The sequence below is a fragment of the Paraburkholderia sp. BGA-UO-ETr-F12 genome (assembly GCF_059567945.1).
Genome location: NZ_JCAQOZ010000029.1, coordinates 115,344 through 173,014 on the forward strand (window position 1 = coordinate 115,344; position 57,671 = coordinate 173,014).

At 62.7% G+C, this 57,671-nt stretch carries 49 protein-coding genes and 1 tRNA gene (1 of these 50 only partly in view); 24 read left to right on the forward strand and 26 right to left on the reverse strand.

Features of this window, described 5'->3' with window-relative positions:
- Positions 1 to 3 precede the first annotated feature (3 nt).
- Positions 4 to 840: a FadR/GntR family transcriptional regulator gene (locus AC57B6_RS13205; protein WP_025496108.1), complete on the reverse strand. Its 837-nt coding sequence runs from the start codon at positions 838 to 840 to the stop codon at positions 4 to 6.
- Between the two features lie 241 nt (positions 841 to 1,081).
- Between AC57B6_RS13205 and AC57B6_RS13210 the strand changes: the two genes are divergently transcribed.
- From AC57B6_RS13210 to AC57B6_RS13265, 12 genes are all read left to right on the forward strand, one after another.
- Entirely contained in the window at positions 1,082 to 2,392 is a 1,311-nt protein-coding gene (locus AC57B6_RS13210) for an acyl-CoA dehydrogenase family protein (protein WP_315696652.1), read from the forward strand.
- The gene (locus AC57B6_RS13215; RefSeq protein WP_315696653.1) at positions 2,382 to 2,660 is read left to right on the forward strand and encodes an acyl carrier protein; all 279 of its coding nucleotides are present in this window, start codon (positions 2,382 to 2,384) and stop codon (positions 2,658 to 2,660) included. Before AC57B6_RS13210 ends, AC57B6_RS13215 begins: the two co-directional genes overlap by 11 nt.
- Positions 2,644 to 3,678, forward strand: a complete 1,035-nt coding sequence (locus AC57B6_RS13220) for a 3-oxoacyl-[acyl-carrier-protein] synthase III C-terminal domain-containing protein (protein WP_315696654.1) — start codon at positions 2,644 to 2,646, stop codon at positions 3,676 to 3,678. The genes AC57B6_RS13215 and AC57B6_RS13220 overlap by 17 nt, the downstream gene beginning before the upstream one ends.
- A 2-nt stretch (positions 3,679 to 3,680) precedes the next feature.
- On the forward strand, positions 3,681 to 4,628 hold the full coding sequence (locus tag AC57B6_RS13225; protein ID WP_315696734.1) for a ketoacyl-ACP synthase III family protein: 948 nt from the start codon (positions 3,681 to 3,683) through the stop codon (positions 4,626 to 4,628).
- 25 nt (positions 4,629 to 4,653) lie between these two features.
- Positions 4,654 to 6,270 (forward strand): acyl-CoA ligase (AMP-forming), exosortase A system-associated, encoded by a 1,617-nt coding sequence (locus AC57B6_RS13230; RefSeq protein ID WP_315696655.1) that lies wholly within the window; start codon positions 4,654 to 4,656, stop codon positions 6,268 to 6,270.
- Positions 6,267 to 7,475, forward strand: a complete 1,209-nt coding sequence (locus AC57B6_RS13235; RefSeq protein WP_315696656.1) for a pyridoxal-dependent decarboxylase, exosortase A system-associated — start codon at positions 6,267 to 6,269, stop codon at positions 7,473 to 7,475. The genes AC57B6_RS13230 and AC57B6_RS13235 overlap by 4 nt, the downstream gene beginning before the upstream one ends.
- A 24-nt stretch (positions 7,476 to 7,499) precedes the next feature.
- Positions 7,500 to 8,600 (forward strand): acyl-CoA dehydrogenase family protein, encoded by a 1,101-nt coding sequence (locus tag AC57B6_RS13240; RefSeq protein WP_315696657.1) that lies wholly within the window; start codon positions 7,500 to 7,502, stop codon positions 8,598 to 8,600.
- A gap of 1 nt (position 8,601) precedes the next feature.
- On the forward strand, positions 8,602 to 9,210 hold the full coding sequence (locus AC57B6_RS13245; RefSeq protein ID WP_025496100.1) for a GNAT family N-acetyltransferase: 609 nt from the start codon (positions 8,602 to 8,604) through the stop codon (positions 9,208 to 9,210).
- Positions 9,207 to 10,271 (forward strand): beta-ketoacyl-[acyl-carrier-protein] synthase family protein, encoded by a 1,065-nt coding sequence (locus AC57B6_RS13250; protein ID WP_315696658.1) that lies wholly within the window; start codon positions 9,207 to 9,209, stop codon positions 10,269 to 10,271. Before AC57B6_RS13245 ends, AC57B6_RS13250 begins: the two co-directional genes overlap by 4 nt.
- Positions 10,268 to 11,194: a 3-oxoacyl-[acyl-carrier-protein] synthase III C-terminal domain-containing protein gene (locus AC57B6_RS13255; protein ID WP_025496098.1), complete on the forward strand. Its 927-nt coding sequence runs from the start codon at positions 10,268 to 10,270 to the stop codon at positions 11,192 to 11,194. Before AC57B6_RS13250 ends, AC57B6_RS13255 begins: the two co-directional genes overlap by 4 nt.
- A 397-nt stretch (positions 11,195 to 11,591) precedes the next feature.
- Entirely contained in the window at positions 11,592 to 12,287 is a 696-nt protein-coding gene (locus AC57B6_RS13260) for an autoinducer binding domain-containing protein (protein ID WP_029675573.1), read from the forward strand.
- Positions 12,288 to 12,453: 166 nt separating this feature from the next.
- Positions 12,454 to 13,218, forward strand: coding sequence for an acyl-homoserine-lactone synthase (locus tag AC57B6_RS13265; protein ID WP_081833266.1), 765 nt, complete (start codon positions 12,454 to 12,456; stop codon positions 13,216 to 13,218).
- 2 nt (positions 13,219 to 13,220) lie between these two features.
- Here the strand turns inward: AC57B6_RS13265 and AC57B6_RS13270 are convergent, their stop codons facing one another.
- Complete coding sequence (locus AC57B6_RS13270) at positions 13,221 to 13,655, reverse strand: hypothetical protein (RefSeq protein WP_278495398.1); 435 nt, start codon at positions 13,653 to 13,655, stop codon at positions 13,221 to 13,223.
- 730 nt (positions 13,656 to 14,385) lie between these two features.
- Here AC57B6_RS13270 and AC57B6_RS13275 point away from each other — a divergent pair.
- Positions 14,386 to 15,273 (forward strand): hypothetical protein, encoded by an 888-nt coding sequence (locus AC57B6_RS13275; RefSeq protein WP_496421508.1) that lies wholly within the window; start codon positions 14,386 to 14,388, stop codon positions 15,271 to 15,273.
- Positions 15,274 to 15,553: 280 nt separating this feature from the next.
- On the opposite strand, the gene istB is transcribed toward AC57B6_RS13275, so the two are convergent.
- The 10 genes from istB to cysS all read right to left on the reverse strand — a co-directional run bounded on the left by istB (position 15,554) and on the right by cysS (position 27,366).
- Positions 15,554 to 16,405: an IS21-like element helper ATPase IstB gene (gene istB / locus AC57B6_RS13280; RefSeq protein WP_122944000.1), complete on the reverse strand. Its 852-nt coding sequence runs from the start codon at positions 16,403 to 16,405 to the stop codon at positions 15,554 to 15,556.
- On the reverse strand, positions 16,402 to 17,916 hold the full coding sequence (gene istA, locus AC57B6_RS13285) for an IS21 family transposase (RefSeq protein ID WP_496421509.1): 1,515 nt from the start codon (positions 17,914 to 17,916) through the stop codon (positions 16,402 to 16,404). Before istA ends, istB begins: the two co-directional genes overlap by 4 nt.
- Positions 17,917 to 18,343: 427 nt before the next feature.
- Positions 18,344 to 18,574 carry a helix-turn-helix transcriptional regulator gene (locus tag AC57B6_RS13290; protein WP_025496093.1) on the reverse strand — a complete coding sequence of 77 codons (231 nt, stop codon included), beginning with the start codon at positions 18,572 to 18,574 and terminating at the stop codon, positions 18,344 to 18,346.
- Between the two features lie 334 nt (positions 18,575 to 18,908).
- Positions 18,909 to 20,114: a tyrosine-type recombinase/integrase gene (locus AC57B6_RS13295; RefSeq protein WP_315696660.1), complete on the reverse strand. Its 1,206-nt coding sequence runs from the start codon at positions 20,112 to 20,114 to the stop codon at positions 18,909 to 18,911.
- Positions 20,115 to 20,273: 159 nt separating this feature from the next.
- Positions 20,274 to 20,367 (reverse strand) — tRNA-Ser (locus tag AC57B6_RS13300).
- A gap of 194 nt (positions 20,368 to 20,561) precedes the next feature.
- A complete protein-coding gene (locus tag AC57B6_RS13305) occupies positions 20,562 to 21,812 on the reverse strand; it encodes an aspartate kinase (RefSeq protein WP_028199562.1) in 1,251 nt (416 codons plus the stop codon).
- A gap of 396 nt (positions 21,813 to 22,208) precedes the next feature.
- Positions 22,209 to 23,714: a tRNA lysidine(34) synthetase TilS gene (gene tilS / locus AC57B6_RS13310; RefSeq protein WP_496421510.1), complete on the reverse strand. Its 1,506-nt coding sequence runs from the start codon at positions 23,712 to 23,714 to the stop codon at positions 22,209 to 22,211.
- A 48-nt stretch (positions 23,715 to 23,762) separates the two neighbouring features.
- Positions 23,763 to 24,734, reverse strand: coding sequence for an acetyl-CoA carboxylase carboxyltransferase subunit alpha (locus AC57B6_RS13315; protein ID WP_028199560.1), 972 nt, complete (start codon positions 24,732 to 24,734; stop codon positions 23,763 to 23,765).
- 125 nt (positions 24,735 to 24,859) lie between these two features.
- Positions 24,860 to 25,921 carry an endonuclease III domain-containing protein gene (locus tag AC57B6_RS13320; RefSeq protein ID WP_046568679.1) on the reverse strand — a complete coding sequence of 354 codons (1,062 nt, stop codon included), beginning with the start codon at positions 25,919 to 25,921 and terminating at the stop codon, positions 24,860 to 24,862.
- A 47-nt stretch (positions 25,922 to 25,968) separates the two neighbouring features.
- A complete protein-coding gene (gene cysS, locus AC57B6_RS13325) occupies positions 25,969 to 27,366 on the reverse strand; it encodes a cysteine--tRNA ligase (RefSeq protein WP_028199558.1) in 1,398 nt (465 codons plus the stop codon).
- Between the two features lie 256 nt (positions 27,367 to 27,622).
- Between cysS and AC57B6_RS13330 the strand changes: the two genes are divergently transcribed.
- The 4 genes from AC57B6_RS13330 to AC57B6_RS13345 all read left to right on the forward strand — a co-directional run bounded on the left by AC57B6_RS13330 (position 27,623) and on the right by AC57B6_RS13345 (position 30,489).
- Complete coding sequence (locus tag AC57B6_RS13330) at positions 27,623 to 28,351, forward strand: tetratricopeptide repeat protein (protein WP_106351725.1); 729 nt, start codon at positions 27,623 to 27,625, stop codon at positions 28,349 to 28,351.
- A gap of 49 nt (positions 28,352 to 28,400) precedes the next feature.
- Entirely contained in the window at positions 28,401 to 28,982 is a 582-nt protein-coding gene (locus AC57B6_RS13335) for a peptidylprolyl isomerase (protein ID WP_030101804.1), read from the forward strand.
- Between the two features lie 167 nt (positions 28,983 to 29,149).
- Positions 29,150 to 29,644, forward strand: a complete 495-nt coding sequence (locus tag AC57B6_RS13340; RefSeq protein WP_007181373.1) for a peptidylprolyl isomerase — start codon at positions 29,150 to 29,152, stop codon at positions 29,642 to 29,644.
- A gap of 47 nt (positions 29,645 to 29,691) precedes the next feature.
- Positions 29,692 to 30,489: a UDP-2,3-diacylglucosamine diphosphatase gene (locus AC57B6_RS13345; RefSeq protein WP_030101803.1), complete on the forward strand. Its 798-nt coding sequence runs from the start codon at positions 29,692 to 29,694 to the stop codon at positions 30,487 to 30,489.
- Positions 30,490 to 30,589: 100 nt separating this feature from the next.
- Here AC57B6_RS13345 and cysE read toward each other — a convergent pair whose 3' ends face one another.
- Together cysE and AC57B6_RS13355 are read right to left on the reverse strand one after the other, a co-directional pair.
- Positions 30,590 to 31,402 (reverse strand): serine O-acetyltransferase, encoded by an 813-nt coding sequence (gene cysE, locus AC57B6_RS13350; RefSeq protein ID WP_046568672.1) that lies wholly within the window; start codon positions 31,400 to 31,402, stop codon positions 30,590 to 30,592.
- Between the two features lie 210 nt (positions 31,403 to 31,612).
- Positions 31,613 to 32,464, reverse strand: a complete 852-nt coding sequence (locus AC57B6_RS13355; RefSeq protein ID WP_496421511.1) for an RNA methyltransferase — start codon at positions 32,462 to 32,464, stop codon at positions 31,613 to 31,615.
- Between the two features lie 396 nt (positions 32,465 to 32,860).
- On the opposite strand from AC57B6_RS13355, the gene AC57B6_RS13360 reads away from it, so the two are divergent.
- From AC57B6_RS13360 to AC57B6_RS13375, 4 genes are all read left to right on the forward strand, one after another.
- Positions 32,861 to 33,664, forward strand: a complete 804-nt coding sequence (locus tag AC57B6_RS13360) for an inositol monophosphatase family protein (RefSeq protein ID WP_028199552.1) — start codon at positions 32,861 to 32,863, stop codon at positions 33,662 to 33,664.
- Positions 33,665 to 33,907: 243 nt separating this feature from the next.
- On the forward strand, positions 33,908 to 35,206 hold the full coding sequence (gene lplT / locus AC57B6_RS13365; protein ID WP_496421512.1) for a lysophospholipid transporter LplT: 1,299 nt from the start codon (positions 33,908 to 33,910) through the stop codon (positions 35,204 to 35,206).
- A 148-nt stretch (positions 35,207 to 35,354) separates the two neighbouring features.
- Positions 35,355 to 38,039 carry a DNA mismatch repair protein MutS gene (gene mutS / locus AC57B6_RS13370; RefSeq protein WP_496421513.1) on the forward strand — a complete coding sequence of 895 codons (2,685 nt, stop codon included), beginning with the start codon at positions 35,355 to 35,357 and terminating at the stop codon, positions 38,037 to 38,039.
- Positions 38,026 to 39,414, forward strand: a complete 1,389-nt coding sequence (locus tag AC57B6_RS13375) for a hypothetical protein (protein ID WP_496421514.1) — start codon at positions 38,026 to 38,028, stop codon at positions 39,412 to 39,414. Before mutS ends, AC57B6_RS13375 begins: the two co-directional genes overlap by 14 nt.
- Here AC57B6_RS13375 and AC57B6_RS13380 read toward each other — a convergent pair.
- Entirely contained in the window at positions 39,394 to 39,936 is a 543-nt protein-coding gene (locus tag AC57B6_RS13380) for an FKBP-type peptidyl-prolyl cis-trans isomerase (RefSeq protein WP_028199548.1), read from the reverse strand. The genes AC57B6_RS13375 and AC57B6_RS13380 overlap by 21 nt on opposite strands.
- 32 nt (positions 39,937 to 39,968) lie before the next feature.
- Here AC57B6_RS13380 and AC57B6_RS13385 point away from each other — a divergent pair, with 32 nt between their 5' ends.
- Complete coding sequence (locus AC57B6_RS13385; protein ID WP_496421515.1) at positions 39,969 to 41,219, forward strand: JmjC domain-containing protein; 1,251 nt, start codon at positions 39,969 to 39,971, stop codon at positions 41,217 to 41,219.
- A gap of 231 nt (positions 41,220 to 41,450) precedes the next feature.
- The gene (locus AC57B6_RS13390) at positions 41,451 to 41,711 is read left to right on the forward strand and encodes a hypothetical protein (protein ID WP_081588221.1); all 261 of its coding nucleotides are present in this window, start codon (positions 41,451 to 41,453) and stop codon (positions 41,709 to 41,711) included.
- Between the two features lie 147 nt (positions 41,712 to 41,858).
- On the opposite strand, the gene yoaA is transcribed toward AC57B6_RS13390, so the two are convergent.
- From yoaA to AC57B6_RS13405, 3 genes are all read right to left on the reverse strand, one after another.
- Positions 41,859 to 44,129 carry a DNA repair helicase YoaA gene (gene yoaA, locus AC57B6_RS13395; protein ID WP_496421516.1) on the reverse strand — a complete coding sequence of 757 codons (2,271 nt, stop codon included), beginning with the start codon at positions 44,127 to 44,129 and terminating at the stop codon, positions 41,859 to 41,861.
- Between the two features lie 63 nt (positions 44,130 to 44,192).
- A complete protein-coding gene (locus AC57B6_RS13400; protein WP_106351375.1) occupies positions 44,193 to 44,411 on the reverse strand; it encodes a DUF465 domain-containing protein in 219 nt (72 codons plus the stop codon).
- Positions 44,412 to 44,522: 111 nt separating this feature from the next.
- Complete coding sequence (locus tag AC57B6_RS13405) at positions 44,523 to 45,449, reverse strand: hypothetical protein (protein WP_281664818.1); 927 nt, start codon at positions 45,447 to 45,449, stop codon at positions 44,523 to 44,525.
- 393 nt (positions 45,450 to 45,842) lie between these two features.
- Between AC57B6_RS13405 and AC57B6_RS13410 the strand changes: the two genes are divergently transcribed.
- Positions 45,843 to 48,185, forward strand: a complete 2,343-nt coding sequence (locus AC57B6_RS13410; RefSeq protein ID WP_406867294.1) for a Tex family protein — start codon at positions 45,843 to 45,845, stop codon at positions 48,183 to 48,185.
- A 156-nt stretch (positions 48,186 to 48,341) separates the two neighbouring features.
- On the opposite strand, the gene AC57B6_RS13415 is transcribed toward AC57B6_RS13410, so the two are convergent.
- The 8 genes from AC57B6_RS13415 to hflX form a co-directional block, all read right to left on the reverse strand.
- A complete protein-coding gene (locus tag AC57B6_RS13415; RefSeq protein ID WP_028199542.1) occupies positions 48,342 to 50,228 on the reverse strand; it encodes a potassium transporter Kup in 1,887 nt (628 codons plus the stop codon).
- A 301-nt stretch (positions 50,229 to 50,529) separates the two neighbouring features.
- Complete coding sequence (locus tag AC57B6_RS13420; protein WP_028199541.1) at positions 50,530 to 51,114, reverse strand: phosphoribosyltransferase; 585 nt, start codon at positions 51,112 to 51,114, stop codon at positions 50,530 to 50,532.
- A 3-nt stretch (positions 51,115 to 51,117) separates the two neighbouring features.
- Complete coding sequence (locus tag AC57B6_RS13425; protein WP_028199540.1) at positions 51,118 to 52,464, reverse strand: adenylosuccinate synthase; 1,347 nt, start codon at positions 52,462 to 52,464, stop codon at positions 51,118 to 51,120.
- A 213-nt stretch (positions 52,465 to 52,677) separates the two neighbouring features.
- Positions 52,678 to 53,829 carry an ATP phosphoribosyltransferase regulatory subunit gene (locus tag AC57B6_RS13430; RefSeq protein ID WP_028199539.1) on the reverse strand — a complete coding sequence of 384 codons (1,152 nt, stop codon included), beginning with the start codon at positions 53,827 to 53,829 and terminating at the stop codon, positions 52,678 to 52,680.
- A 219-nt stretch (positions 53,830 to 54,048) separates the two neighbouring features.
- Entirely contained in the window at positions 54,049 to 54,240 is a 192-nt protein-coding gene (locus AC57B6_RS13435; protein WP_028199538.1) for a DUF2065 domain-containing protein, read from the reverse strand.
- Between the two features lie 44 nt (positions 54,241 to 54,284).
- Positions 54,285 to 55,187: a protease modulator HflC gene (gene hflC, locus AC57B6_RS13440; RefSeq protein ID WP_028199537.1), complete on the reverse strand. Its 903-nt coding sequence runs from the start codon at positions 55,185 to 55,187 to the stop codon at positions 54,285 to 54,287.
- A 12-nt stretch (positions 55,188 to 55,199) separates the two neighbouring features.
- Positions 55,200 to 56,588 carry an FtsH protease activity modulator HflK gene (hflK, locus tag AC57B6_RS13445; RefSeq protein WP_281664815.1) on the reverse strand — a complete coding sequence of 463 codons (1,389 nt, stop codon included), beginning with the start codon at positions 56,586 to 56,588 and terminating at the stop codon, positions 55,200 to 55,202.
- A 49-nt stretch (positions 56,589 to 56,637) separates the two neighbouring features.
- Positions 56,638 to 57,671, reverse strand: partial view of a GTPase HflX gene (gene hflX, locus AC57B6_RS13450; protein ID WP_028199535.1) — the 3' portion only. 154 nt of this gene lie beyond the right edge of the window; 1,034 of the gene's 1,188 nt are visible here — the last part of the coding sequence; the start codon falls outside the window, past its right edge; it ends in the stop codon at positions 56,638 to 56,640.

A 57,671-nucleotide genomic window follows, 5' to 3' on the forward strand; every position in this document is an offset into this window, starting at 1 on the left:
GTATCACGAAGCGCCCTTCCTGCCCGCGTGCAGACCAAGGTCCGAATCCAGTACCAGCTTTTGCCGCAAAGCGGCATGCACCTTGCGAAGCTGCGATTCCGCTTCTTCCATGTGAGCCACCATAAGCCTCTCGACCTCCCCTGCGTCGCGGCGCCTTGCCGCTTCCAGGATCGCGCGATGAGCAGCGACGGTCTGCCGACCAAACGCCTGGTAATCGTCTTGCGTCACGTTGCCCGCGACAATCACGAGAGTGTGCAGCATCTGGTTGATGATCTGACAGGTGCACCGAAGGAACGCGTTCGGATTGGCCCCGGCCAGCACGTCATGAAAACGGATGTCCTCCTGCCGCTGATCGAGGGCACGTTCATGACTCGCGGCAAATGGCTCGCACACCTCCACACTGCGCTCGAGCGCCTCCAGATCTGCGTCCGTCAGATGCTCCACCGCTCCCGCCGCAAGTAGCGGCTCCAGCACGCGCCGCACCGCATAAATATCCTCGAGGCTGATGCTCTCGAAAAACAGGTAGTTCTGCAGCGACTGGAATGCACGGGCGAGCGGTACGCGTGTAATCGTCGCTCCGCCGTCCGGCCCGGTACTCAGACGCACAAGTCCCTGTACCTCCAGGGCCTTGAGAGCCTCCCGCATCGAACCTCGACTGACGTTGAACATTTCCTGAAGCTCAGCCTCCTTGTTCAGTCGCATGCCGGGGCGCAGCTTTCCATCGGTAATCCAGCTTTTGATGAGCTCGGCCACCTGATCTCCCCGCTTGGTCGTTCGCGGTCCCTTGTTGTCTGGCTGAAGCAACGGTTTTTTCTCTGTCGTCTGTTTTCGCGCTGCCATACGTCACACCCGTAGTTAGCCATCATCGTTTGATCTGAATGTCATTATCGGTCATCCGTTGCCGCGTGACCGCCACAACGTCCCCACGAACGCCCCCGATACAACACCCTCCCAATGTTCGGAGGTGACGACTCCCCGCCCTGATGCCTACGCTCATTGCCAGACGACACGCAAACCTCATCCGTGGGTTCGCGTGAATATCGGTCCTGGGCGCAGATGCGCCCACCTAGGAGAAGGCGTCATGACGCGAGATGAACAGGCGTCGCAGCACGTTCACACCATCGACGACATCAGCGCAGCGCTCGCCGATCGCGGGCTCGATCTCGACCTGCTTGCCAGGCGTATGCGCGCTGTCAGCCCCGAATCGGACGCAACCGGCGAGATCGTCGGTCCTCCCTGGCGTGCAGCTGACCTAAGCGCTCTGAACATGAACCTCGTGCCCACCCGGTACGGCGGCTGTCCGACACTGCAGTCCCTCGTGGCGCAGACAACTCTGATGGCCTACCTCGGGGAGGCCGACGCAAGCCTCGCGCTGGCGCTGCCGGGCCCCGGGCTCGCCATGCCACCTGTCGTTGCGCTCGCCTCGACGCAACAGCAGGCCGGGTTCTTCGAGCGGTTCCAGTCGGGCTCGCCGCGCTGGGGCGCTTTCGCCATCACCGAGCCGGACTGCGGTTCCGACGCGACTGCCATGCGCATGAGTGCACGAAAGACCGGTCGCGGCTGGGTCCTGAACGGCACAAAGTGCTTTATCACGAACGGCGCACGCGCAGACTGCGTGATCACGTTTGCAACGATCAACCGAGACATGGGTCGCTACGGGATCCGCGCGTTCCTGGTGGATTGCAATACACCAGGATTCACGGTGTCGCGCATCGATCGGATGGCAGGTCTGCGCGCGACCCAGCTCGCCGTGCTCTCTTACGCCGACTGCGAGGTCTCCGATGATGCGCATCTTGCCCGCAGCGACGAAAAGCCCCTCGATGACGCTTTCTCGGGTGCGCAGCGGTCCTGGGACTATTTCAGGCCACTGCTCTCCGCCGTCATGGTCGGTACCTGCCGGCGGGTGCGCGCGGACCTTGCGGCCTGGCTCGATGCGGGCGGCACGCCCGCGGACAGGCATCGCAGCGTGGCGAGCGTGGAAGCGTCCCTGCTCGACATCGACCGCCAGATTGCGGCCGCATGGCTGCTCTGCCATTGCACGGCCTGGAAAGCAGATCGCGGCGTTGCAACGTCAATGGATTCATCCATGACCAAGGCGTTTGCCTCGCGCGTAGCCGCACGGGTGACGCGTGCTGCCATCGACGTCGCCGGTATCGACGGCATCGCCGCCTGTCCGTCACTTGAGCAGGCTTACCGGGACGCCAGGGCTTTCGACATCATGGAAGGTACCGGTGACCTGCAGCGACTCATGATTACACGGGCAGCGCAGCGATCAACGTCACGTCCGTGGGACATCACCGCACCGCCCTCCGGCTGCCCCACCCAGCCTGACCCATCACCCGGCATCGCCAACGCCCATCGCTCCGGGCAGGAGACCTCTCATGACGCATAACACGCACGACCCGGGCCGCGAGGAAATCGCAACCGCCATCAGGTCATGCCTGCTGTCAGCGATCGGCAGCACGATGGCTGCGGACCTGATCGCTGAGGACACGAACCTCTTCGACGTCGGCGTCGACTCAATGAACATGACAGACCTGCTTCTTCAGCTCGAGCAGCGCTTCGGCTTCACACTCGCGCCGGAAGATCTTTCGTCCGACCTCTTTCTACGGTTCGGCAACCTGGTCTCCTTCGTGGAATCCCATGTACGTCGCAACTGACCACGGCCACGAGCAAGTCTGCATCGCGGCGACAGCGCGGTACGTACCGAAGGCACGTGAGCACCCCGAAGCGCTGCTACAGGAACCAGCGGCCACGGCGACCTCCATGCGCGAAGCCGTCATGCGATCTGTCTATGCCGATACGCTGCGCTGGCGCCAACTGGAGACACCGCCCGTCGCCGCAAATCATCTGTCCCGGTCCGTCCACCCTGCGATGCCGACGCATGTCGCCAGCGAGCTACACCTCAGCCTCTCGGAAATGGCATCCGCCGTAGCCAGCGAAGCTATCCGACGGTATCCCTCGAAAGAAAACCATGTGCCAGACCAGATCATCGTATGTGGAACCAGTCTTGAACACGATCTCGCGCTATCGTGCGCGGGTCGCCTGCACAGCGAACTGGGATCGACGGGCGCGCCGCTCGCGATCGGACAGATCCAGGGCGTGTCCTTCTTTCTTGCGCTGCAGGTGGCGGCCGACATGATGGCCAGTGACGACCGCATGCACACGACACTGATCGTCGCGGCTGAACGCTGGCTCCCGCCATTTTCCCGTCAGACCGGTTCGCTGACCGTATTGGCTGATGGCGCGGCAGCGATGCTGGTCAGGCGTGAGGCGTGTTCCGGATGGCACGTACGCAGTCTCACGGTATGTACGCCCTGCACCTCCTCGCCCATCCCCCCGCAGGAATTCTGTATCGACGAAGCGGTCGTAGTCGAAGTGATTGAGGAGACGTGTGCAAAGGCAGGCCTGAAACCCGCTGCATTTGACTGGATCGTGCCGCCGCGCATCAACACCACCCTGGCATGCAACGTCAGTGCAGAGGCCCGACTGCCAGTCTGGCGAATGTGGTACCCGGAGCCAGGCGATATCGGGCATCTGTGCGCAGCAGACGCGCCCGCGCAGCTCCACGCGTTGCTGCAAACGGTTGTTCCGGCGCACGGACAACACATCCTGCTGTGGTCAGCAGGCTTCCAGGGGCAGGCGGCATGCGCCGTTCTCGAATACCGCGGGAGCTAGCGATGTCTGCGTCTCCACCCCCTCCTGTACTGTCGCTGTCCGGCATCGCATCCAGCCTGCCGGTACGAACGGTCGATGCTGACACCTGGGCCCGTCGCTGCGGATTTCCCGAGGCACGCGCAAATGCACTGCTGCGCAACGGTGTGCAGCAGTTCCACGACGCTGCATCGACATCACCCGTCGCATTCGCGTGCGAAGCGGTTTCCGCCCTGCTCGAGGACACTGGCACGTCACCGGCAAGCATCGATGCCCTCATCTACACCCACACAATCCAGAGCAGCGTCCTGGCGCCGCCTGCCGGTACTGCGGCGCTCATCCAGTCCCGCATGGGCCTTGAGCGCGCACTCGCGTTCTCGGTGATGCAGCAGAACTGCGTGTCGCCGATGGCCGCCATCCGGTTGCTGCGCGTGCTCACCGTCGCAGGTCGCGCCATCCAGCGGGCAATCGTTGTCTGCGCAGATGTGATGGGATCGGGCTGCGATCATCTGCGCGCCATCCAGGATCTCGCGCTACATAGCGACGGCGCATGCGCGCTCCTGCTGGAGCGCCGCGCCGACCGCAACAGCATCGTTGGGCTGCACCTTTATACAGACGCTCGCTATTTCCGCGGCACCGACGATGATCTTCAGCCCGTGCCGGATGATCGTTACTACTGGTCGGCATTCACGACGATGCGCGCGGCGCTTCGACAGGCAGGCATCACGGGCAATGAACTCGTTCATGTCCTGCCTCATCACGTCAACCTGCCTGGCTGGTCGCGTCTCATGACCATGCTGTCCGTACCACAGGAACGTCTTTTCACCACGAATTTCGGACGCCTCGGGCACGTGTTCGGCGCCGACCCGTTCATCAACTTCCACACGGCGCCTCGCGGGCAACCGGGCTCCTGTTCCCTGCTGTTCTCCAGCGGACTTGCCGGTTGCTTTGGCGCCATGGTGATCCGCCACTGACCCTGAACCTGATCGCTATCCGGCCATGAGAAACCTCCTTGATCTTGTCCAGTCGGCAGCGCGCCGCACACCCGATGCGGAATCGCTCGTCTGCGGTGACGTCCGCGTCACCTACCGCCAGCTGCTGCAACGCAGCCATGCCTTCGGACAGGTATTGCCTTCCCTCGGTGTGGCTCCGGGCGAACGCGTCGCCATCTTTCTCGACAAGCGCTTGGAGACTGTCGTGTCGATGCTCGGCGCCTGTGCCGCAGGATGCGTTTTCGTTCCGGTGAATCCGCTCCTGAAACCGGACCAGGTGGCTCACGTGCTTCGTGACAGCAGCGCCCGGTGCCTCGTGACCACCGCATTGCGCGCCCGCTCCCTGGCCGCTGAGGGCGTTGCGCCGGTGTCCGATGTAATCCTCGTAGACGAACCAGACCAGGCTTCTTCTGATCAGCCGACCGGGGTCAGGATTCACCGCTGGCCAGACTCCATCTCCAGCCCCGACGACGCGCTGGTGCCGGTCCCGGCCGTAACATGCATCGACACAGACCTCGCAGCCCTTCTCTATACATCCGGCTCGACGGGATTGGCCAAGGGCGTGATGCTCAGCCACCGGAACCTGCTCGAAGGTGCCTGGAGCGTCGCCGAGTATCTGCGGCACGATCCGTCTGACCGCATCCTTGCCGTCCTGCCCCTGAGCTTCGATGCGGGCCTCAGCCAGCTAACCTCGGCGTGGTCGGCAGGCGCGACAGCAGTGCTGCTGAACTACCTCACGGCGCACGATGCTGTCCTCGCGTGCGAGCGCGAACACATCACGGCGATCACGGGTGTCCCGCCATTGTGGATGCAACTCACGGGCGCAACCTGGCCAGACTCGGCGCGCAATAATCTGCGTTACTTCGCGAACACAGGAGGGCGTCTTCCGCTGCCTGTACTGCAGAAACTGAGAGCGCTGTTTCCGCGGGCCACGCCGTTCCTGATGTACGGGTTGACGGAGGCGTTCCGCTCCACATTCCTCGACCCCGCGGAGGTTGACAGCCGCCCCGACTCGATCGGCAAGGCCGTGCCCAATGCGCGGGTGCTCGTCGTCCGCGAGGACGGCACACCGTGCGCCCCGGACGAAGCCGGCGAGCTGGTGCATGTCGGCGCATGCGTCACGCCAGGCTACTGGAACGACGCTGCGCGCACCGCGCAACGCTACCGCCCTTCGCCTGAAGCAAAGCCGGGCGGCGCGCCGCGTGATATGGCGGTGTGGTCCGGGGACCTCGTGCGGTGCGACAGCGAAGGTTTTCTGTATTTCATCGCCCGCAACGACGCCCAGATCAAGAGCTCAGGCTACAGGATCAGCCCGGAGGAAATCGAGGAAACGGTCCATGCAAGCGGCCTTGTTGTGGAAGCAGTTGCGCTGGGCATCCCGGATGATGAGCTTGGCGAAGCGGTTACGCTACTCGTCGTCCTGGCAGGTGATTCAGGTGTCGATGATCTGCGCCGCTGGTGCACGCAGCGTCTGCCGGGCTATATGGTTCCCCGACATATTATTAGTTATCCTTATATTCCTCGCAACCTCAATGGGAAATTTGACAGGGCGGCGCTACGTAGCAGGGTTGCGTCGTCCGGGCTCGCCGCACTCTCGCGCGGCCCAGGGGAGCAAACATCATGAGCCTCACCTTCATCCGGCGGCCCCCCGGGCTGCAGTTCGGCGGTCTCGACGTACGCCAGCTGGCCGACCGCGCCGGGCGTACGCCGTTCTTCGCCTACGACCGCTCTGCGATCGACACCCGCATGCGGGAACTGCGCAGCCTGCTGCCCTCCGGCATGCAGCTTCACTACTCGATCAAGGCCAATCCGATGCCCGCCGTGATCCACTACCTGGCCCAACGGGTCGACGGGTTTGATGTTGCCTCCGCGCAGGAGATGGCGCTGGCGCTCGATGCCGGCACCGCTCCGGCCGCAATCGGCTTCGCCGGGCCGGGCAAGTCTCATGACGATCTGCGCCGCGCAGTGGCCAGCGGTATCAACGTTCACATCGAGTCGGAAACCCAATTGCGGCTTGTCACCGCGCTTGGGTGGGAACTCGGCGTGCGGCCCAACGTGGCGATCCGCGTCAATCCCGATTTTCAGGTCGGACACAGCGGCATGCGCATGGGCGGCAGCGCCGCGCCGTTCGGCGTTGATGTCGACCAGGTTCCGGCATTGCTGCGCGAACTCGAAGCGCGGGAAATCGCGCTCGCGGGCTTCCACGTCTTCTGGGGCTCGCAGTGCCTGCATGCAGCAACCATCATCGAGGCCCAGCGCCAGAGTGCTGACCTTATCCTTCGACTCGCCAGCGATGGGCCCCGACCACCGCGGTTCGTGAATCTCGGCGGCGGCTTTGGCATCCCCTACTTTCCGGGCGAAACCCAGCTCGATGTAACGGCAGTCTGCGAGGCGATGCAGGACTGGCTGCCGACGCTTTGCGAACGTCTGCCCGGAACGACGCCGATTCTGGAACTCGGGCGTTACCTCGTGGGCGAGGCCGGTATCTATGTGTGCCGTGTCATCGACCGGAAAGTGTCGCGCGGCAGGACGTTCGTCATCACGGATGGAGGACTGCATCATCACCTGGCTGCCTCCGGCAACTTCGGTCAGGTCCTGCGCCGCAACTTTCCAGTCGTGATCGGCAACCGCCCAGACGGCGCGCCACGCGAGCGGTGTCATGTGGTCGGCTGCCTCTGCACGCCGCTCGACCGGCTTGCGGACGAGGTTGAACTTCCCGAAGCGCACATCGGGGATTTCGTGGTGGTGAAACAATCGGGTGCCTATGGCCGCTCGGCGAGTCCTCTGCATTTTCTCAGCCACCCGGAACCCGTCGAAATGCTCGTGTAACACCTCACCATCCGGAGAAACGTCATGCCATTCCGTCAATCCGTGGTCACAGACCTCGCGCCCGGATCCTGGGCACTCAACGACGAGCAGCAGGGGCTGGTTACGGCCGCAAGACAGTTCGCGCGTGACCGCCTCGAGCCACTGCTGGGTGGCGCGCCTGACTCCGCCCGGTGGGACGAAACGGTCCGACTTGCCGCGGTACTCGACCTCGCGACCATGATCCTCCCGGAACAGAGGGGCGGCATGGATATCAGTCGGCACGACCTTGCACTTGTCATTGAGCAGTTCGCAGCAGGTCCGCTCGAACGGGCCGCCGAACTGACACTCAGCAGCGCCGCACTGATGACGCTGCGCAAATACGGTGCACTCGACCTGCTACCCGATCATAATATCCAGCATTACCTTGACGGCACAACGTCGATCGCACCGGGCATCCCTGACGTCGACGCTTCGGGTTTCTGGGTGTTGTGCCGGCACGCATGCTCGCAGGCAATGATGGTCCGGATGGACGGTGAACGTCCGCAGCTCGTGCTCGCTACGCTGACCGAGAGGCGGGACACCGGGCGTTGCTCCTCCGTTGCCCTTCCAGGGCCGCTCTCCATCGAGCGATACGCCACCGTGCCGGCAGGCGATACGCCCCTTCTGGTTGTGCCCGGGAGCACGAACGCTGACGGCGATCCGGTACGGCAGTGGCTTGTCGATGCGGCAATATACCTCGCTGCGCTGCTGTCGGGCTCCGTCCGGCAGGGCGTGACCTTCGCCCTTGCCTACAGCGCTTACCGGCAGACGTTTCGCAAGCCAATTGCCGCGCACCAGCTCGTCGCCGTACGGCTCGCCGACATGCTGATATCGGCGCACACCATTCACCTTTTTCTCAGGTCCATCGCAGCACGCGATCCGCAGACGGATATCGTGCCCGTGCGGTCCATGGCCCACCACATTGCCACCGAAGCATTGGACGTTGCGCGCGAGCTTGTGCAGCTTTGCGGCGGTCATGGCTATGTGGAAGGCCTGCCGCCCGCTGCACGGTTCCAGACGGTGCACTGGTTTGCGATGCTGTTGGTCAAGCTCGAAGCCGGACTGGGCGCGCTCGCTGCGCCAGACGTCCACCAGCAGGAGAGTTGACGTGAGCAGCCAGGACCCGGCTGTCAAACCCGCACATCCCACTGACGGATCCCACCAGACGGGCGGCGAATCCGGTTCATGCTGGCTTCGGGAGCCCGACTCTGACGATGTCAATGACATCGCTGCCTGGCTCGCCGAACAGCACATCAACCAGTGGTTCGATTTCGGGCAGGGCCGACAAACGCTTTCCGTGCCGGCCGTGCAGTTCATGATCCAAAGCGGTCGGCACCGCATACGCATGTTTGGGCCCGCGGGCCACGAGGCCGCAAGCGGCCTCGTGGCCGTCAGCGACCTGGCGCATGCATTCGGCACCGGCTCATTCTGGGTGCTGCGCGACAGCCGACGACCAGCCTGCAGGGACATGACATTTACCGCGTCCAACAGGCTCCTGCGCGAGGCGTTCGAAGCCGACCGGCTGCATTGCATCACGGCGTGGGCCGTAGAGTGCAACGTGCGCTCGCGACACCTGCTCGAGCGGATCGGCTTTCGCCTCATCGGGCTGCAGCGCGATTGCCACGTCATGCATGGCTCGCGGCATGGACGCGTACACTATGACCTGCTGCCGGCCGATCTCGCCGCCGACACCGGCTCACCCCAGCGTGGCGCATGAAGCCGCCCGTCATCACCGCAGTGACGGCCTGGGTGCCAGACGCCCTCCCCCTGTCCCGATGGACGGCAATAGAGTCGTCGCTGCGCGCGACCGGGCATCCCGGCTGGGACGCCTGGATGCGGTCCTGGCACCCCGACTACGGGCACTGGCTGGAGGAATGGCCGTGTGTGGAGACCGCCGGTTCGCCCCCCGTGCACCTAGCGGGTCTGGTAACGCCCGACATGAACTGCAAGGTGCCGGTTGAGACCGGTACCGATCTGTCAGGGCTCGCCGCAAAAGTGACAAAAGCGATCTGTCACGCACGCCCGCCGGACTCACGACCAGTGGAGGTCATAGTGTTCTGTCACAGCAGCCTTGATGAACACGTTTCAACCACGATTGCCGGACGCCTGTGTGCCGAAGTCGGTACACCATGCTTTCCTTTTTCGATCTCACAGCAACACGGTGTATCGCCATTCACAGCATTGCGGATCGCATCCGACCTGTTCATCGCCGAACCGGACATCCACACGATACTCATTGTCGCCGCGGAAAAGTGGCGTCCACCGTTTTCCAGAATGTGTGGACCCGGCATCGTGCACGGTGATGCCGCAGGTGCGCTGCTGATCGAAAGGACCCACCAGGGAGGAGCTAACCTGCAACTGCTCGATGCTGCAACCCGGCAGGTTCCCGTTGACATCGGGACCCTTGCATCTGGGATCCCCGATGAACCCACATTCGCCCTGGTTTCGATGATCGAATTCCTGCTCGCCCGGCACGACCTCCGTCACGAGGATATTGACAAGGTCATTGGGCATCCGGGCACTCCCTCGCTCACACGTGCAGTAGGGGAGCTTCTCAACCGACCCGACGCCCGAGTGCAGCATGCGGTTTGCGTTCATCTCGGCGCGGCCGAATCCATCGTGAGACTTGCGCAGGCGCTCAGCCGCGCCAGCGGTCGCCAGCGACGCCGCCTGCTGCTATGGGGCTACGGAACCCGCGGCTTTGTCGGCACGGCTCTGCTGGAATTGTGCGGAGCGCCCTCCCTCTATTGGCGGGACGGTGTCCGGTTCGTCTCATGATCCCCGATCTCGGCATACCGCACGTCGCCTTCCATCTTCCCCAGCGTGTCGACGACGTCCGGGACTGGGGAACGCGAACCCGGCAGAAGACCGCCACCGTGCAGAACCTGGAGCGGGCCGGGATGCGTTACTACCGCAATGCGAACGGACAGACCGCAATTGGACTTGCGGCCAGCGCTATCCAGCGTCTTCTGCTCGCCTCCGGTATCTCATCTCGTGAAGTCGACTGCATCGTCTACGTGCACACGCTCCAAGGCAGCATCGCGCCACCACCGCAGTCGCTGCCCGGCCTGCTCTGTGACCGGTTCGGCTTCACGAACGCGGAAGCTTTCTCGTTCGCTCAGCAGCACTGTGCATCCGCACTTGGCGCATTGCGCGTGATTCGTGCGATGTTCATTGCGCGGCCCCACATGAAACGGGTTTTGCTTGTCGGCGCCGACGTGATGCCGCTCGAATCTGAAAGATTAATGAAAGCAGAAGGAATTCTGAGCGACGGTGCGTTTGCTGCATTCGTGGAGCGCGACGCCGCCGTTAACCGCCTGCTCGCGATCGCGACACTCGCCAGCGGCCAGGGTTGGCGTGGGGTACTGGCAAATAACGAGCCGCGCCTGGCGGCGCAGAACTTCTTCACGGCGCGACGACTGATCACTGACACAGTGCAGCTGACACATTTCAAACCGGGCGACATTCAGAAGATCCTGCCCCACCACCTGGATCTGCCTGCGTGGCACGGCCTGCTCGATTCACTTCGGATACCACAGGACCGGCTTTTCGCAGAGAATTTTGCCCGTATTGGCCACGTCACCGTCAGCGACGCGTTCATCAATCTTGCCCAATGTCATGGACTGGTGCCAGATAAGCCGCTCCTGCTCTTTGCACGGGGCGTCGGAGGGTTTTCAGCAGCAGCGTTGCTGGTCCATTAGCCGACCAACTCCGCCACAGTTCGTCCGCTTGCCCCAGTCGCGCGGAAATTAGCCGCAATCGCTTGCATGAACCATCCGGCGGCAATCTGCAGACTATAATAAAAGTTGAATGCGCCCGGACGAATGCACGTCCAGTTGGCCATTGTTGGTGCCGTAATCTGCGGCAATCGTATGCGGGCTTCTGACTGACCTCTGACCGCCGGAAACGCGTGTCGCATGAACCGCACCGTCGTTGCGCGCAGGCCGCGTTCTCATGTGACCCCTGGCGTTCCAGACGCTGTGGGACAGCGCCGGGGTAGCGAACATGGAACATGTGTCTCGACGCCGTTCAAAAGAGGGACAGCACAGGCCCTCACCCAGATACGATCGTCTGCAAACTGGCGCGCCGGCGCCGGTCGTGCGTCTCGCACGTGCCACCGACATTCCTTCCCTCGTCGAATCTTTCGGCAATGTGGCTGGGAAACTCGGCTTCCCGAATTACGTGATCAGCCGCGTTACACGGAGCCGTTCGACAAGCAACCGGCGAACGGTGCTCGAGATGATCGGCACACACTATCCGCAGGAGTGGGTGCGGCACTACCAGCATCGGGATTATGCGTCTACCGACCCCGTTCATCGGGCCGCGTTTTTCCACTCGGCGCCCTACCGGTGGCACGACATCGCCGGGTTGAACAAGGCCGAGCGTCGTCTGCTCGACGAAGCGAGAGAGGCCGGATTACCCGCGGGACTTAGTATCCCGGTTCACCAGTCGGATGGCAGTATTCTTCTGTTCAACCTGTCCGGCCCTCCGCGTTCCGTCAACGACGCAATCAACTCCCGGCTTGCATACCTGATCAGCGCGCAGTTTCACTTCGAACTGCATCGCCTTGCGCAGATACCTTCAAGAAGAGCGGCACACCTGCTTACACCACGTCAGCTCGAATGCCTGACCTGGGTCGCCCGGGGGAAAACCTCGGCCGAGATTGGCGAAATCCTCGGGCGCTCGCGCTATACCGTTGACTACCACATCGACCTGGCGATGGAGGCTCTCAACATCCGCAGCAGGACGGCCGCTGCAGTCCACGCGACCGTACTGGGCATCATAAAACCCTGAATCTGTCTGTCCTGCAATTCCAGCGCACGTTCAGCCCGTCGCCGTATAACCGGCGTGCGTTCGTGCACGCTCGCACGTACTTGTCGATACCCTCCCAAAGCTCCGAGTTTCTGGGCCACAGACACGCTGATAGCGTCGCATCAACGGCTAACATCAGGAGAAGCCCATGTCACACATCCTTGCCGGCAGGCTTGATGACCTGCCATCGGATATCCGTCACCATCTCGGAGCCTTCCGCCACAAGGTCTTTGTCCAGCGTCTGCATTGGGAAATACCTGGCGTGTCCCACGATGCGACGAGCGAATGGGATGAATTCGACGGAGGCAGTACCGTACACCTGGTCGCACTGTCCGCAGACGAAGAGGTTTGCGGTTGCGCGCGGCTCATGCCGACTACGGGGCGCTATCTGCTCCGCGACGTGTTTCCGGAACTTACTGGCCCTGGCTCGCTGATTTCGTCACCTTCGATCTGGGAGCTGTCGCGATTTGCTGCGTCAGGACTGGCAGACCCTCGAACCGGCTTAAACTCGGGCATGTCGTTGCTCCCATACGCGATGGCGCTTGCCCGCTCGTTCGACGCCAAGCGCCTGATTGGCGTGGTCTCGCGCCCCGTTGCACGTCTGTACCGGCGCTTCGGACTCGATCTGCGGGATATCGGCGCTCGCACGGCCCCGAGCACCGTCGATATCGTTGCGTGCTCAATCGATGTGGAAGCTGCCACGTTCCACAAACTCCGGTGCGATCCTGTCACGCTCCTGGACTCTATCACCCGTTTCGGCCAGCTTTCATCTCCTCACACCGGTTTGTCGTTTGATTCGCGTCGCACTGACGCGGGTGCGCATTCTCCGTACACCAATGGCGATGAACCTCTCACAGCAAGCGGTAGCGAAACAATGCGCGCGCAGGCGACAATCCGGACGACTGGCGTCTAACATTAGCGCATCCCTGCAGGGCGGCAATGGTGCCGGTTATCGCCCTCCTTGATCCAGTCCGGTCTGATCGCCGACGCGTAGGCTTGGGCGCTACGCGAGGCCTCTCCATTCGCCTGTGAGCTCAGGCCCAGGCGCTCGTCGATCGCGCGCGCGACGGTCGCAGACTTCGGGAAATGATCGTGATCGCATTCCGCCCAGAACGTATGCATTGCGTCGAACAGGACCGACAGTATCGAAGTCATGTAGGGCAGTCTGACGACGATGCCCTCCGCCGTAGAGCCACCACCGGCTTCATCCCGTTCGTCCAATGGATTGTCCACAAGCATCGCGATCCGCAGCGACTCGAGTTCACGCTGCAGGCGATCTTCGAATGAATAATGAACAGTCGCCGAATGCGCAAGTGCTCTGCGCAACTCGCAAAGTTGCTGGTCCTTCATCGCCATGCATCGGGTTAGCCGATGGACCTCTGCTTCGGCCCGCCGCAAACGCTGATCGGGAGCAGCGTTTGCAGACGAAATCGGTGGGGCGCTCTCCATCGCAGCGACTGTCCATGCATCGACCTCTTTCATGATATTCCTTGTCTCAAATGCACATGCCTATGAGGTTGCCGCTACCCCTTTTCTCTATCCCGTGCGAATGGGAAAAGGCCTGGCTTCTCCGGCCACGGGTCAATCATGATGGACATCCGTGACGGAGTTATCGGGCTCCACCCACGTATCTTTTTTCGGTTTTCTCAGACGAAATATCAACTGCGAAAAACGGCAGGGTCCGCCTTATCTGAGGTTGCCCGATGCTCTCAAGATCCGGCGACCCGTCGCTCCTTTGCGCACCCCGACACCGGGGTCCGATAATTCTCCGGCCTCGTAATTCCCACGGCGACGCCTGCGACCACAACTCGCAACCAGCAGCCACTGCCATTCGCATCCGGGATCGAGACAGACCTGCACCAACCGATCCTGCCCGAAATCCATAAGAATCCCAGCACAATCCACGCCGCACCCAGCGCGTATCCGGTAAACAGGTCGATCAGGGCAAGTGACTACCAGCGCAGCGACCGACTATGCATTGTGAGTAATCCCCACACGCCTTGCTGAATTCGCTAAAGCTATTCCCTGGGCCTGCCGAAAAAGCAGTTACAAATCTGCCTGACAAGGACCAGACCAGAAAATGAAAATACCTGAGTTCGCTTTTCCCACCGGCCTTGACAGTATGGCCAGGACTGCAACTACCCTCACCAAGCTTGGTATTTTTACTGGTGGTATTTGCATCGTTGCGTACTCACTGAAAATCGGCTACTTTCCGCAGGATCTGTCCATTGGAGACGGTGCGCTATTTCTCATGGCAGCGGGTTGCTTTGGCATCGTCTACGCCTTCTTTGTAGCCTGCCTCGTCTCGTTGGGTATATTCTTTTCGCCATTAGTACGCATACCGTTTAATGCATTCATTAAAACCCTGAATCGATTCAGCAAACGAAAAAGGCCTCCCGCACATGAATTGGCGCCCTTTGACTGGATCACCCTTCTGTTCGCGATCTTGGCCGTCATCCTGATCCTCGCCTTCGGAAAACAGGAACAGACTGCATACTGGAACCTTCCGCTGCTGTCGATCGCGCTGTATTTTTTTTATTCCATCTTCCACTCTTCAGGAAAGAAGCTGCGCGCCATCCACTCCGTCCAGAACGCCATCCTGCATACAGAAGAGAAGGACAAGCTCTCGAAGCTCGGCAACCCCGAGCATCTGCGGCGCAGCCAGTGGTTCAGCCTCGCTGCCATTGTCGTCATGCCGCTTCTTCTGGGTCATGTATCCGGCCAGCTTCTGGACGCAGCCATGCGCTTCGGCAAGATACGGATCGAGCACCCCACGATCTACGTCAAGCCGCCGTACGCACTGATGTTGCCGAAAAACCTGGTGCCCGCGGAGCACGCGAGTCTCGCTGACTACACGAGGTTTGACGGCACTGTCGTGCTGTTCAACGGATTCGGCAAGAACACAGTCATATCATTCCCCGACTGTGGCGCGACAATCTGGATGAGAGACGCGCGACAATCAAGTTGAGAATGTCGCGGCAGAAATGATGATGCCGATGTTGATTGACGCTGGCAAGCGTTTATTGATTGACGTGCGGCGTTGATTGACGCGGGCGAGTGGGTGTCGCGCGACAATCAAGCTGAAGCGATCAGTCGATGAGGATTGCTGTGTAATGGTGACGCCGCAGGTATTCTGGCTGCACGACAATCAGATGAGAATGTGGTGGCGTGGAAGGTGAATCCGGGGTTGATTGACGCCGGCTAGCTTTGCCTGCGAGCCGCGCGTCAATCAGGATGAGAACAGCGGGTCATTCGGTGAGGTCGATGCCGTGCTGATCCTCCTGTGTCGGTGGCACGCCAACGTTCTTTGGTGTCGCTCGACTGGCCGGGCGTCCCGGTCCCTGCTGCTTGCGCTGCAGGGCAGTACGGCGACGGTAGCTTTCGACGTTCAGCTCAAAGATGGTCGAGTGATGGACCAGCCGGTCGACGGCGGCCACCGTCATGGCCCGGTCGGGGAAAACCTTGTCCCATTCGCCAAACGGCTGGTTGGCCGTTATGCAAAGGGAACGGCGCTCGTACCTGGCGCTGATGAGCTCGAACAGCACTGACGTCTCTGCCTGATCCTTGCTGACATATGCGAAATCGTCCAGGATGACCAGGTCGAAGCGATCCAGCCGGTTGATGGCGGACTCCAGCGCGAGCTCGCGGCGCGCGACCTGCAACCGTTGCACGAGGTCGGTAGTGCGAGCGAAGAGGACCTTCCAGCCCTTCTCCAGCAGGCTCAGTCCGATGGCCGACGACAAGTGCGATTTGCCCCCTCCGCTCGGCCCCAGAAGAATCAGGTTGGTGCCGTTACGCAACCAGCCGTCGCCCGCGCAAAGCGCCGAGACGTGCGCGCGCGACACCATTGGCACCGCGTCGAAATCGAAGTTCTCCAGTGTCTTGCCCGGCAGGAGCTTGGCGTCCCTGAGGTGACGTTCGACTCGGCGTCGATCGCGCTCGGCGATCTCGTGTTCGGCCAGCGCCATCAGCAGGCGCGCTGCCGGCCAGCCTTCCGTGTCGGAGCGCTCGGCAAAGCTGGACCAGATCTGCTTGATGGCGGGCAGCCGCAAATCGTTGAGCAGCAGCGACAAGCGGGTGGCGTCGATGTCGAGATTCATGCCGTCACCTCCGTTGCCATGTCAAGCAGGGCTTCGTAGTCGCTCAGCGCGGCGAGCTGGATGTTCACCTCTGGCATGCTGCTCGTCGGCTTCGCTTCGAAGCGCGAACACAGTGCGTCGAGATCGGGTAACCGTCCATCGTCCAGGCACTGTTGCAGCGCCTTGGCCAGTTGGGCTTCGCAGTTGTGCTCGTGGGCCAGGCTGAGCAGTTCTACCATGGTCCTGCATGCCTGACGCTCAGGGAGCTGCTCGAGCAGGCGATCGAAGCTCAGTCGATACGCCTCGCGCGGAAAGATCTGATCGCGGTAGACCAGGTTGAGCAGTGCCATGGGCTTGCGGCGCAGCGCGTGGATGACGTGCCGGTAGTTGATGACGTGGCCGTGCTTGCCCTTGGGACCCGCACGGCCGCGCTGCAGTGTCATCAGGGCCGTACTGCCCAGAAACAGCTCCAGCCGGTCGTCGTACAGGCGCACGCGCAGGTGATGGCCGATCAGCCGGGACGGGACGGTATAGAACACCTTGCGCAGGACGAAGCCGCAGGTGGTCGTGACGTACACGCGCGTTTCCTCGTAGTCACACGTACGCTGGGCCGGAAGCGGCTGAAGCAGTGCCCGCTCGAGCTCAATGCGTTTGCCATTACGCGCGTTGATTCGACCGACGATCTCGTCGATGAAGCGGCGATAGGAACCAAGATCGTCGAAGTCGTGACTGCCGCGCAGAAGCAACGCATCACGCACTGCGCTCTTGAGGTGGCCATGAGGGCTCTCGATGGAGCCGTTCTCGTGGGCAACGCCACGGTTGTTGCGGGTGGGCTGCATGCCGTAGTGGGCGCACAGCGCATCGTAACGCGTGGTCAGATCCTTGCGCGCGTCGGCATCGAGATTGCGGAACGCCGCCGACAGGCTGTCGCTGCGGTGCTCGCGCGGCGCGCCCCCGAGTGCCCAGATGGCGTTCTGCAGCCCTTCGGCCAGCGCGACATAGCTCTCGCCGCCGAGAATGACGTGAGCGTGCTCAAAGCCCGAGCAGGCCAGCCGGAAGTGATAGAGGCGGTGGTCAAGCGCGACACCCGCCACGGTGACGCCCAAGCTGTCCATCTCGGTGAAGTCGGACAACCCGAGACGACCGGGTTCGTGTACCTGACGGAACATAACGTCATGCTCCTCGCCATGGAGTGCGCGCCAGTCCCGAATACGGCGCTCCAGTGTGCGGCGCACGTTGCCCGGAAGGTCGGGATGGCGCCGAAGCATCTCGTCCAGTACGGCTATCGGCCGGATGCCGGGAGCGCACTGGAGCAGCGGCACGATCTCTGTGTCAAAGATTGCCGCCAGGGGATCGGGACGGCGACGCGCACGTGGTGCCTTCTTCTTCGATGGCAGTCGCCGGTCCTGATCGATGCGATAACCCGTGGCGGCGCTGAACCCGGCGCGCGCAGCCGCTTGAGCGGGTCCTTCCTTGAGTCTGTACTTCATGAAGAGCCTCATCTGATGGTCGTTGATGTGTCGGCCGGGCAACTCAGCCTCCCTTCGCTACATGGAAGAGCTGTTCATACCCGATTTACCGCGACCACCGACAAGGCACCCCGGCAGCGGGGCGGACTCCTCGGCGCGGCGTTGCGGCAGCGGTTCTGGGCTACGCCCTCCACCGCTGCCGCAACGCCAGTACTCTCATCCTGATTGACGCACGGCTCTCATCTTGTTTGACGCGCGGCACCCGACGCCGGGGCAGTCAGGACAATACGGATTCCAAACGAATATATAATCGTCGAATAGCTCATGAGGCCGTCGGGCCGCGCCTGCGGTAACAACCCGGCCTCGGGGCTGCATGGACCATCCACGGCTGTGCCCTACCGCATGTTCGGACCGGAGTCAGCCCACGCCCACCGCCCGACTCGACAGAGCATGAAGCCTGCCATGACGTAGCGAGCGTGCGTCGGACGGATCATCTTGACACACGCGTGCCCGCCACCTTGCGGCTTGCGATCCATGCGTCAATCTCGCTTTCATACCACGCTACCCTTCCGCCGCCAATCTCGACTGGCCTTGGAAACTTGCCTGCTGCCAGATACCGGTAGACTGTGCTCGCCCCCAGGCTCACTCGCATGCGCACTTCAGGGAGGCGAATAAGGCGCGACTTCGCGCTTTCGTGGCCGCCAATATGCTCGTCGTTCATCACGCTGGTCCTCCTGACGATGTCCGGATGCCGCCGGACAGCCCCAGACTAGCGTGCTGCCGTAATCACATCAAACATACGGTCAGGAGAAACATTGCTACGGTGCAGGCTGGCCCACGGTCGCGAACGTCCCATGGTTACCCTGCAGTTCCCACCCGCCAGCAACCACCGGTCGATTCTTGCCCCAGCATTCGGCTCCCGGAAAAAACCTCACTATTTCGGAGGAGCAGCTCCGACACGACCAGAGCCACGCGACCGTGAATCACCGGCACCGCCCGTCACATCCGGCGTGGAGTCAGCCTTGCGCTGGCATTCGAGCGGAGTCCCAATTCAGCTACCCCTTCACCGCACAGAAAGCCGCCCAGTCGTCCATCATCTGTCTGCGCCGCTGGAACATGTCGCCGCGGCGATAGGCGGCCTCAACCTTGTCGTCCACGGTGTGCGCCAACGCCATCTCCGCCATCTCGTTGGGATAGGTCGTGCATTCCGCCGCCCAGTCACGGAATGTCGAGCGAAATCCATGCACGGTGAGGCCCGTGCGTTTCATCCGGCGCAGAACCGTGAGCATGGCCATGTTCGACAGCGGCCTGCCCTTCTTCGCGCCCGGAAACACCAGGTCACCGTCCGCCTCTTCAAGCAGCCTGCGCACCAGTGCAAGCGCGCAACCAGACAGCGGAATCCGGTGTGCCCGTTCGGCCTTCATCCGATCTGCCGGCACCGTCCATGTAGCCGCATCCAGATCGAATTCATCGCGGACCGCACCAATGACCTCGTTTGTCCTGGCTGCGGTCAGGATGAGCAGTTCGAGCGCCCGTGCAGCGAGCCCGTCCTGCGTCCGCAGTGCCTTCATGAAGGCTGCCGATTCCTTGTACGGCAAAGCGGCATGGTGCTGGACCTTCCGTACTTTTGTGCGTGCAGGCAGGATCTTGTCGAGGTGACCTTTCCACCGTGCGGGGTTCTCCCCTTCGCGGTAGCAGTGCACAGTGGCCCAGTCGAGCACCGACTCAATTCTTCCGCGCACACGACTGGCCGTCTCGGGCTTCGTCTGCCAGATCGGCTCGAGCACGCTCACGATGAGCGCCGTTTCGATGTCCCGTGCGAGAAGCGATCCAATGATAGGTGACGCGTAGGTGGCCAGCGTGTTCTCCCACTGCGCGACATGCTTTTCGTTCTTCCACCCTGCACGGTTTGCCTTGATAAATGCCTTGGTGCATTCATCAAATGTCCGGCTGCGCGCTGCGGTCGCGAGCTGCTGCGCCCGCTCGGCACGGCGGGCCTCGATCGGATCGACGCCCTCAAACAGCATCCTGCGACAGCGCGCGGCGAGTTCGCGTGCGTCGGCAAGCGAGATGACATGCAGTGGGCCCAGGCCCATCTCGCGCAACCGTCCCTCGCGCCGGAAGCGGTAGACCCATGAGCGCGTACGCGCCACCGATACCTGAAGGTACAGACCACCACCGTCGCAGTAGTGGCCTGGCTTCTTCAGGCGCGCGACGCCGAGCGCCGAAAGACGGTGGATGGAACGCGGGTTTGTGCTCATGGCGACCTCCTCTGTACCCATACTACTACCCATACTTCTGGTTGCAATCGGGAGGTATGGAGCGGGAAGGTCCGGCACAAGAAAAAACCCCGGAAGGCCCATGTGGCAGCCTTCCGGGGTCTGGTCCGGGACATTGTGGAATGCCCCGGGAGGTGCTCCTGGCGGAGACGGAGGGATTCGAACCCTCGATCCAGGTTTTGGCCCAGATGCTCCCTTAGCAGGGGAGTGCCTTCGACCTCTCGGCCACGTCTCCCAAACTTTCGGTTGCGCAGGGAGTCAGCGCAACGAAGCCAAGATAATAGCGGGCCGCACCGCGAAGGTCAATGTCTACCGGACATTTTTTGTGCCAGTTTTGTCACCGCCGACGCAATTTATTCACATTGGCCGCGCATACCGTCGAGCATTCAGAGGTGAGACGCTCTTGTACGTCCCACCTCGTGCAACACATTACGCCTGATCCAGTTCGAACGCTTTATGCAGCGCGCGCACGGCGAGCTCCATGTACTTCTCGTCGATCAGTACCGAGATCTTGATTTCGGAAGTCGAGATCATCTGGATGTTGATGCCCTCCTCCGACAGCGTGCGGAACATCGTGCTCGCAATACCCACATGCGAACGCATGCCGACGCCGACCACCGATACCTTCGACACCTTCGGATCGCCCAGCACCTGCTCAGCCTGCACGTGGCCCTTCACCTGACTCGTGAGGATGTCCATGGCACGCTGATAATCGCCGCGGCCGACCGTGAACGTGAACGCGGTTTTGCCCTCGACGCTCTGGTTCTGGATGATCATGTCGACGTCGATATTCGCGTCCGCCACCGGGCCGAGAATCTGATACGCGATGCCCGGCTTGTCGGGCACACCCATCACGGCGATACGAGCTTCGTCGCGCTGGAACGCGATGCCCGAGATGACTGCTTTTTCCATGGTCTCGTCTTCTTCAAAAGTAATCAGGGTGCCCGACTTCATTTCAGCGTCGAGCGGGATGAGCGGATCGGTCAGGCTCGACAGCACACGCGTCTTCACCTGATATTTGCCGGCGAATTCCACCGAGCGGATCTGCAGCACCTTCGAACCCAGGCTGGCCATTTCCAGCATCTCTTCGAACGTCACGCGATCGAGGCGGCGTGCACCGTCCACCACACGCGGGTCGGTCGTGTAGACGCCGTCGACGTCCGTGTAAATCAGACACTCGTCGGCTTTCAATGCGGCAGCGACCGCGACTGCTGACGTATCCGAACCGCCGCGACCCAGCGTAGTGATATTGCCCTCGGGGTCGATGCCCTGGAAGCCCGTGATCACCACGACTTTGCCCGCTTCGAGATCGCGCAGCACGCGCTCGCCGTCGATTTCGCTGATGCGCGCTTTCGTGAACGCGCTATCCGTTTTGACGGGCACTTGCCAGCCGGCATAGCTGACCGCGTCGACGCCGGCTTCCTGCAACGCGATAGCGAGCAGTCCTGAGCTGACCTGCTCGCCGGTAGCGGCAATCATGTCGAGTTCGCGCGGGCTCGGCTGGCCCGTGATTTCTTTCGCGAGACCGAGCAAACGGTTGGTTTCGCCGGACATCGCCGACGGCACGACGACCATCTTGTGGCCGGCCTTGTGCCATTTCGCGACGCGCTTGGCGACGTTCTTGATGCGCTCGACCGAGCCCATCGAAGTGCCGCCGTATTTATGTACGATGAGTGCCATTGTCGTTCTGAACTGGAGGATAAACCGCGCTGGCGCGCTGGAGACAACCGCACAAAAGCACAGGGAGCGCAACGTCTTGTGAACGACGGCAAAGTGTGTGGCGGCGTAAATGCAGCACGCGTGCAGCACGCGCGGATTTGCCCGGGAATGATCGCTAGTGGCTGCCGGATACGACGGATCACGCTCGCAAACCGGCTATGGCGACGACAGCGAAGGCGAAATCGGGTCGGGCAAACGAGTTAAATTACCCGATCGAGCGCAAAAAGACAAGCCAAAATGGCCGTCGAATGCTCCGTATTTTCGGCTGGAAAGGCGTATCCGGCGCGCTTTTGCGCCCTTTTTGCTTCCGTCCCCGGAGATTCACCGGATGGATAAGCCGCCCGTCCGACTGGCCGGTCAGGCGATCAGCAAGTCGTCGCGCCAGATGATCCTGATGCGCGGCTCCATCGCATCGACCTGTGCGGGCAACGCTGCGCGGTTCAGGCCGAGTAAGGGCACGAACAGCAGGTCGCCCCCCACGTAAAGCAGCGGCACGTCGCGCTTCCATGCAGGAATGCCCCGCTCCTGGAACAGATTTTTCAGCGTTCGGCTGGGGGCGCCTCGCGCAGCGCAGGTACGCATCCGTTCGCCGCCGACGCGCGAGCGCGCACTCAGCAATGCCCGGCGCAGAACGCTGACAGGAAGCGTATCGGGATCGTTCGGCGCCGGGTCGGCAGGCTCACCGGCTTCTCCATCGGCCCCATCAGAAACCGCGCGGGGCCCCGCTCCCAGATTCGCCTCGACCGGGGCGAACACAAACGTGCCCCGCCATTGAGGCAATCGCCACACCGCTTCGCCGTGCCATGCAAGTTCGCTGATTGCACGCACGGCGAGCGCGGTTTCGTCGGCAGGATCGCGGCTATCGCCCGCCTCCCAATAGACGAGGCCGCGATAACTGCGCAACGCCTGCCCCGCATGATCGATACGCAGACTATGGCCCTCGCCTGCCGCTCCGACTTCGCGCAACTGGCGCAACGCGTCGGTAAGACGCGCGGTCGATGCGGCAACGAGACCCCGGGTACGCATCCAGTAACGCAGCAAATTGAGCGCACGATCGTCGTCGAGAGCGAGCAGCGCGTCATGCGATAACGCGTGGCCCTCATCGCGCCCCGCCGCATCCAGATCGACGCGCGCGAGCTCGTCGAGCAGACGTTGCGCCGATGCCGCATGGGCCGCGGTGCGCGCGAGGGCGTCGCGAAAACCAGGAAAATGGACGGCCAGTGCCGGCGTCACCTCGTGGCGCAATGCGTTGCGCGCGTAACGGGTGTTGGCGTTCGACTCGTCGTCGATCCAGCGCAGAGCGCGGGCGCTTGCATACTGTTCGAGCTGGGCACGCAGCAGATGTAGCAAAGGTCTCACACGCACCGCGGCGGCACCGGCCGGCAAGTATTCGGGCGCCATCGCGGCAAGGCCCGCGAAGCCCGCGCCGCGCAGCAACTGCAACAGCACCGTCTCCGCCTGATCGTCTGCGTGTTGCGCGAGCCAGAGCATATGAACGGCGTGTGTTGCGCACATCGCGTCCAGCGCGCGATAACGCGCATTGCGCGCCGCCGCCTCGACACTCGCCCCCGCATCACGCGGCACCTCGACGCGCTGCGCGGCGAACTCGACGCCACGTTCACGCGCGAATGCTTCGCAGTGCGCGAGCCATTCGTCGGCGTGAGCACTCAGCCCATGATGCACATGCAGCGCGACACAGCGCGACGCACCCGCGACCCGCACCGCCGCATCGAGCAGCACAGTCGAGTCGACGCCGCCACTGAACGCCACCGCAATGCGCGCATCGGCAGGCAGCGCGGACAGCGCCACGCCGACCGCCTCGAGAACGAGGCGGTCAGCGGGGGAATCGGCGGTGGGAGTCACGTCGTTAGCGCGCGAAGCGCCGAAGGACGAAAGAAAACGCGCGCGGGTTCAAGCACCCGGCGTGGTTTCCTTGAATTTGCCGTACGCCATCAACCGTTCGAAACGGCGTTGACGCAGGTCGTTGATGCTCATGCCCTGGAACTGGCGCAGCGAATCGGCGAGCGCACGGCGCAACATGGCGGCCATGCCCTTCGGATCGCGATGCGCGCCGCCGAGCGGCTCGTTGACGATCTTGTCGATCAGACCGAGCGCCTTCAGACGATGCGCGGTCAAGCCGAGCGCTTCCGCGGCTTCCGGCGCTTTCGCGGCGCTCTTCCACAGAATCGACGCGCAGCCTTCCGGCGAAATCACCGAGTAGGTCGAGAACTGCAGCATCAGCACGCTGTCGCCGACGGCAATCGCGAGCGCGCCGCCCGAACCGCCTTCGCCGATGATCGTGGCGATCAGCGGCGTCTTCAATTCAGCCATCACGTACAGATTGCGGCCGATCGCTTCGGACTGGCCACGCTCTTCGGCGCCGATACCCGGGTACGCACCCGGTGTGTCGATGAACGTGAAAATGGGCAAACCGAACTTCTCGGCGAGGCGCATCAGGCGTTCGGCCTTGCGATAGCCTTCCGGACGCGGCATGCCGAAGTTGCGCAGCGCGCGCTCCTTGGTGTCACGGCCCTTCTGATGGCCGATCACCATGCAGGCCTGGCCGTTGAAACGCGCGAGGCCACCGACGATCGACAGGTCGTCCGCATAGTTACGGTCGCCGTGCAGTTCGTGGAAATCGGTGAACAACTCGTTCACGTAATCGAACGTGTACGGGCGCTGTGGGTGTCGGGCGATTTGCGAAACCTGCCACGGGGTGAGGTTCGCGTACAGATCTTTGGTGAGCTGTTGGCTTTTCTTGGACAGCCGCTCGATCTCTTCCGAAATATCGACGGCCGAATCGTCCTGCACGAAGCGCAATTCTTCGATCTTCGCTTCGAGTTCAGCGATCGGCTGTTCGAAATCCAGAAAGGTGGTCTTCATTGGTTGTAATCCTTGGACTTACCGGCAGCGCGTATTCTAACCGCGCTCGCCGATGTCGAAACCGTCTCTCAACTATCAATTTTTAACAATTGATAGTTTTTTGAAACAGCATGGCTTCTTGTTCTTCAGTAGTCGACCGTCAACGGATCGAGACTACGCCACATATACCAGGTGGCGACGGTACGCCACGGCTCCCAGTTTGCCGCAACCTCCCGCGCTTCGCTGCGCGTAACCGGCTCGCCGCTAAAGTAATTGACGCTGATGGCACGGATCAGACCGAGGTCGTCGAGCGGCAGCACATCCGGGCGCGACAGATTGAAGATCAGGAACATTTCCGCGGTCCAGCGGCCGATGCCGCGAATCTGCGTGAGTTCGGCGATCACCGCCTCGTCGTCCATCGAGGTCCACTTGCCGACGTGCAGCGCGCCCGACACGAAGTGCTGCGCGAGATCGAGCACGTATTCCGCCTTGCGCCTGGAAAGCCCGCACCCGGTCAGCTTGTCCTGACCGAGCTTGATGAACTGCTGCGGCACGAGCTTCGGGCACGCTGCCTCGACTTTCGCCCAGACCGCCTGCGCGGACGCCACCGAAATCTGCTGCCCGACCACCGAGCGCGCGAGCGTGACGAACGGGTCGCCCCGGCTCAGCAGATGCACCGGGCCGAACTTCGGAATCAGCTTCTTCAGAATACGGTCGCGCTTGACGAGGTCCGCGCACGCCTTGTCCCAATACGCCGGGCGGCTGACTTCGGGCGTGAGGCCGCCGATCTGCACCGGCACCGCGACTTCTGCAGCACCCGCCGCTTCGCCGCCCGCACTCGATGACGCGCGCGTCTTGCGCACGACTTCGCCTTCGTGCCCTTCATGCGTAACGCGCTCGAGCGCCTGCACCTCGCCGGCGAGTTCGGCGGGCAACGCACCATTGCTTTTTGCGCGCGGCGCTTTGGCCCGTTTTGAAGCAGCCGCGGGTGCCGACGCACCGTTCAGCGCGCGCTTGACCGCAGGCTTCTTCGCGGCGCCTGCCGCGACACGTTTGCCCGTCTTCGCCGCCACGCCGGCGGCTTTCGACGATGCTTTCTTTACCGCGCCGCTGTCCGCACGAGCCGACGTTCGTGTCGACTTTGCTGCGGCTGCCGCGTTTGTTTGAGACGTGGCTCGTTTAGCCGGCGTCTTCGTGGCCGTTGCCATCCTGCCTCCTGCCTGGCGAGTCGATCAGAGGGAAGTACGAGGTGCGCTCACACGCGCCGCCACTCGGTCAACCCGCCGGGTTTGTCTTCAAGTGCAACGCCGGCTTCGAGCAATTCGGCCCGGATCCGGTCTGCTGCCGCATAGTCTTTCGCCTGCTTGGCTGCCACGCGCGCGGCGATCTTCGCTTCGATCGCGGCGGGCTCGAGCGCGCCTTGCGCAGCGGCGCCCGCAGCCTGTTGCAGGTAGGCACGCGGCTCCCGGCCGAGCAAGCCGAGCACTTGCGCAAGCAGGCGCAATTGGCGGGCCAGCGCGGGGTCGCGCGTGCGGTTCACTTCAGTTGCCAACTCGAACAACACCGACACTGCAACCGGCGTGTTGAAGTCGTCGTTCATTGCCGCCTGAAAACGTTGCGCATGCGCTTCGTTCCAGTCGAGCTCCGCGCTGTCCGGCGTGACGTCTTTCAGCGCGGTGTACAAACGTGCGAGCGCGTTGCGAGCGTCGTCGATATGCACGTCGCTGTAATTCAACGGCGAGCGGTAATGCGCACGCGCGATGAAAAAACGCACAACCTCGGCATCGTACTGCGCCAATACTTCGCGGATCGTAAAGAAGTTATTCAACGACTTCGACATCTTCTCATTGTCGATCTGCACGTAGCCGTTGTGCATCCAGTAATTGACGAAGGTTTGTCCGGTGGCAGCTTCGCTTTGTGCAATCTCGTTCTCATGGTGCGGAAACTGCAGGTCCTGGCCGCCGCCATGAATGTCGAAATGCTCGCCGAGCAAGGTGCAGCCCATGGCCGAGCATTCGATATGCCAGCCTGGCCGGCCGCGCCCGTACTTCGATTCCCAGCCGGTGTCCGCCGGCTCCTCCGGCTTCGCCTGCTTCCACAGCACGAAGTCGAGCGGGTCCTGCTTGGCGTCGTTCGCCGCGACGCGCTCACCGGCGCGCAGATCCTCGAGCGACTTGCCCGACAGCTTGCCGTAGCCCGCGAACTTGCGCACCGCATAGTTCACGTCGCCGTCGGCCGCCTGATACGCGTAGCCGTTCGCCTCGAGCTTTTCGATCATGCCAAGCATCTGCGGAATGAAATCGGTGGCGCGCGGCTCCAGATCGGGCCGCTCGATGCCGAGCGCGTCCGCGTCTTCGTGCAAGGCCTTGATGAAGCGATCGGTCAGCGCCTTGATCGTCTCGCCGTTCTCGAGCGCGCGGCGGATGATCTTGTCGTCAATATCCGTGATATTGCGCACGTAGGTCACCTCGTAACCGAGCGTGCGCAACCACCGTTGCACGATGTCGAACACGACCATCACGCGCGCGTGACCGACATGGCAATAGTCGTATACGGTCATCCCGCAGACGTACATCCGTACGACGCCATCCTGCAGCGGCACGAAAGTTTGCTTGTCACGCGCGAGCGTGTTGTAGATGCGCAGTGATTCCATAGAGAACGGTGCGTTGGCCGAAAGAAATCCGCAATGTGTTTCGTGCTGTTTCGCGCATGAAGCGCCCCGCGAGAAGACAGCGGGTGCGTTCCTTAACGAAACAGGCAACAGCAGCAAACCGGTGCACCTGGTGCGGCGGTCAGGCTGCGGTCAAGGCGGAGACGACCACGAGTGGCGAAAAGACAGTTTGCGGTTCGACGGAACGCGCAGACCTTTTGTTAGAATGGGTCGGAGTATAACATCCAGACCTGAGCCTATGAAACCTTCCAGCGGCCGCGCGCGCAGCGCTGCGACCCTCGCCGCGACGGCATTCTGCGCCGTCGCCCTCACGGTCTTGCCGGCTGCTGCGGCGTACGCGCAGAAAGCCTCCACGCTGCCGCAAGGGCCCGCCGTGCGTGACAACACGCCGGAGATCGACGCGTCGATTACGCAGAAGAACTGGCAAACCGCGCTCACTCAGCTCGACGCGCGCATTGCCTCGAATCCGCGCGACGCGCAGGCAAAGTTCAAACGCGCCACGGTGCTGGCGCACCTGGATCGCGACGACGAAGCAATCGCCGCCTTCACCGAACTCACGCAACTGTATCCCGAGCTGCCCGAACCGTATAACAACCTGGCGGCGCTCTATGCAAAGCACGGCCGTTACGCCGAAGCGCGCGCTGCGCTCGAAACGGCGACCAAGGTGAATCCGGGCTACGGTCTCGCCTATGAGAATCTCGGCGACCTGTATCTGCGCATGGCCAACGAAGCCTACCGTCGCGCGCAGAGCCTCGGCAAAGCCAGCGCCACAACCAGGCAACGTCTCGTGGACATCCAGAACGTCATTTCGCCGCCCAAGGGCAAAACACCGGCGAAGCAGGCCGCCGCGCCTGTCGAGGCCAGCGCCCCGCGCTCGAGCGCGGACATGACGCAAACGCCGAGCTTCCAGTACGGCGGCGCCAATGGCTCGTTTGCCATGCCGCCCTACATGGCGCCGTCGCAGTAACACGGTCATCGTTTTCGGCAACACGTTTTTTCCAACCCTGAGGACTTTCATGAAATGGTTGATGTTGGCGCTCGGCAGCGCCGCCCTGATCGCAAATGCCCCCGCCTTTGCCCAGTCCGGTTCGCAGGCCGCGCACCCGTCCGTCCTCTTCAAGACCACCGAAGGCGACATCCGTGTCGAGCTGTATCCTGAGAAGGCGCCGAAAACCGTCGCCAACTTCCTCGACTACGTGAAATCCGGCCAGTACAGCGGCACGATCTTCCATCGCGTGATTCCCGGCTTCATGATTCAGGGCGGCGGTTATACGCAGAGCTTCGCTGAGAAGCCCACGCGCGCGCCGATTCCGCTCGAAAGCCGCAACGGTCTGAAGAACACCGTCGGCACGCTCGCGATGGCGCGCACCAGCGACCCGAATTCGGCCACCGCGCAGTTCTTCATCAACACCGTCGACAACGCCGGCCTCGACTATCCGAATCCGGACGGCAACGGCTACGCGGTATTCGGCAAGGTCACGAGCGGTATGGACGTCGTGAAGAAGATCGAAGGCACGCCCACCACCACGCGCGGCCCGATGAGCGACGTGCCGCAAAAGCCGATCGTGATCGAATCGGCCACGGTTGTCGGCAAGTAACCGAACACACCCGGATAAAGCAGAACAAAAGAGCAGCACCCGGCGCGCTGTACACGAAGTCAACGATAACTGATAACTCTACGCACCCGGCGCGGCCCGTCGTCATTGCATCTCACATGACGGGCGGCCACGCCTTTTACTCACTCCGATCATCAAAGGATTCCATCATGGTTGAACTGCACACGAACCACGGCGTCATCAAACTCGAACTGGACGCTGAAAAGGCGCCGAAGTCGGTTGAGAACTTCCTCAACTACGTGAAGGCCGGCCACTACGACAATACGGTGTTCCACCGCGTGATCGACGGCTTCATGATCCAGGGCGGCGGTTTCGAACCCGGCATGAAGCAGAAGCCGACGGCAGAGCCGATCACCAACGAAGCGAACAACGGTCTGAAGAACGTCAACGGCTCGATCGCGATGGCTCGGACGAACGACCCGCACTCGGCAACGGCGCAATTCTTCATCAACGTGAACGACAACGACTTCCTGAATCACTCGTCGCCGACGCCGCAAGGCTGGGGCTACGCCGTGTTCGGCAAGGTCGTCGAAGGCATGGACATCGTCGAGAAGATCAAGAAGGTCAAGACGGGTTCGAAGGGCTTTCATCAGGACGTGCCGGCCGACGACGTCGTGATCGAAAAAGCAGTGATCGTCGACTAAGCGTCGGATCAACGCTACCCCGTTCGAACTGAAATCAGGCACCTTCAATGCTGCAAGAAACGCCGCTGCGAAGCGTCGCCGCGGGCGTGCCTGGCGAGGGCAAACGCCCGCACGCCGCACGCCCGTTTTTTTTCCTCTCGGATATTCATCTGAGCGAGGCGATTCCGCGCACCGTCGCCGCGTTTGAACACTTCATACGCGTCACGGCCGAGCAGGCGGATTCGGTTTTCATTCTCGGCGATCTGTTCGAGTACTGGATCGGCGACGACATGCTGGTCGAGCCGTTCGCCGCGCGAATGGCAGCGTTGCTGCACACGCTGTCGGAGCGCGGCATCGCGCTCTACATCATGCACGGCAATCGCGATTTTCTGCTCGGCAAGCGCTTCATGAAAGCAGCCGGCGCGATCTGGCTGCCCGACCCGTTCGTGATCACCGCATTCGGCACGCGCATCATCCTCGCGCACGGCGACGGCCTCTGCACAGCCGATCGCGGCTATCAAATTTTCCGAGGCCTCGCGCGCTGCCGTTTGGCGCAGATGCTGTTTCTCGCGTGGCCGTTTCGCTGGCGTCAGGCGCTGGCGGAAAACATGCGCTCGAAAAGTGAGCAAGGCCGCTCGCGGCCGATTTCGGCGAAATATGACGTGACGGCGAAGGCCGTTGCTGCGTTATTCAAGTCGTCGAAAACGGCCACGATGATTCATGGGCACACGCACCGGCCGGCGCGGCATCGCGAACCGGACGGCACACGCTGGGTTTTGCCGGACTGGGATCTCGACCACGGCGAGCGCCGTGGCGGCTATCTGCGAATCGACGCGGAAGGAATTCGGGCGTTGCCGCTGGAGTGATCTGGGCGCGCGGATGGGCCGGTGACCGTGCGCATCAGCATGTGCACGTCCATGATTCGCCGGTGCCTTGCGCGAGGCGTTCTCGTGCACCGGCGGAGAATTAGCGCGCCGCCACCCCTTCCGCTTTTCCCGCAATCGCGGCCGACAGGCGCCGCAAGTCGAGCAATGCCGCATCGGCGCCTTGCAGACCTTCCAGACTTGTTCCCAGCCGCTCCAGCGCGTCGACGATTTCGTCGATACGCTTCGATTGCGTGGCGGCGTGATCGATCAGGCCGTGAATCGCCAACGAAACCGGGTCGTCCGCATTCGGTGTGATGCCGTAGGCGCAGAATCCGCTGCTTTCAGACGCGCGTTTGGCTTCCTGCGCTGCACTGCCGGACTGCGCACCGGACCCCGCCGCCGGAATAATGATCCGGGCCGGATTGCCTACCGCCGTGCCGCGTGCCGGCACGGGCTTCGTGACCACCGCATTCGAACCGATCTTCGCGTCCGCGCCAATCGTGAAGCCGCCGAGCACCTTCGCGCCGGCTCCGACGATCACGCCGCGCTCGAGCGTCGGGTGGCGCTTCGCACCCCGTGTGAGCGACGTACCACCGAGCGTCACGCCCTGGTAGATCGTGCAGTCGTCGCCTATTTGCGCGGTCTCGCCAATCACGACACCCATGCCGTGGTCGATGAACACGCGGCGGCCAAGCGTCGCGCCCGGATGAATTTCGATGCCGGTCATGAAACGCGCCATCTGCGAGATGAAACGCGCGAGCCAGCGGCGCCTCGCCTGCCAGCATCCATGCGCGAGCCGGTGCAGCACGAGGGCGTGCAGACCCGGGTAACACGTGAGGACTTCCCATGCGCTGCGGGCGGCGGGATCGCGCTCGCGGATCGTGGCAATGTCTTCGCGAAGTCTCGTGAACATGGCAGGGACTGTGTCGTGGGGGAAAGGACCGCAGGCGTGAAACACCACGCATCGCGGAGGCTTGCCGCATAGCAGATCGGCAGCTTTGCTTAGAACGTTTTGAGCAATTGTAGGGCGATTGCGCGAAACCTGCCGGAAGCCCACGCTGCCGGCAAGGTCGTCGATTGCAGGGGGATCGGCGCACCGCCAGTGCGCGCCGCCCCGCGTCCTTCAAGAAGCGTCGCCGCCCGGCGTTCTGGTTTTCAGCAGAATATGCTTGGCGATGCCGCGCACGATGTTGACCTCCTCCCGCTCCAGACCGGAACGCGCGAACAGGCGCCGCAAACGCGACATCAGCTTTTTCGGATTGGCCGGATCGAGAAACTCGAGCGCAATCAGCGCACTTTCCAGATGCGCGTACATGCTTTCGATTTCGTCGCTCGCCGCCCGTGCGCCGAGCGCCTCGCCCTGCCCCGAGGACGCCTGCCCCGCGCACGCCTGTGCCGCGGCGGCCGGCGCGGATGTTGCGTCGCCGGCAGACAGATACGCCGTGCGCAACTCATACGCCAGCACCTGCACCGCCTGCGCGAGATTGAGCGAACTGTAGGCCGGATTGGCCGGAATATGCGCGAGCGCGCTGCAACGCTCGACGTCCTCATTCGACAAACCCGTGCGCTCGTTGCCGAACACCAGTGCGATCTCGCCATGCGCCGCCTGCTCGCGCGCGGCGCCGGCCGCGGCACGCGGCGTCCATTGCGGCGGCCCGTATTCGCGCAACCGCGCGGTCAGCGCGATCGACCAATGCACGCCGCTCAACGCGTCGGCAAGCGTCGGCACGACGTGCGCGGATGCCAGCACGTCGTCGGCACCGCTCGCCATGGCGATGGCTTCCGGATCGCTTTGCACGTGCGGCACACGGGGCGACACCAGCACGAGGCGCGAAAAACCCATGGTTTTCAGCGCGCGAGCCGCGGCGCCGACGTTGCCGGGATGGCTGGGCTCGACGAGCACGAAGCGCGTCGACGTAAAACCGCCGCGCAGGTCCGCCACGGCGGGATCGGAGGAATGGTGGGTGTGGTCCACGATGAAACTCGGCAGGCTAAAGAACGCGTATGGTAGCGCCAACCCCGCGCCGGCTCCGAATTGCGCATGAATTGCGCATGAATTGGCGCATGCCGGCCGCACAAAACGCGTGCCAATCTTTGCCAATCGCCCGTCATACCGCCTGCCGGACAGCAAGCGCTGCCGCGGCGGCCGGACTCAGGTAAAATACCAGGATTCGCGTCCGGCTTTCGTCTGTGAAAAGTCCGGCGCCTCGTTCTTATTCAATTCGTCTCCGTCGGCGGAACCCGCACCGATCCTTTACCGGACGTGCGTTCCGTGCTGTTTCCGCGCCCCTCGATGGCGCTCAGTCAGCGCTCATCCCGCGCTCATTTACCGGCAAGCAGCCGTGCTGCCCCGGCACAAGGATCCAGTCTCATGCATCCCATGCTCAATATCGCTGTGAAGGCCGCGCGCCGCGCAGCCCAGATCATCAACCGCGCGTCGCTCGACCTCGATCTCATCCAGGTCAGCAAGAAACAGCACAACGATTTCGTCACGGAGGTCGACAAAGCGTCTGAAGCGGCGATCATCGATACGCTCAAGACCGCCTACCCCGATCACGCCATTCTCGCCGAAGAATCCGGCAAGTCGCAGAACGAGTCCGAATATCAGTGGATCATCGATCCGCTCGACGGCACCACCAATTTCATCCACGGTTTCCCGTACTACTGCGTGTCGATCGCGCTCGCCCATAAGGGCATCGTGACGCAGTCGGTGGTCTACGATCCGACCCGCAATGACCTGTTCACCGCCTCGCGCGGCCGCGGCGCGTTCCTGAACGACCGCCGCATCCGTGTCGCCAAGCGCGACCGTCTCGCCGACGGCCTGATCGGCACCGGTTTTCCGTTCCGCGAAACCGACGGCCTCGAAGCGTACGGCCGCCAGTTTGCCGAAATGACGGAAGCCTGCGCCGGCCTGCGCCGTCCGGGCGCCGCCGCGCTCGATCTGGCCAACGTCGCCGCCGGCCGGATGGACGGCTTCTTCGAACAGGGCCTGAATCCGTGGGACGTCGCCGCGGGCAGCCTGCTGATCACGGAAGCCGGTGGTCTGGTCGGCAACTACACGGGCGACTCCGATTTCCTGCACGTCGGCGAAATCGTTGCGGGCAATCCGAAGGTCTACGCGCAGATGATCCCGATCCTGTCGCGCTACAGCCGTACGCGTCAGCAATCGGCTTAAGGTTTCTGGCCTGGAGCCTCCGGGCAGGCGCTCACGCCTGCTATCCGGGCGACTCTGCATCGGCTTGAGCGACACAAGAAAGCGGCTTCGGCCGCTTTTTCGTTGGCGCGCCTGCATCCCGCGAGCGTTCGTGCTACAAAGCGGAAGGCCGCGCCGGCACGCTCGATTCGCCGGTTGCGTTTCGCGCGTCTTTCACAGCGCCCTGCTTCGCGTCATATTTGCGCGCAGCTTCGAACCCGCTTCATGAAAAAAGGCTTCTACACAATTATCGCGGCGCAGTTTATTTCGTCGCTCGCGGACAATGCCCTGCTGATCGCCGCCATCGCCTTGCTATCGGTGATCCGCTCGGCCGCCTGGGTCACGCCGCTGCTGCAGATTTTCTTCACCGTCTCCTACGTGCTGCTTGCGCCCTTCGTCGGCGCATTCGCCGACGCGCTGCAAAAGCGGCACGTGATGTTCGTCTCCAACGCGCTCAAGGCAAGCGGCTGCCTGATGATGATCGCCGGCGTTCATCCGATGATCGCGTACGGCGTGGTCGGTTTTGGCGCGGCCGCATACTCGCCAGCCAAATACGGCATTCTCACCGAACTGCTTCCCGCGGAAAAACTCGTCAAGGCAAACGCCTGGCTCGAATCGGCCACCGTGCTGTCGACCATTGTCGGCACGATGGTCGGCGGCGCGCTGATCAGCACACTCGCCGATAAATTCGTCGCCCACGCGCATTTGCCGCTGATCCGCTCCTCCGCCGATCTGGCCATGTTCGCGGTAATGCTCACGTATGCCGTCGCGGCCGGGATCAACATCTTCATTCCCGACACCGGCGCGCGCTATCCGAACCGTTTGACCGAACCGAAGAAACTGGTCGGCGATTTCTATCATTGCTTCAACGTGCTGTGGGCCGACAAGCTCGCGCAGATTGCGCTGTGGGTCACGACGCTGATGTGGGGCGGCGCGGTCACGCTGCAATTGCTGGTGCTGAAATGGGCGAATGTGAACCTCGGTTTGTCGCTCTCGAAAGCCGCCGTGATGCAAGGCGTCACGGGCCTGGGCATCGCCGTCGGCGCGGCGGCTGCCGCCGCGCTAATTCCGTTGCGCCGTTCGCTGCGGGTGCTGCCGATCGGCATCCTCACGGGCGCGGTAGCGATCGCCATGGCGTTCTACAACAAGGACCTGTTTCCGGCGGGCGCCGGCATTCGCCTCGGCTCATACGTCCTGCTGTTCTATATCCTGTTCGCCTATCCCTTGATGATTCTGCTCGGCGCGCTGTCCGGATTTTTCATCGTGCCGATGAACGCTATTCTCCAGCACCGTGGCGCGACCCTGCTCTCCGCCGGTCATTCGATCGCGGTGCAGAATTTCAACCAGAATCTGGCCGTGCTGCTGATGCTCGGCGCCTACGCGATCCTGCTCACCGCGAAGATGCCGGCGCAATGGATCATCGTCGTGTTCGGCAGCTTCATCACGTTCATGATGTGGCTCGCAAAACGGCGCAGTGCCGTGAATGAGCGCACAGTGGATATGCGGGCGCTGGTGGAAGAATGACGGCATGGCAAGCGTCACACGACAGGTGCGAGTATGGACGTGCCGGCATGCGAACAGTATGGCGGATTGGCCGTCCGGCCAGGGTCCGCTCGCCGCGCCGGCGGGTTAAACTCACGCCCTGAACAGCTAACGCAAAAAGACACCAAGGATGGGTATTCAAACCGCAGCGGCCAATGACGTCGCACAACACACGCCCATGATGCAGCAGTATCTACGCATCAAGGCGGATCATCCGGGCACGCTGGTGTTCTACCGGATGGGCGACTTCTATGAACTCTTTTTCGAAGATGCGGAAAAAGCCGCGCGTCTGCTCGATTTAACACTTACGCAGCGTGGTGCGTCGGCAGGCAACCCGATCAAGATGGCGGGCGTGCCGCATCATGCGGTCGAACAGTATCTGGCCAAGCTGGTGAAGCTCGGCGAATCCGTCGCGATTTGCGAGCAGATCGGCGATCCGGCTACGTCGAAAGGGCCTGTCGAGCGCAAAGTCGTACGCGTAGTCACGCCGGGCACGCTGACGGACGCAGCCCTTCTGTCCGACAAGAGCGATGTCTATCTGATGGCGCTGTGCGTCGCGCATAACCGGCGCGGCGTCGCGACGAGCGTCGGGCTCGCGTGGCTGAATCTGGCGAGCGGCGCATTGCGCCTCGCCGAAGTTGCTCCCGATCAGGTGGCAGCCGCGCTCGAACGGATTCGTCCCGCGGAAATTCTGGTGGCCGATACGTCGGCCGATTCCGCGAGCTGGACGCCGCCCGTCAACGCCGGCGCCCTCACCCGCGTGCCGGTCTGGCACTTCGATATCGCCTCGGGCACGCAACGCCTGTGCGATCAACTGGAAGTGGCCGGCCTCGACGGCTTCGGCGCGCATTCGCTGACCGCCGCATGCGGAGCGGCAGGCGCGCTGCTGCTGTATGCGGCGGCCACGCAAGGCCAGCAACTGCGCCACGTGCGCAGCCTGAAGGTCGAGTACGAGTCCGAATATATCGGCCTCGACCCCGCCACGCGCCGCAATCTTGAACTCACGGAAACGCTGCGCGGCACCGAATCGCCCACGCTGTGCTCGCTGCTCGACACCTGCTGTACGACGATGGGCAGCCGTCTGCTGCGTCACTGGCTGCACCATCCGCCGCGTGAAGCCGCCGTGGCGCAAGCACGTCAGCAGGCCATCGGCGCATTGCTCGACGCGCCGCTGGCGGCAAGCGTCGACACGCTGCGCGGCGCGTTGCGGCAGATTTCCGACATCGAGCGGATTACCGGGCGTCTGGCACTGCTGTCCGCGCGGCCTCGCGATCTGTCGAGCTTGCGCGATACGTTCATCGCGTTGCCCGAACTGCGCACGCAACTCGCGGCCGTTTCGTCCAATGCAGATTCGCTGGCGCGTATCGACGCGTCGCTGGAACCGCCGCAGGCGTGCGTCGAACTCCTCAAGCGCGCGGTCGCGCAGGAGCCATCCGCCATGGTGCGCGACGGCGGCGTGATCGCGCGCGGCTACGATGCGGAACTCGATGAACTGCGAGATATTTCGGAGAACTGCGGGCAGTTCCTGATCGACCTCGAAACACGCGAACGGGCGCGTACCGGCATCGGCAATCTGCGCGTCGAGTACAACAAGGTGCACGGCTTCTATATCGAAGTCACACGCGGCCAGACCGACAAGGTGCCGGACGACTACCGCCGCCGTCAGACGCTGAAAAACGCCGAGCGTTACATCACGCCGGAACTGAAAACGTTCGAAGACAAGGCGCTCTCCGCACAGGAACGCGCGCTGGCCCGGGAACGCTCGCTGTACGACGCGTTGCTGCAAGCGCTGCTGCCTTTTATCCCGGACTGCCAGCGGGTTGCCGCAGCACTCGCCGAACTCGATCTGCTGGCTGCATTCGCTGAACGCGCCCGCGCACTCGATTGGGTCGCACCGACGTTTTCGCCGGACACCGGCATCGAAATCGAGCAGGGCCGGCATCCGGTTGTCGAGGCCCAGGTCGAGCAGTTCATCGCCAACGACTGCACGCTCAGCCCCGAGCGCAAACTGCTGCTGATCACCGGCCCGAACATGGGCGGTAAGTCGACCTTCATGCGGCAGACCGCGCTGATCGCCTTGCTGGCGTACGTCGGCAGCTATGTGCCGGCACGGCGCGCGTCATTCGGCCCGATCGATCGCATTTTCACGCGCATCGGCGCGGCGGACGATCTGGCCGGCGGCCGTTCCACCTTCATGGTGGAAATGACCGAAGCGGCGGCGATCCTGAACGACGCGACACCGCAAAGTCTCGTGCTGATGGACGAAATCGGGCGCGGCACATCGACATTCGATGGCCTTGCGCTAGCCTGGGCCATCGCGCGGCACCTGCTCTCGCACAACGGCTGTCATACGCTGTTCGCCACGCACTATTTCGAGTTGACGCAGTTGCCCGCCGAGTTTCCACACGCGGCCAATGTGCATCTGTCGGCAGTCGAGCATGGGCACGGTATCGTGTTCCTGCATGCGGTCAATGAAGGTCCGGCGAATCAGAGCTACGGTTTGCAGGTCGCGCAGCTGGCCGGCGTGCCAAACGCAGTAATCCGCGCGGCCCGAAAGCATCTCGCGCATCTCGAACAGCAGTCCGCAGCGCAACCCGCGCCGCAACTCGATCTGTTCGCGACGCCTGTGCCTATGCTCCTCGAAGACGCCGAAGACGAACGCGGCGCGAAGCCGGAAGCAGCGGTATCGCCGGCCATGCAGGCACTCGCCGAGCGCCTGCGCGCCATTGATCCGAATGATCTGCGGCCCCGCGAAGCGCTCGATCTGCTGTACGAACTGCACGAGCTGGCCACCGCGCCGGATGCAGATCATTGACGCACACAGGCCCTCGCAGCGCCCGCGCAAACTTTGCGCGGCGCTGAGCCTCGTCCTCACGCGCACGCGCAGCCTTGCGTCGCTCGCGTGTCTGGGTTCGCTACTGGCGCTCACCCCGCTCGCCCACGCCGAAACGTCGCGCTATGCGTTCGCGGTCATCGCCAGCACGATGCAAAGTCCCGCGGACGAGGCGCCCACGCAACGCCTGATCGAGGCGATCAGCCGCGAACGCAACATTTCGTTCATTGTCTACGACGGTAATCTGAGGGGTACGAAAGAAGCCTGCCGGGATGCGCTATACGAACGCCGCCATGCGCTGCTTGAAACATCGCGGCCCGCCCTCTTCTTCATTCCGGGCCAGCATGACTGGACCGACTGCGGCACGGCCGAGGCCGGCGGCTTTGACCCGGTCGAGCGGCTCGATCAGTTGCGCCAGACCCTGTTCACCGACCCCACGTCGATGGGTCAAAACCCAATCGCATTGACGCGCGAAAGCGAGGTATCGCGCTTTCGTCCCTTTCGGGAAAACGTGCGCTGGCAAGTCGGCGACACCGTCTTCGTCGGCCTCAACGTGCCGGGTCCGAATAATCACTACCTGACCGCGGGCGGCCGCAACGGCGAGTTCGAAGACCGCGTGATCGCCAATGCGTTCTGGCTCGAGCACGCCGGTGAATATGCCAAGCGCCGCGACGCCCGCGCGATTGTCGTCTTTATTCAGGGTGACCCCGATCCCGAGCGCTACGAACGGCCTGACCGTTTCGCGTGGCTGCGCTTTGCGCGCAACACGCGCCGCGACGGTTTTCTGGAATTCAAACGCAGCCTTGTCAAACTCGCGCAGATTTTTCGCGGCCCCGTGCTGCTGATTCATTGCGACGACGAACGCGCGAGCGGCGGCTTCGTGATCGATCAGCCGCTACGCAATGACAAGGGGATGCTGGTGACGAATCTCACGCGTGTCGCGATCGCGCCGCATGATCGTCTTAACCAGTGGATTCAGATTGATGCGGATCTCGGCAAGAAACCGCCGTTCCGCGTGAGTGTGCGCGATGTGCCGAGGCAAATGCCAATGCCCACCACGCCATCCCTGCCGCAACGCGACGAGCCGGCCGCTTCAATGCCGGCAGTGCCTGCGTTAGGCCCGGCTTCCGAGTTGCCGCCCATGTTGCCGACACCTGGGCAACCTCAACCGCTCCAGCAGCAACCCGACCAGCCGCAATCCAAACCGGCGGACGACGGTAGCGGCGAGTATGGACAATACGGCCCGTACGGACCCGCGATGTCCGGGCCGCCCGCTTCAGCCGTGTTGCCGCACGCACCGGTTACGCCCTCAGGCGCTCCCGGGCTGCCCGCAAGCTCAGTGCAGCGTGGGCCCTGACTTTTCGTCATCGGCTTCGTCGTCATCGTCATCGAGGACTTCGAGGCCGTCGGCGCCATGCGCGTGTTCGTGCGTGATTTCGTCTTCGGTAGCCGGACGCACGTCCTTGACGGTCAGTGCGAAACGCAGCGCCATGCCGGCAAGCGGATGGTTGCCGTCGAGCACGACTTTGTCTTCTGCCACGTCGGTCACCACGTAGACGAGCGAATCGAGATCCTCGTCGCCTTCTTCCGGCGTGCCTTCGAATTGCATGCCGACTTCAAGCGGTTCCGGGAAGCGATCGCGCGGCTCGATCTTCACGAGATCAGGGTCGTACTCACCGAACGCGTCTTGTGGCTCGAGCTGGATCTGGGTCTCGAAGCCGGCCTCGTGGCCGTCGAGCTCTTCCTCGATCTTGGGGAACGTGCCATCATAGCCGCCGTGCAGATAGACCATCGGCTCGTCGCTTTCTTCAATCAGATTGCCCTGCGCATCCGACAGCTTGTAAGCGACCGACACGACGGTGTTCTTTGCGATTTTCATTCGATTCTCCAGAATACAACTCACATTATACGATGCCCAAGCGGCCCACTGACCACCCGGCCGACGCAGCTTCGGCACGGAAATCTTCGCCGGCTTCGAAGCCGGTGCTCCCCAGCCTGCCGCCGTCGCCCGACACGCCCACGCCCCTGCTCGGCAATCTGACACCGTCGCAATTCATGCGCCGATATTGGCAGAAAAAGCCCTTGCTGATCCGCCAGGCGATTCCGAACGTGGAAGCGCCGCTGTCACGCGACGAGTTTTTCGAGCTGGCTGATCGGGACGAGGTCGAAGCCCGGCTGATCACGCACTTTCGCAACAAATGGCAAATGGAGCACGGCCCGTTCGCGCCCGATGAACTGCCGTCGCTAAAGCAGCGCGCCTGGACCTTGCTCGTGCAAGGCGTGGACCTGTACGACGATCGCGCGCGGGCCTTGCTCGACCGCTTCCGCTTCGTGCCGGACGCGCGTCTGGACGACCTGATGATTTCGTATGCGAGCGATGGCGGCGGCGTCGGCCCCCACTTCGATTCCTACGATGTGTTTCTTTTGCAAGTAAAAGGTAAGCGCCGGTGGCGCATCAGCGCGCAGAAAGATCTGACGCTAGAGGCGGGTTTGCCTTTGAAAGTTTTACAGCATTTCGAGCCGGAACAGGAATGGCTGCTCGAACCGGGCGACATGTTGTACCTGCCGCCGCACATCGCTCATGACGGTGTTGCCGAAGGCGAATGCATGACCTGCTCGATCGGTTTTCGCGCTCCGTCGGCGGGCGAGCTGACCGCGCAGTTCCTCTACCATCTGGCCGAGCGCGGCGAGTCGGCGCCGCGCCCCGCCGCGCTCTATCGCGACCCGCAGCAACCGGCGGTCGACCGCCCGGCAGAATTGCCCGCAGCATTGATCGAACGGGTTGGCGCAATCCTTGCTGGAGTCAAATGGAATGAGCAGGACATTGCGTCGTTCCTTGGCACGTACCTCAGCGAACCGAAGCCGAGCGTTGTGTTTGATCCGCCGCAAAGGCCGCTCAACGTAGCGCGTTTCATTGGTCAGGCATCGAAGTCCGGGATCCGGCTCGATCGCAAGACTAATTTGTTGTACAACCGCCGTTTTTTCTTCGTAAATGGAGAGGAAACACAGTTTGATGGTGCTAAAAAGTGGTTGTTTGACCTCGCCGACCACCGGTGTATGAGTGCGAAACGCTTTGTAACACTCTCACACGATTCGTCGGTGACAGCACTACTACACGAGTGGTATTGTGCGGGCTGGATACAAGTGGGCGAGCTTGCGTAACTCTGCCCGCGTGTTATACCGTACTGTGAAATTTTGTATGAGAAAGACAACGTATTGACCCCGGATTTATGGATTGTCAGTACGAAAGTGCATATAATTTCCGCCCAAGCCGTAGGGAAGATTCTAGCTCGTCAAAAGAGCGTCTCCACCAGCGGCCCAGGTCGGTGTTGGAGCACATTACCGGTATTATTTTGCGCTGTTGCTTACCTTTAACCATAAAAGGACGTGATCATGAAGAAATCCCTCCTCGTAGCATCCCTGTTGGCAGCTGTGGCACTGGCTGCATGCAACAAGAGCAACGATCAAGCCGCTGCCCCGGCTAGCGACGCAGCTGCTGCTTCGGCACCGGCTGCTGCAGCTTCGGATTCGGCTGCTGCTGCATCGGGTGCGGCTGCTGCTGCGAGCGACGCTGCTGCTTCGGCTTCGGCCGCTGCTTCGGACGCAGGCGCTGCTGCTTCGGCTGCTGCTCCGGCTTCGGGCGCAAGCCAGTAAGCTGTCGCATAGGGTTCGCCTTCGGGCGGAAACTGCTCCAGGAAATCACCTTGATTTCCTGGGCAGTAAAGCAAAACGCCACGGATTCACATCCGTGGCGTTTTGTCATTTAAAAGCCGCTTTTTACAACGGCATTCACTTAATCACCTATTGAGCCGGCGTTGCCTTTTCTTCAAAAAACTCGCGCACGACTTCGATCTCACGCGTGCGCTTGAATGGCGGCAGGCTCTGCCATATACGGCGCCCATACGGCTTGTCGACCAGACGCGTGTCGCAGATCATCAGCACACCGCGATCGGTCTCAGCGCGAATCAGACGGCCTGCGCCCTGCTTCAGCGTAATGACGGCCTGCGGCAGTTGATGGACCGCAAACGGGCTCAGACCTTTCTTCGTCAGCGCATCCAGGCGCGCCGACAGCACCGGGTCGTCGGGCGGCGCAAACGGCAGCTTGTCGATCACGACCAGCGAGAGCGCATCGCCGCGCACATCCACGCCTTCCCAGAAGCTCTGACTACCCACCAGGATCGCATTGCCATAGGTACGGAAGCGGTCGAGCAACTCGGTGCGGCTCGCGTCGCCCTGCACGAGCAGCGGGTAGTTCCAGCCGCGCGTTTCGATGACGTCGCGCAACTTGTTCGAAATGCGATCCACCGCGCGCAGTGTCGTGCACAGCATGAATACGCCACCGCCGGATGCCTCGATCGCCGGCAAGGCAGCGTCGAACACGGCATCCGTAAACATCGGCGAGGAAGGCTGCGGCAGGTTGCGCGGCACGTACAGAAGCCCTTGCGTCGGATAGTCGAAGGGGCTTGGCAGTGTCATCGAACGTTTTGCGTTCAGGCCCATCTGCGCCGCATAGTGCGTGAAATCGCCCCGCACCGACAATGTCGCCGACGTGAAGATCCACGCGCGCGGCACACCGGCACGCTGCTTGGCGAAGATCGGCGCGACCGACAACGGCGTTTCGTGCAACTGCACCGTATGCGCGAAAACTTCGATCCAGCGCACCTTTTCATTCGGATCGGCAGGCTCGGCCCTGGCATCGCCCGCAGCGGCGTCAGCGGCTGCCCGTTCGGTCTCGGTGGGTGGCGTCGTCCAACCCGCCAGAACGCCTTGCAACTCGCGCGCGCGACGCAAACAGGCGCCGATCGATTCGGCGCGCTCGGCCTGGCTCGACAACGCGGAAGTCAATGCGTCGAGCTCGGTCTCAAGCGTTTCGAGCGCGGGAAATAACGGGTGATCGTCGGGTAGCTGACCGATCGACAAGCGTATCGAGTCTTCCTTGAACGCGAGCCGCACGTCACGCGCCGCGCGTTCGAGCGTCGAGCCAAGTTTGACCCAGTCGACCGACTCGCGCGCATGGCCCAGCCCCTCCGCTACGGAATCGCGCGCGAGCTCGAGAAACTGCGTGGTCGAAAGCGTTTCGCCGAAAAACAGCGTCGCGGTTTCCGGCAGTTGATGCGCTTCGTCGAAGATAACGGTGTTCGCCGTTGGCAGCAATTCGGCCATGCCGGTATCGCGCAACATGATGTCGGCGAAAAACAGATGGTGATTGACCACCACGATGTCGGCCTGTTGCGCCTCGCGGCGCGCCTGCATCACAAAGCACTCCTTGTAGTGCGGGCACTCCTGGCCGAGACAGTTTTCACGCGTGGACGTGACCATCGACCACACCGCCGCCGTTTCCGGCACGCTCGCGAGTTCGGCCTTGTCGCCGGTGCGCGTGATCTTGGCGAAACGAATGATGTCCTGCAGATACGAGGTTTCCTGGCGCGACGGCAAACGGCCGTTATCCGCCGTGCGCTGCAGGTAGTAATGGCACAGATAGTTCGCCCGCCCCTTGAGCATCGCCACCGAGACCGGCACGGCGAGTGCATCGCGCACAGTCGGAATGTCGCGCTGAAAGAGCTGATCCTGCAAATGCTTGGTGCCGGTGGAGACGATCACCTTGCCGCCCCACAACATGGCCGGCACGAGGTACGCATAGGTCTTGCCCGTGCCCGTACCTGCCTCCACGATCAGCGTGTTTTCGCTGCCGTCGAGTGCGTTCGATTCATCAGGTTCGGAGGCTTGCGCCGCCGCATCGGTGCCCGGCGCTTGCAGACGCCGCGCCGGACGCTTTTGCGCTTCGAACATCGCCGGTTCGGGCATGGCACGGCCCGACGCTTCCATGGCGGCCGCGACGGCGCGCGACATCTCGATCTGCGACGCTCGCGAGCGATAGCCGTCGATCTGACGGGCGAGCAAGCCGTTGTCGGCGAAGATATCGTCCAGTTCGGCGGCGCGGCGTGGATTCAACGACGCGGAGAGCGCGGACGCGGGAGGACGCAGCGCCGGCGTGCCGGCCGCGGAGGTACCGCCTGCGGGAGCATCGTCGGCAGCCGTGGGGTGGGGTGAAGTTTCAAGCGGTGAATTCAAGGCAAGCGTTTCCTGCAAAGTCCGGCGCGCGCGGCGCGACCCGGCGCCCGCCAGGCCGCGAACTCAGGCGCGTGCGTCCGGTTCGAGCTGCAATTGCAGCAAGATGATGGTGTCCTTGACTTTGAGTTTGCGCTTTTTCAGGCGCTGCAACTCGAAGTCGTCGATGCCGGGCTCATCCGACATTCGGTCGATCAAGCGATCGAGCCCACTATGCTCCGATTCCAGTTGCAGAATACGGTCGCGAAGTGTCTCCGCGGTGATGACGTGATGTTGATCGCGCATGCTCGCCTCCTCTCGTAAGCGGCACGGGCTGCGTGGCGCCGCCCGATGCCTGAGGTTGCTGTCCGGCTTAAAACGCGTACGACTACCCTACCAGAACCCGCTACAGCCCATCTACTGTTGTTGCTGTTGCTGCTTCTGCTGTTCTTCAAGTTGCTGCTGCTGTTTCAACTGGTCCTGACGCTTCTGCTCGGCTTTCTCGGCCGCCTGCTTCTGGCGCGCTTCCACGTCGGCCTTGTGCTGCGCCGCATCGGCCTGCTTCTTCTCGAAGCTTTGTTGCTTCTCGACCCGCTCCTGCGCCTTTTGCGCGCCCTGCTGACGCGCCTGCTCGAGCTTACGCTGGAAATCGTCCTGCTTCTGATCGTACGCCTGGGTGTTGGCAGCGGCTTGCGACGGACTGATGCCGCGCTGCGCCTGATCCAGCGCATGCTGTTGCTGTTTCTGCTGATACGCTTGAGCATTGGCGGCGCGTTGCGGCGCCTCGGCCGCGCGCTGCGCCTGATCGATCTGATGCTGGCGCTGCTTGTCTTCGTAGGCCTGTGCGTTGCGCGCTTCGTCGGCGGCGCGCTGCGGCGCGCCAGCTTCGTCCTGTGCGCGTTTGAGCGCTGCCTGCTCGTCACGCTCACGGGCGCGCTGGACACGCTGCTCGCCGTCGAGCGCGAGCTGCTCCTTGCGAATGTCGGCCTGCACCGAGCGCATACTGTCGCGCGCCTTGCCCAGACAATAGTTCACGAAGAACTTGCTGTAGCAGTCGTGTTCGGCAACCGCGTAACGGTAGTTGTTTTCCTCGGTGCGCTGATCCAGCACTTTCTGCCGCGCGTCGAATTCGCTGTCAAGCGATGCCGCGCTATCAGCGTTGCCGGCACTATCCGCGTTGTCCGCACTGCTCGCGCCCGCGCCGTTCGTGGCGCCCTTTGCCTGCGTCGCGCTGGTTGCCCGCGCGCCCGAAGCGGCTGCCGGGGTCGCCGATTGTGCCGCGGCCGGCGCGGACACGGCTAGCGTTGCGGCGAGGAGGCACGAGGCGCACGAAGCAAAAAACATCCCATTGGACGGGAGCGTTGCTCCAGGCACGAACCGCGACGTCCACCCAGTCGACAGGAGCGACATCAACAACATAAGCGGCGAGCGCGCCAAACGCGGCGACGAAGAAAACGGCAATTGTGACAAGCGAGAGACCAAGCGGGAGCCCAGGCGGTTGAGGGACAAGGAGGTAGGCAACGTCGTAAATGGTCAACGGAACATGCCCGAAATTCTATCACCCTGCGGTTGAGCCCTTTGGCATTTATGGCAAAATGCCCCGCTCCAGCAACCTGGTCGCAGCGCGCACGCCCAGCATGCACCGGCGTGCCCGACGTGGGCCCGGCGTGTCACGCGTGCGACGCGTGTGGCATTAGCGCGCGACCTTTGATTGAGTAGCAGGAACACCAAGACCTTATGACGGAAACCGTAGCACTCAAGATCGTACAGCGCATCGCCGCCGAACTGTCCGTCCAGCCGCGCCAGGTCGCGGCCGCGGTGCAACTTCTCGACGAAGGAGCGACTGTTCCGTTCATCGCCCGCTACCGGAAGGAAGTGACCGACAATCTCGACGACACGCAACTGCGTAACCTCGAGGAACGCCTGCTGTATCTGCGCGAACTGGAAGACCGGCGCGCCACGATCGTCGCCAGCATCGACGAACAGGGCAAGCTCACCGACGAGCTGCGCGCCGCGATCGAAGGCGCCGACAGCAAGCAGGTGCTGGAAGACCTGTATCTCCCGTATAAGCCGAAGCGCCGTACGCGCGCGCAGATCGCCCGCGAAGCCGGCCTGCAGCCGCTGGCCGACGCCTTGCTGGCCAACCCGCTGCTCGACCCGCAAACCGAAGCCGCCGCCTACGTGGACGCTGAAAAAGGCGTGGCCGACGTCAAGGCCGCGCTCGACGGCGCGCGCGACATTCTCTCCGAGCAGTTCGGCGAAACCGCCGAACTGCTCGGCAAGCTGCGCGACTACCTGTTCAACCAGGGCGTGGTGTCGTCGAAAGTGGTCGAAGGCAAGGAACACGCGGAAGAAGAAAAATTCCGCGACTACTACGACTATGCGGAAACCATCAGGACCGTGCCGTCGCATCGCGCGCTGGCCCTGTTCCGCGGCCGCAATGCCGGCGTGCTGATGGTCAAGCTCGGGCTCGGCGAGGAGCTCGACGCGCAGGTTCCGCATCCGGGCGAAGCGTTGATCGCCCGCCACTTCGGCATCGCCAATCAGAACCGCCCGGCCGACAAGTGGCTCGCCGACGTGTGCCGCTGGTGCTGGCGCGTGAAGGTGCAGCCGCACATCGAAAACGAGCTGCTGACCAATCTGCGCGACGAAGCCGAACACGAAGCAATTCGCGTGTTTGCGCGCAATCTGAAGGATCTGTTGCTCGCCGCGCCCGCCGGGCCCAAGGCCGTCATCGGCCTCGATCCGGGCATGCGCACCGGCGTGAAAGTCGCGGTAGTCGATCGGACCGGCAAGGTGCTTGCCACCGACGTGATCTATCCGCACGAGCCGCGCCGCGACTGGGACGGCTCGATCGCGAAACTGGCGCGCCTCTGCGCGCAGACTCAGGCTGAGTTGATCAGTATCGGCAACGGCACGGCATCGCGCGAAACGGACAAGCTCGCGAGCGAACTGATCGCGCGTCATCCGGAGTTCAAGCTGCAGAAGATCGTTGTGTCGGAAGCCGGCGCGTCGGTGTACTCGGCCTCCGAACTCGCGGCGAAGGAATTCCCGGACATGGACGTGTCGCTGCGTGGCGCCGTGTCGATTGCGCGCCGTCTGCAGGACCCGCTCGCGGAACTGGTGAAGATCGAGCCGAAGGCAATCGGCGTCGGCCAGTATCAGCACGACGTGAATCAACGCGAACTGGCCCGCTCGCTCGATGCGGTGGTCGAGGATTGCGTGAACGCGGTCGGTGTGGACGCCAACACGGCATCGGTCGCCTTGCTCGCGCGCGTGTCGGGTCTGAACGCCACGCTGGCTCGCAACATCGTCGACTATCGCGATGCGAACGGTCCGTTCCCGTCGCGCGAACATCTGCGCAAGGTGCCGCGCCTCGGCGACAAGACCTTCGAGCAGGCCGCCGGATTCCTGCGCATCAACAATGGCGAAAATCCGCTCGATCGCTCGTCGGTTCACCCGGAAGCCTATCCGGTCGTGGAACGCATCCTCGCGAAGATCAGCAAGCATGTCGGCGACGTGCTCGGCAATCGCGACGCGCTGCGTGGCCTGTCGCCAGCGGAATTCGTCGACGAACGTTTCGGTCTGCCGACCGTGCGCGACATTCTGTTGGAACTCGAGAAGCCGGGCCGCGACCCGCGCCCCGAGTTCAAGACCGCGACCTTCCGTGAAGGCGTCGAGAAGGTCAGCGACCTGACGCCGGGCATGGTGCTGGAAGGTGTCGTGACGAACGTGGCGGCCTTCGGCGCGTTCATCGACATCGGCGTGCATCAGGACGGCCTGGTGCACGTGTCGGCGATGTCGACGAAGTTCATCAAGGACCCGCACGAAGTGGTCAAGGCCGGCCAGATCGTCAAGGTAAAGGTGCTGGAAGTCGACGTGAAGCGCCAGCGTATCGCGCTGACCATGCGTCTGGACGACGAGTTCGGCGCGGCAGCCGCGCCGCGCAGCGGGGGCGGCGCCCAGCAGGATCGTGGCCGCTCCGGCGGCGGTGGGCGCGGTGCGCAACAACAGCGCTCGCGTGAACCGGAAGCAGGCGGTGCAATGGCGGCCGCGTTCGCCAAGCTCAAGCAGAAGTAAGCAGGTTCGTCAGTGCGTGACGGAATCGCGCGCTGACGCTCACAAGCGCCGGCTAAGCGGTAATAAAAAAGCCCACGCAATTTGCGTGGGCTTTTTTTATCGCGTGCCGGTTGCTACACCCCGGCTTGCGAGGTGCAGGTGAACCTGGGCCCGCGTTCAGATCTCGATCTTCGTTCCCAACTCCACCACCCGATTGGCCGGAATACTGAAGAAATCGGTCGGTTTGGCGGCATTCTGATGCATCCAGGCGAACACACGTTCGCGCCACACCGACATGCCCGGCAACTGCGTCGGCACGACCGTTTCGCGAGCGAGGAAGAACGACGTGTCCATCAACTCGAACGTCATGTCGTGCGTGCGGCCGACTTCGAGCAACACAGCCTTCACGTCAGGCGTTTCGTTGAAACCGTACGCCGCCTTGACGAGGAACAAGCCGCCGTCGAGATCCTTCACCGTCACGCGTTCCGCGTCATTCACATACGGGATATCGAGCGTCACAAAGGTCAGGAAAATCGTGCGCTCATGCAGCACCTTGTTGTGCTTCAGGTTGTGCAGCAAGCTCACCGGCACAAGCGAATCGCTGCCAGTCAGATAGATCGCCGTACCCGACACGCGGTGCGGCGGATGCGCGAGCAGGCCTTGCAGGAACGGCATCAGCGGAATACCGTCGGCCGCCGTACGTTCCTTGACGATCATCCGGCCCTTGAACCAGGTCATCAGCAGGAAGAACAGAAGCGCGCCGATGCCAAGCGGCAGCCAGCCACCCTCCGCCACCTTGAGCAGGTTGGCGCCGAAAAAGCCCAGGTCGACCGCCATGAATACGCCAATGATCAACGCCACGAGGAACTTGTTCCATTTCCACACGTTCACCATCACGACGCAGGCGAGGATCGTGGTGATCACCATGGTGGCCGTCACTGCGATACCGTAAGCGGCGGCGAGGTTATCCGAGCTCTTGAACGCAATCACGATGCACAGAATGATGAACAGCAACATCCAGTTCACCACCGGCACGTAGATCTGGCCGATCGCCAGTTCCGACGTGTGGAGGATCTTCATGCGCGGCACGTAGCCGAGCTGGATCGCCTGACTCGTCAAAGAGTAGGCGCCGGAAATCACCGCCTGCGACGCGATCACGGTCGCCACCGTCGACAGCACCACGAGCGGCAGCAGCGCCCAATCCGGCGCGAGCAGGAAGAACGGGTTTTCGATCGCCTTCGGGTCGTGCATCAGCAACGCGCCCTGCCCGAAATAGTTCAGCACCAGCGAAGGCATCACGAGGAAATACCAGGCCATGCGAATTGGCTTGGCGCCAAAATGGCCCATGTCGGCGTACAGCGCTTCGGCGCCGGTCAGCACCAGCACGACCGAGCCGAGCACCACATAAGCCTGCAACACGTGCGCGGCCATGAAGGTATAGGCGTAGTACGGGTTCAGCGCGCGGATCACGTTCGGCGACTGCAGGATATGCCACAGGCCCAGCGCGGCGAGCACCAGGAACCACAGCACCATGATCGGACCGAACAGGCGGCCGACCGTGGCCGTTCCGTGCCGCTGAATCCAGAACAGCAGCACGAGGATGATCATCGTGAGCGGCAGCACCAGATGGGACAGATTGGGCGCAGCGATCTCCAGGCCTTCGACCGCCGAGATCACCGAAATGGCCGGCGTAATCACCGCGTCGCCATAGAACATGCAGGCGCCGAAGATACCCAGCATCATCAGCAAGCCGGCCATCTTCGATTTTTGATCGATGGAGCGCAGCGCCAGCGCCATCAGCGCGAGAACACCGCCCTCGCCGTTGTTATCGGCGCGCATCACGAACAACACATACTTGACGCCGACCACGATCATGATCGCCCAGAACAGCAGCGAGATCACGCCCAGGATCGACTGATCGGTCAGAGGAATGCCATGTGAAGGGCTGAACGCCTCTTTCAGCGAGTACAACGGGCTCGTGCCGATATCGCCGAACACCACCCCAATCGCGGCAATCGCGAGGGAAGGCAGGGGCTGTTTGTGCACGTGATTGTTATCTGTCATAAACGCGAGAAAATCCGTTCCCTGAGCGGAAAAAACGACCGCTATTTTAAACTGCCCGTCTGACGCCACCCGGCTTGTTGTGGATACACCACGCGGATGGTCCGCGAAGTGTAGCACTGCGATTTGGGCACGTCTGCTACGTCAGACGTTTCACGCGGGCAGGCGCGCGCGTTCCGCGAAGCGCCAGCGCAAAACCTATGCGACGGACACGCAGCGCACAAAAAAAACGGAGCCCGATCGGGCTCCGTTTTGCAGGTACTGCACGGGATACGACGCAACAGGTATGGCGTCGTAACTCGCATCACGTGCCTGACGACTCCTGCTGCATACCGCGCTTGATCCACGCGCCGAGATTGTGCGGACGAACCGTGTCCCATTCCTCGAACGGCTGGTGAATCCACGGATTGGTAGGCAGATACTGCACGTGGTAGTCGGGCTTCACTTTCGAACAACCCTTGTACCAGAGCACCGCCGAACGTACCGCGGTGATCGCCGGATAGCGTTCCTTCAGATGTTGCTGCACACGTGCCAGCGTCACACCGGAATCGACCAGATCGTCGACCAGCAGCACGTTGCCGTGCAACTCGCCGCGCGTCATCGTGATGTATTGCGCGATGTCGAGTTCGCCCTGCTCCGTGCCGGCCGCTTCGCGATACGAACTGGTGGCGAGAATCGCCAACGGCAGATCGTAAATACGCGAAAGCTGATCGCCGACGCGCAAGCCGCCGCGCGCGAGGCACAGGATCTTGTCGAACTTCCAGCCCGACTCGTGCACCTGCAACGCCAGCAGTTCGATCAGCCGGTGATACTCGTCCCAGCCAACCCACAGGTTCTTGTCGTCGTTGCGCGGATCTTTCATCGCAATCATGGGTACACCTTGAACCATGGCTTAAACCTTGAACGGATGACGGAGCAGAATCGTTTCGTCGCGATCCGGACCGGTCGACACCATGTCGATCGGAATACCCGCGACTTCCTGCACACGGGTCAGATACGCACGCGCGCTGGCCGGCAGCTTGTCCCACTGCGTGATGCCGACGGTGCTTTCCTTCCAACCCGGGAAAGTTTCGTACACCGGCACGCAACGCGCGACTTCGGATGCGCCACGCGGCAGCAGATCGACCGGCTTGCCGTCGACCGTGTAGCCGACGCACAGCTTCACTTCGTCGAGGCCGTCGAGCACGTCGAGCTTGGTCATGCAAAGACCCGACACACCGTTGATCTGGATCGAACGGCGCAGCGCGGCGGCGTCGAGCCAGCCCGTGCGGCGCGGACGGCCGGTGACCGAACCGAATTCCTTGCCGACGGTGGCCAGTTCGAGGCCGATCGCTTCCTGACGGGCGGCGTTATCCGCGTCGTACAGTTCGCTCGGGAACGGGCCCGAACCAACACGCGTGCAATACGCCTTGGTAATGCCGAGAATGTAGTTCAGCTTTTGCGGACCGACGCCCGCACCCGCGGTGGCCGCACCGGCCACGCAGTTGCTCGACGTGACGAACGGATAGGTGCCGTGGTCGATATCGAGCAGCGTGCCTTGCGCGCCTTCGAACAGCAGATTGTTGCCGGCGGCGTTTTCGTCGTACAGACGACGCGACACGTCGGTCACCATCGGCTTCAGACGGTCGGCGTAGCTCAGCATCGTGTCGAGCGTTTGCTGGAAGTCGACAGCTGCGACGCCCAGGTACTTGGTCAGCACGAAGTTGTGGTAATCGAGATTTTCACGCAGACGTTCGGCGAAGCTTTCCGGCTCGAACAGGTCTTGCACGCGCAAACCGCGGCGCGCCACCTTGTCTTCGTAGGCCGGGCCGATGCCGCGGCCGGTGGTGCCGATCTTGCCCGCGCCACGGCGCGCTTCGCGGCCCTGGTCGATGGCAATGTGGTACGGCAGGATCAGGGTGGTGGCTTCGGAAATGAAAAGGCGATTCTGAACATCGACCCCGGCGGCTTCGAGCTCGCCAATTTCCTTGAACAGCGCTTCCGGCGACAACACGACGCCATTGCCGATGTAGCACGCGACGCCGGGATGCATGATGCCCGACGGAATCAGACGCAAGATGGTTTTCTTGCCGCCGATGATAAGCGTGTGACCGGCATTGTGACCGCCCTGGAAGCGAACGACGCCTTGGGCGTGGTCCGTCAGCCAGTCGACGATCTTGCCCTTGCCTTCATCACCCCATTGGGTTCCCACGACGACGACGTTACGCCCGGGGTTCACATTCACTGCGCTGGCAGACATGTTGTTTCGTAAGCTGGTTAAAAACGTATTCTACCTATGTTCGCGGAACCTTCCGAATTTTTCCGTTTCCGCTCAATGGTATGCACGTTATGGTGGGTATATCGAAAATAGCGCGGCGAGGGGCCGCGCCGGGTCCGGCGACGCTTTGGACGCCTTCAGAAATGCCCTTGGGTCGCCCCGCGAACGGTTTGACTATCCGGACTCAGTTTGGACTCAGGGCCGCGGTTCGACCACCCACGCGCCGTTGCGCTCGACCAACACGCGGTCGCACGCGAACTCGTCCAGATCGTGCTCGTGGCCAGGCAGTGCCTGGATCACGACTTCACCCGCATCGCGCAACGCCGCGACGCTCACGCGCAGCGCGTCGTCGTGTTGCCACGGCGCGAGAATCGCACTGCTACGGGCCTCGACAGGCGAAATACGGGCGACTTCGCGCAGATCGAGCGAGAAACCGGTTGCCGCGCGAGCGCGACCGTAGGCCTGGCCAACGTGGTCGTAACGGCCGCCGCGCGCAACCGCATTCGGCACACCATCGACATACGCGGAGAACATCACGCCGCTGTGGTAGGCGTAGCCGCGCAAATCGGCCAGGTCGATCATGACTTCGGCGCCTTCCACCTGGCTCGCGAGGAACGCGAGGTCGTCGAGCGCGCGGGCAATCGCGGGTGCGTTCGGCAAGCGCGCGCGGGCTTCGTCGAGTACCGAGGCGTCGCCGTAGAGCGTGGGAAGCGAGCGCAACGCGTCGCGCGTGACCGGCGTGAGATTCGCGGTCAGTTCGACGAGGCGCGGCACGTCCTTGCCCGCCAACGCGTCGTAGAGCGATTGACCCAACTCGGCCGCCGCCGGCTCCGCTTCGATCAGCGCGGCGAGCACGCCCGCGTGACACAAATCGAGCCGCACTTTCGCGAGGCCGGCCAGACGCAGTGCGTCGAGCATCAACTGCTGGATTTCCAGATCCGCCTCGAGGCCGGCGTGACCGTAGATTTCCGCGCCGATCTGAATCTGCTCACGCGTGGCGTGCAGGCCGCGCGGACGCGTATGCGCCACATTGCCGGCATAGCAGAGGCGCGTCACGCCCTGACGATTCAGCAAGTGCGCGTCGATACGCGCGACCTGCGGCGTAATGTCCGCGCGCAGACCGAGCGTGCGCCCGGACATCTGATCGACGAGCTTGAACGTGCGCAGATTCAGATCGTGGCCGCCGCCGGTGAGCAGCGACTCGATGTATTCGAGCAGCGGCGGCATCACCATCTCGTAGCCGTACGAGCGGAAACGGTCCAGCAAACGGCGCCGCAATTCTTCGATCTTGCGGGCTTCCGACGGCAGCACGTCGGCGATATTCTCGGGAAGTAACCAGGTCGACATCGATACAGTCCTACGACGTTGAACACGGCGACTGGGGCGCCGGTAAGTAAGTGTGAATGGCGGGCGACGGCTCTATTTTGGGGGCTGTAGCGGGCGTGGGGCCGCCCCTCCTTCGCAGCCCCTCGGCCAGCCACAGCGCTCGCTATTGCCGCGCCGCTGCCCGCAGCGCATTTCGCCAGTGCAACGGTACGCTGCGAAGCGCGTCGCGCAAACGCCCCGTCAGGTCACGATGAACAGCAGGATCAGTCCGAGCACCATCACGATCAGCCCGCCGATGCGAATCTGTTGGGGGGGCCGTTCCGCAATTTTACGGAACGTATCGCGCCAGGCGCTCGGAAAAACGAAGGGAAACATCCCTTCGATAATCAGCATCAATGCGATCGCGAGCAGTAACGAGCCGGCTATGTCCATGCGAATCAAGGGGCCGCGATGCGGATGCCGCGGCGTTCCGGTTATCAGTGTTTGCGCGGTGCCGCGGAAGCGTCCGGGGCTGCGCCGCCGGTCGGGCTACGCATGAAGCGGAAGAACTCGCTGCTCGGGTCGACCACGATCACGTCGCCCGGCTTGAAGGTGTTCCTGTATGCCTGCATGCTTTGATAAAACTGGTAGAACTGCGGGTCGCTACCGTACGCCGCGGCCGCGATTTCCGCTGCCTTGGCATCGCCCTCGCCCTTGATGGTCTGGGCCTGACGATAGCCGTCCGCGAGAATCGCCTGTTGCTGGCCGAGCGCGTCCGCCTTGATCTGGTCAGCCTCGGCCGTACCCTTCGCACGTTCGTCGGCCGCCACCTGCTCGCGTGCGGCGATCATCCGCTTATAGACTGAGTCGGCCATCGCCGCCGGGAAATCGACTCGCGTGAGCTGCACGTCGAGCACCGAAACGCCCAGCGATGCCGCGGCTTTGTCCATCGCGCCGCGGGCTTCGTCGGCAACGGCTTGCTGCTTCGCCAGCGCATCGGTCAGCGTGACCTTGCTGAACGCGTCGCCGAGCGCGCCGCGCGACAGCAGCGCCAGGCGGTCCGACAGGCTTTGCACATCGCCCTTGGTTTCGGCGAGCAGCTTCAGCGGATCGGTCACGCGGTATTTGATGACCGGGTTAGCCAGCAGATCGGTTTTGTCCGACGTGACGAAGCGGTCTTCATCCGGCGCGTCGAGCGACTGGATGCGGTTGTCGACCAGCGTGAGCGTTTGCAACGGCGGCGGCAGCTTTACATGGAGGCCCGGCCCCAGCAATACGGGCGCGGTGTCGCCATGTGAGGACAGCACGGCCATATGCCGCTGGTCGACCACGAATACCATCGACGATGCGGCAAACAGCACGATGACTAAGGCGACGACGAGCGCAATGATCTTGTTCATGATGTGCGCTCCTTATTGAACGTCGTCTTCACGCATACGGCTGCGGAAGGAGTCGCGTGAACGGAGTGCGTCGCTGCTGGCGGCGGCCTGGCTGGCAGGCGTCGCGACCGCGGCGGATGTGGAAGCAGCAGCGGAAGGCGCGGCGGCAGATGGTGCCGCGCTGCTCGTGCCTTGCGGGACGGCACCCGGCGCACCCGCCGATGCCGCTGCACCCGAAGCGGCCGCCGCATCGGCGACGCGCTGGCGTGTCTGCTCGACCAGTTTGTCAAGCGGCAGATACAGCACGTTGTTGCCGCTCTTGCTGTCTACAAACACCTTGGTCGTATTCGAGTAGATCTGCTGCATGGTTTCCAGATACATACGCTCGCGAATCACAGCGGGCGCTTTCGAGTACTGCGCGTAGACCTGCTTGAAGCGTTCGGCGTCGCCTTGCGCCTGCGCCACGGTCTTATCGCTATACGTTTTCGCTTCGTCGATCTGACGCGCGACGTCGGCTTGCGCGCGCGGCAGCAACTGGGCCGCATAGGCCTGCGCTTCGTTTTTGGCGCGCTCGTTGTCTTGACGCACCTTGGCGGCATCGTCGAAAGCGGCTTGCACCTGGTCTGGCACCTGCACGCCCTGGATCGTGACGCCGGTCACGGCGAGGCCGGACTGGTATTCATCCAGGGATTGCTGAATCGACGCCATCAACTGCTGGCGAATTGCTTCGCGATCCTGATAGAGGATGTCGTTGGTGCTACGCGCGCCGACGATGCTGCGCACCGCGGCTTGCGCGGCCTGCATGACGCTCTGATCGGGATCGACGCTGCGGAAAAGATAGTCGGTCGGCTTGCTCACCTGATACTGCACGGCAAAGCGCACGTCGACGATATCGGCGTCGTGCGTGAGCATCGACGCGTCCTTCACGTTAGCGAGACGCACCACATTGTTACGGCCGACCTCCACCTGGCGGATCTGGCCGATATTGACGAGTTCATGCGCTTCGAACGGATACGGCAGACGCCAGTGAACGCCCTGCCCGGCCGTGTAGCGATACTTGCCGAACTGCATCACGACGCCGGCCTGGCCATCCTGCACGACGAACACGCCGCTGCCGAGATAGATCGCGATCAGCACGCCGATCACGATGCCTACGCCAATGCGCGCACCGCGACCGTTGTCCGGGCGGCCACCGCCCGCACCGCCGCCCTTGCGACCGAACACCCGGCTCAGACGGCGGTTGAAATCGCGCCACATCTCGTCGAGATCGGGGGGACCTTCACCGTCCTTGGTCGACGGACGCTTGGGTTCGTTGGGCCGTTGGCGATCGCCATTGCCGTCGCCCCGGCCCCAGCGCGGATCGTTCAGTGAAAGCATGGCGCGCATGCGCAGCCAGATACTCCGCTCGTTGTAATCGTTCACCTGTGTTCGTTCACCAGAGTAGACAGCGGGTCAGTGCAATTGGAGCGGGTCAGTGCCCGAGTTCTGAGACCTTGCGGTCCTCGCGTGGTGCTGCCGACCGGTCTTCTTCCGACAGATCGACCAGCGTATCGGAGAGAGGTTCGGCAGTAGCGATTTCAGCGATGGCAGCGCGCAATGTATCCAGCCCTTGCCCCGTGCGCGCGCTCAAAAAGACGCGCGAAATATTACCATACTCATCCCGCTCGACCGCGTCCCCACGAGCCGCCAACTCCGGCACGGCGTCGATCTTGTTGAACACCAGCACCTGACGGATCGTGTCCGCACCGATTGCGTGCAACACCTCGTTCACCTGGTCGATCTGGTCGAGCCGCACGGCGCTCGACGCGTCGACCACATGCAGCAGCAGGTCGGCGTGGATGGTTTCTTCGAGGGTGGCGCGGAAAGCCGCCACCAGCTGGTGAGGCAATTCGCGGATGAAACCGACCGTGTCGGACACCACCACCTGGCCGGCTTCGTCGCCCAGATAGACGCGGCGCGACGTGGTATCCAGCGTGGCGAACAGCTGGTCGGCCGCGTACGCCTGGGCCTTCGTCAGCGCATTGAAAAGTGTGGATTTGCCCGCGTTCGTATAGCCGACGAGCGACACCGACATGGTCTGGTTACGACTGCGCGCGCGGCGCTGCGTGCCATGCTGACGGCGCAGCTTCTCGAGCCGGGTCTTGAGCGCCTTGATGCGCTCGCCGATCAAACGGCGGTCGGTCTCGAGCTGCGTTTCGCCTGGGCCGCGCAAACCGATACCGCCTTTCTGGCGTTCGAGGTGGGTCCATGCGCGGATTAGCCGCGTCGATAAGTACTGCAATTGAGCGAGCTCTACCTGCAGCTTGCCTTCGTGGCTGCGGGCGCGTTGCGCAAAAATATCGAGGATGAGGCTGGTGCGATCGATCACGCGGCGGTTAAGCGCCTGCTCCAGATTGCGCTGCTGCGCGGGAGCCAGTGCGTGATTGAAAATGACGAGTTCGATGTCGTTCGCCTCACACGCAAGACGCAGTTCTTCGGCCTTGCCGCTGCCGACGAACATCTTGG

Coding starts and splice junctions, on each gene's coding strand:
- AC57B6_RS13205 (WP_025496108.1), bottom strand. CDS start 840: ATGGCAGCGCGAAAACAGACGACAGAGAAAAAACCGTTGCTTCAGCCA.
- AC57B6_RS13210 (WP_315696652.1), top strand. CDS start 1,082: ATGACGCGAGATGAACAGGCGTCGCAGCACGTTCACACCATCGACGAC.
- AC57B6_RS13215 (WP_315696653.1), top strand. CDS start 2,382: ATGACGCATAACACGCACGACCCGGGCCGCGAGGAAATCGCAACCGCC.
- AC57B6_RS13220 (WP_315696654.1), top strand. CDS start 2,644: ATGTACGTCGCAACTGACCACGGCCACGAGCAAGTCTGCATCGCGGCG.
- AC57B6_RS13225 (WP_315696734.1), top strand. CDS start 3,681: ATGTCTGCGTCTCCACCCCCTCCTGTACTGTCGCTGTCCGGCATCGCA.
- AC57B6_RS13230 (WP_315696655.1), top strand. CDS start 4,654: ATGAGAAACCTCCTTGATCTTGTCCAGTCGGCAGCGCGCCGCACACCC.
- AC57B6_RS13235 (WP_315696656.1), top strand. CDS start 6,267: ATGAGCCTCACCTTCATCCGGCGGCCCCCCGGGCTGCAGTTCGGCGGT.
- AC57B6_RS13240 (WP_315696657.1), top strand. CDS start 7,500: ATGCCATTCCGTCAATCCGTGGTCACAGACCTCGCGCCCGGATCCTGG.
- AC57B6_RS13250 (WP_315696658.1), top strand. CDS start 9,207: ATGAAGCCGCCCGTCATCACCGCAGTGACGGCCTGGGTGCCAGACGCC.
- AC57B6_RS13255 (WP_025496098.1), top strand. CDS start 10,268: ATGATCCCCGATCTCGGCATACCGCACGTCGCCTTCCATCTTCCCCAG.
- AC57B6_RS13265 (WP_081833266.1), top strand. CDS start 12,454: ATGTCACACATCCTTGCCGGCAGGCTTGATGACCTGCCATCGGATATC.
- AC57B6_RS13270 (WP_278495398.1), bottom strand. CDS start 13,655: ATGAAGGACCAGCAACTTTGCGAGTTGCGCAGAGCACTTGCGCATTCG.
- AC57B6_RS13275 (WP_496421508.1), top strand. CDS start 14,386: ATGAAAATACCTGAGTTCGCTTTTCCCACCGGCCTTGACAGTATGGCC.
- istB (WP_122944000.1), bottom strand. CDS start 16,405: ATGAATCTCGACATCGACGCCACCCGCTTGTCGCTGCTGCTCAACGAT.
- AC57B6_RS13290 (WP_025496093.1), bottom strand. CDS start 18,574: ATGAACGACGAGCATATTGGCGGCCACGAAAGCGCGAAGTCGCGCCTT.
- AC57B6_RS13295 (WP_315696660.1), bottom strand. CDS start 20,114: ATGAGCACAAACCCGCGTTCCATCCACCGTCTTTCGGCGCTCGGCGTC.
- AC57B6_RS13305 (WP_028199562.1), bottom strand. CDS start 21,812: ATGGCACTCATCGTACATAAATACGGCGGCACTTCGATGGGCTCGGTC.
- AC57B6_RS13315 (WP_028199560.1), bottom strand. CDS start 24,734: ATGAAGACCACCTTTCTGGATTTCGAACAGCCGATCGCTGAACTCGAA.
- AC57B6_RS13320 (WP_046568679.1), bottom strand. CDS start 25,921: ATGGCAACGGCCACGAAGACGCCGGCTAAACGAGCCACGTCTCAAACA.
- cysS (WP_028199558.1), bottom strand. CDS start 27,366: ATGGAATCACTGCGCATCTACAACACGCTCGCGCGTGACAAGCAAACT.
- AC57B6_RS13330 (WP_106351725.1), top strand. CDS start 27,623: ATGAAACCTTCCAGCGGCCGCGCGCGCAGCGCTGCGACCCTCGCCGCG.
- AC57B6_RS13335 (WP_030101804.1), top strand. CDS start 28,401: ATGAAATGGTTGATGTTGGCGCTCGGCAGCGCCGCCCTGATCGCAAAT.
- AC57B6_RS13340 (WP_007181373.1), top strand. CDS start 29,150: ATGGTTGAACTGCACACGAACCACGGCGTCATCAAACTCGAACTGGAC.
- AC57B6_RS13345 (WP_030101803.1), top strand. CDS start 29,692: ATGCTGCAAGAAACGCCGCTGCGAAGCGTCGCCGCGGGCGTGCCTGGC.
- cysE (WP_046568672.1), bottom strand. CDS start 31,402: ATGTTCACGAGACTTCGCGAAGACATTGCCACGATCCGCGAGCGCGAT.
- AC57B6_RS13360 (WP_028199552.1), top strand. CDS start 32,861: ATGCATCCCATGCTCAATATCGCTGTGAAGGCCGCGCGCCGCGCAGCC.
- lplT (WP_496421512.1), top strand. CDS start 33,908: ATGAAAAAAGGCTTCTACACAATTATCGCGGCGCAGTTTATTTCGTCG.
- mutS (WP_496421513.1), top strand. CDS start 35,355: ATGGGTATTCAAACCGCAGCGGCCAATGACGTCGCACAACACACGCCC.
- AC57B6_RS13375 (WP_496421514.1), top strand. CDS start 38,026: ATGCAGATCATTGACGCACACAGGCCCTCGCAGCGCCCGCGCAAACTT.
- AC57B6_RS13380 (WP_028199548.1), bottom strand. CDS start 39,936: ATGAAAATCGCAAAGAACACCGTCGTGTCGGTCGCTTACAAGCTGTCG.
- AC57B6_RS13385 (WP_496421515.1), top strand. CDS start 39,969: ATGCCCAAGCGGCCCACTGACCACCCGGCCGACGCAGCTTCGGCACGG.
- AC57B6_RS13390 (WP_081588221.1), top strand. CDS start 41,451: ATGAAGAAATCCCTCCTCGTAGCATCCCTGTTGGCAGCTGTGGCACTG.
- AC57B6_RS13400 (WP_106351375.1), bottom strand. CDS start 44,411: ATGCGCGATCAACATCACGTCATCACCGCGGAGACACTTCGCGACCGT.
- AC57B6_RS13405 (WP_281664818.1), bottom strand. CDS start 45,449: ATGTTTTTTGCTTCGTGCGCCTCGTGCCTCCTCGCCGCAACGCTAGCC.
- AC57B6_RS13410 (WP_406867294.1), top strand. CDS start 45,843: ATGACGGAAACCGTAGCACTCAAGATCGTACAGCGCATCGCCGCCGAA.
- AC57B6_RS13415 (WP_028199542.1), bottom strand. CDS start 50,228: ATGACAGATAACAATCACGTGCACAAACAGCCCCTGCCTTCCCTCGCG.
- AC57B6_RS13420 (WP_028199541.1), bottom strand. CDS start 51,114: ATGGTTCAAGGTGTACCCATGATTGCGATGAAAGATCCGCGCAACGAC.
- AC57B6_RS13425 (WP_028199540.1), bottom strand. CDS start 52,464: ATGTCTGCCAGCGCAGTGAATGTGAACCCCGGGCGTAACGTCGTCGTC.
- AC57B6_RS13430 (WP_028199539.1), bottom strand. CDS start 53,829: ATGTCGACCTGGTTACTTCCCGAGAATATCGCCGACGTGCTGCCGTCG.
- AC57B6_RS13435 (WP_028199538.1), bottom strand. CDS start 54,240: ATGGACATAGCCGGCTCGTTACTGCTCGCGATCGCATTGATGCTGATT.
- hflC (WP_028199537.1), bottom strand. CDS start 55,187: ATGAACAAGATCATTGCGCTCGTCGTCGCCTTAGTCATCGTGCTGTTT.